General features: G+C 60.5%; 61 protein-coding genes (1 of these 61 cut by a window edge). 33 read left to right on the top strand and 28 right to left on the bottom strand.

Translation table 11 applies throughout. The annotated features are described in order from the left end of the window. Positions 1–590, bottom strand: partial view of a LysR substrate-binding domain-containing protein gene (locus tag GPL81_RS15365; protein WP_160107442.1) — the 5' portion only. Its footprint begins 364 nt before the window's first position; only the first 590 of its 954 coding nucleotides appear in the window; it begins with the start codon at positions 588–590; its stop codon lies off the left edge, out of view. 133 nt (positions 591–723) lie between these two features. On the opposite strand from GPL81_RS15365, the gene GPL81_RS15360 reads away from it, so the two are divergent. The 6 genes from GPL81_RS15360 (at position 724) to GPL81_RS15335 (ending at position 6,800) form a co-directional block, all read left to right on the top strand. Beyond that, complete coding sequence (locus GPL81_RS15360) at positions 724–1,893, top strand: M20 aminoacylase family protein (RefSeq protein ID WP_160107441.1); 1,170 nt, start codon at positions 724–726, stop codon at positions 1,891–1,893. 61 nt (positions 1,894–1,954) lie between these two features. Beyond that, positions 1,955–2,743, top strand: a complete 789-nt coding sequence (locus GPL81_RS15355) for an ABC transporter substrate-binding protein (protein ID WP_160107440.1) — start codon at positions 1,955–1,957, stop codon at positions 2,741–2,743. 195 nt (positions 2,744–2,938) lie between these two features. After that, complete coding sequence (locus tag GPL81_RS15350) at positions 2,939–3,628, top strand: ABC transporter permease (protein ID WP_160107439.1); 690 nt, start codon at positions 2,939–2,941, stop codon at positions 3,626–3,628. Beyond that, positions 3,625–4,338 carry an ABC transporter permease gene (locus GPL81_RS15345; RefSeq protein WP_160107438.1) on the top strand — a complete coding sequence of 238 codons (714 nt, stop codon included), beginning with the start codon at positions 3,625–3,627 and terminating at the stop codon, positions 4,336–4,338. The genes GPL81_RS15350 and GPL81_RS15345 overlap by 4 nt, the downstream gene beginning before the upstream one ends. A 19-nt stretch (positions 4,339–4,357) precedes the next feature. Beyond that, complete coding sequence (locus tag GPL81_RS15340; RefSeq protein WP_160107437.1) at positions 4,358–5,125, top strand: ABC transporter ATP-binding protein; 768 nt, start codon at positions 4,358–4,360, stop codon at positions 5,123–5,125. Positions 5,126–5,246: 121 nt separating this feature from the next. Next, positions 5,247–6,800, top strand: coding sequence for a sensor domain-containing diguanylate cyclase (locus GPL81_RS15335; RefSeq protein ID WP_160107436.1), 1,554 nt, complete (start codon positions 5,247–5,249; stop codon positions 6,798–6,800). Positions 6,801–6,811: 11 nt separating this feature from the next. On the opposite strand, the gene GPL81_RS15330 is transcribed toward GPL81_RS15335, so the two are convergent. The 3 genes from GPL81_RS15330 to dapA all read right to left on the bottom strand — a co-directional run bounded on the left by GPL81_RS15330 (position 6,812) and on the right by dapA (position 9,186). Continuing rightward, positions 6,812–7,729, bottom strand: coding sequence for a LysR family transcriptional regulator (locus GPL81_RS15330; RefSeq protein ID WP_160107435.1), 918 nt, complete (start codon positions 7,727–7,729; stop codon positions 6,812–6,814). 167 nt (positions 7,730–7,896) lie between these two features. Continuing rightward, complete coding sequence (locus GPL81_RS15325) at positions 7,897–8,256, bottom strand: DUF2784 domain-containing protein (RefSeq protein ID WP_160107434.1); 360 nt, start codon at positions 8,254–8,256, stop codon at positions 7,897–7,899. A gap of 60 nt (positions 8,257–8,316) precedes the next feature. Beyond that, positions 8,317–9,186, bottom strand: coding sequence for a 4-hydroxy-tetrahydrodipicolinate synthase (dapA, locus tag GPL81_RS15320; protein WP_160107433.1), 870 nt, complete (start codon positions 9,184–9,186; stop codon positions 8,317–8,319). A gap of 436 nt (positions 9,187–9,622) precedes the next feature. Here dapA and GPL81_RS15315 point away from each other — a divergent pair, with 436 nt between their 5' ends. From GPL81_RS15315 to GPL81_RS31100, 3 genes are all read left to right on the top strand, one after another. Continuing rightward, positions 9,623–10,321: an AzlC family ABC transporter permease gene (locus tag GPL81_RS15315; protein ID WP_160107432.1), complete on the top strand. Its 699-nt coding sequence runs from the start codon at positions 9,623–9,625 to the stop codon at positions 10,319–10,321. Further along, positions 10,321–10,632 carry an AzlD domain-containing protein gene (locus tag GPL81_RS15310; RefSeq protein WP_172901667.1) on the top strand — a complete coding sequence of 104 codons (312 nt, stop codon included), beginning with the start codon at positions 10,321–10,323 and terminating at the stop codon, positions 10,630–10,632. The genes GPL81_RS15315 and GPL81_RS15310 overlap by 1 nt, the downstream gene beginning before the upstream one ends. Positions 10,633–10,698: 66 nt before the next feature. Then, a complete protein-coding gene (locus tag GPL81_RS31100) occupies positions 10,699–10,854 on the top strand; it encodes a hypothetical protein (RefSeq protein ID WP_178122601.1) in 156 nt (51 codons plus the stop codon). Between the two features lie 47 nt (positions 10,855–10,901). Here the strand turns inward: GPL81_RS31100 and GPL81_RS15305 are convergent, their stop codons facing one another. Together GPL81_RS15305 and GPL81_RS15300 are read right to left on the bottom strand one after the other, a co-directional pair. Beyond that, on the bottom strand, positions 10,902–11,174 hold the full coding sequence (locus GPL81_RS15305; protein WP_160107431.1) for a hypothetical protein: 273 nt from the start codon (positions 11,172–11,174) through the stop codon (positions 10,902–10,904). A 259-nt stretch (positions 11,175–11,433) separates the two neighbouring features. Continuing rightward, positions 11,434–12,114, bottom strand: coding sequence for an SOS response-associated peptidase (locus GPL81_RS15300; protein WP_160107430.1), 681 nt, complete (start codon positions 12,112–12,114; stop codon positions 11,434–11,436). Between the two features lie 283 nt (positions 12,115–12,397). On the opposite strand from GPL81_RS15300, the gene GPL81_RS15295 reads away from it, so the two are divergent. Both GPL81_RS15295 and GPL81_RS15290 read left to right on the top strand, forming a co-directional pair. Continuing rightward, the gene (locus GPL81_RS15295) at positions 12,398–13,297 is read left to right on the top strand and encodes a polysaccharide deacetylase family protein (protein WP_160107429.1); all 900 of its coding nucleotides are present in this window, start codon (positions 12,398–12,400) and stop codon (positions 13,295–13,297) included. 126 nt (positions 13,298–13,423) lie between these two features. Next, complete coding sequence (locus GPL81_RS15290) at positions 13,424–13,663, top strand: DUF1652 domain-containing protein (protein WP_160107428.1); 240 nt, start codon at positions 13,424–13,426, stop codon at positions 13,661–13,663. Positions 13,664–13,759: 96 nt separating this feature from the next. On the opposite strand, the gene GPL81_RS15285 is transcribed toward GPL81_RS15290, so the two are convergent. Next, complete coding sequence (locus GPL81_RS15285) at positions 13,760–14,638, bottom strand: LysR family transcriptional regulator (RefSeq protein WP_160107427.1); 879 nt, start codon at positions 14,636–14,638, stop codon at positions 13,760–13,762. 127 nt (positions 14,639–14,765) lie between these two features. Here GPL81_RS15285 and GPL81_RS15280 point away from each other — a divergent pair, with 127 nt between their 5' ends. From GPL81_RS15280 to GPL81_RS15265, 4 genes are all read left to right on the top strand, one after another. After that, positions 14,766–15,914, top strand: a complete 1,149-nt coding sequence (locus GPL81_RS15280; protein ID WP_178122600.1) for a muconate cycloisomerase family protein — start codon at positions 14,766–14,768, stop codon at positions 15,912–15,914. 10 nt (positions 15,915–15,924) lie between these two features. After that, a complete protein-coding gene (catC, locus tag GPL81_RS15275) occupies positions 15,925–16,215 on the top strand; it encodes a muconolactone Delta-isomerase (protein WP_008029082.1) in 291 nt (96 codons plus the stop codon). Positions 16,216–16,269: 54 nt separating this feature from the next. Then, on the top strand, positions 16,270–17,199 hold the full coding sequence (catA, locus tag GPL81_RS15270) for a catechol 1,2-dioxygenase (protein WP_160107426.1): 930 nt from the start codon (positions 16,270–16,272) through the stop codon (positions 17,197–17,199). A 282-nt stretch (positions 17,200–17,481) separates the two neighbouring features. Next, entirely contained in the window at positions 17,482–18,441 is a 960-nt protein-coding gene (locus GPL81_RS15265) for an AraC family transcriptional regulator (protein WP_160107425.1), read from the top strand. Between the two features lie 25 nt (positions 18,442–18,466). Here the strand turns inward: GPL81_RS15265 and GPL81_RS15260 are convergent, their stop codons facing one another. The 3 genes from GPL81_RS15260 to GPL81_RS15250 all read right to left on the bottom strand — a co-directional run bounded on the left by GPL81_RS15260 (position 18,467) and on the right by GPL81_RS15250 (position 21,251). Further along, positions 18,467–18,862, bottom strand: a complete 396-nt coding sequence (locus GPL81_RS15260) for a hypothetical protein (protein ID WP_160107424.1) — start codon at positions 18,860–18,862, stop codon at positions 18,467–18,469. A gap of 431 nt (positions 18,863–19,293) precedes the next feature. Next, positions 19,294–20,769 (bottom strand): hypothetical protein, encoded by a 1,476-nt coding sequence (locus tag GPL81_RS15255; RefSeq protein WP_160107423.1) that lies wholly within the window; start codon positions 20,767–20,769, stop codon positions 19,294–19,296. After that, positions 20,766–21,251 (bottom strand): Hcp family type VI secretion system effector, encoded by a 486-nt coding sequence (locus GPL81_RS15250; RefSeq protein ID WP_160107422.1) that lies wholly within the window; start codon positions 21,249–21,251, stop codon positions 20,766–20,768. The genes GPL81_RS15255 and GPL81_RS15250 overlap by 4 nt, the downstream gene beginning before the upstream one ends. A 241-nt stretch (positions 21,252–21,492) precedes the next feature. Here GPL81_RS15250 and benA point away from each other — a divergent pair, with 241 nt between their 5' ends. From benA to GPL81_RS15225, 5 genes are all read left to right on the top strand, one after another. Further along, complete coding sequence (gene benA, locus GPL81_RS15245; RefSeq protein ID WP_121103511.1) at positions 21,493–22,857, top strand: benzoate 1,2-dioxygenase large subunit; 1,365 nt, start codon at positions 21,493–21,495, stop codon at positions 22,855–22,857. Then, the gene (benB, locus tag GPL81_RS15240; protein WP_096510303.1) at positions 22,854–23,342 is read left to right on the top strand and encodes a benzoate 1,2-dioxygenase small subunit; all 489 of its coding nucleotides are present in this window, start codon (positions 22,854–22,856) and stop codon (positions 23,340–23,342) included. Before benA ends, benB begins: the two co-directional genes overlap by 4 nt. Before the next feature lie 10 nt (positions 23,343–23,352). After that, complete coding sequence (gene benC, locus GPL81_RS15235) at positions 23,353–24,366, top strand: benzoate 1,2-dioxygenase electron transfer component BenC (protein ID WP_096510304.1); 1,014 nt, start codon at positions 23,353–23,355, stop codon at positions 24,364–24,366. 149 nt (positions 24,367–24,515) lie between these two features. Next, positions 24,516–25,283 carry a 1,6-dihydroxycyclohexa-2,4-diene-1-carboxylate dehydrogenase gene (locus GPL81_RS15230; RefSeq protein ID WP_160107421.1) on the top strand — a complete coding sequence of 256 codons (768 nt, stop codon included), beginning with the start codon at positions 24,516–24,518 and terminating at the stop codon, positions 25,281–25,283. Between the two features lie 42 nt (positions 25,284–25,325). Then, the gene (locus GPL81_RS15225; protein ID WP_160107420.1) at positions 25,326–26,024 is read left to right on the top strand and encodes an alpha/beta hydrolase; all 699 of its coding nucleotides are present in this window, start codon (positions 25,326–25,328) and stop codon (positions 26,022–26,024) included. 4 nt (positions 26,025–26,028) lie between these two features. Here the strand turns inward: GPL81_RS15225 and GPL81_RS15220 are convergent, their stop codons facing one another. Further along, entirely contained in the window at positions 26,029–26,391 is a 363-nt protein-coding gene (locus tag GPL81_RS15220; protein ID WP_160107419.1) for an NUDIX hydrolase, read from the bottom strand. 219 nt (positions 26,392–26,610) lie between these two features. Here GPL81_RS15220 and GPL81_RS15215 point away from each other — a divergent pair, with 219 nt between their 5' ends. After that, positions 26,611–26,802, top strand: a complete 192-nt coding sequence (locus tag GPL81_RS15215; protein ID WP_160107418.1) for a DUF2188 domain-containing protein — start codon at positions 26,611–26,613, stop codon at positions 26,800–26,802. 138 nt (positions 26,803–26,940) lie between these two features. Here the strand turns inward: GPL81_RS15215 and osmE are convergent, their stop codons facing one another. Together osmE and GPL81_RS15205 are read right to left on the bottom strand one after the other, a co-directional pair. Then, positions 26,941–27,294 (bottom strand): osmotically-inducible lipoprotein OsmE, encoded by a 354-nt coding sequence (gene osmE, locus GPL81_RS15210; protein ID WP_160107417.1) that lies wholly within the window; start codon positions 27,292–27,294, stop codon positions 26,941–26,943. A gap of 13 nt (positions 27,295–27,307) precedes the next feature. Next, positions 27,308–27,547, bottom strand: coding sequence for a hypothetical protein (locus GPL81_RS15205; protein WP_160107416.1), 240 nt, complete (start codon positions 27,545–27,547; stop codon positions 27,308–27,310). A gap of 170 nt (positions 27,548–27,717) precedes the next feature. Between GPL81_RS15205 and GPL81_RS15200 the strand changes: the two genes are divergently transcribed. Further along, a complete protein-coding gene (locus GPL81_RS15200; RefSeq protein WP_160107415.1) occupies positions 27,718–27,936 on the top strand; it encodes a hypothetical protein in 219 nt (72 codons plus the stop codon). Between the two features lie 72 nt (positions 27,937–28,008). After that, on the top strand, positions 28,009–28,350 hold the full coding sequence (locus tag GPL81_RS15195; RefSeq protein WP_160107414.1) for a hypothetical protein: 342 nt from the start codon (positions 28,009–28,011) through the stop codon (positions 28,348–28,350). Between the two features lie 2 nt (positions 28,351–28,352). Here GPL81_RS15195 and GPL81_RS15190 read toward each other — a convergent pair whose 3' ends face one another. Then, the gene (locus tag GPL81_RS15190; RefSeq protein ID WP_160107413.1) at positions 28,353–28,922 is read right to left on the bottom strand and encodes an RrF2 family transcriptional regulator; all 570 of its coding nucleotides are present in this window, start codon (positions 28,920–28,922) and stop codon (positions 28,353–28,355) included. A 295-nt stretch (positions 28,923–29,217) separates the two neighbouring features. Here GPL81_RS15190 and GPL81_RS15185 point away from each other — a divergent pair, with 295 nt between their 5' ends. Continuing rightward, the gene (locus GPL81_RS15185; RefSeq protein WP_160107412.1) at positions 29,218–30,420 is read left to right on the top strand and encodes an NAD(P)/FAD-dependent oxidoreductase; all 1,203 of its coding nucleotides are present in this window, start codon (positions 29,218–29,220) and stop codon (positions 30,418–30,420) included. A 275-nt stretch (positions 30,421–30,695) separates the two neighbouring features. On the opposite strand, the gene GPL81_RS15180 is transcribed toward GPL81_RS15185, so the two are convergent. The 5 genes from GPL81_RS15180 to ribBA all read right to left on the bottom strand — a co-directional run bounded on the left by GPL81_RS15180 (position 30,696) and on the right by ribBA (position 36,032). Further along, positions 30,696–31,850, bottom strand: a complete 1,155-nt coding sequence (locus tag GPL81_RS15180; RefSeq protein WP_160107411.1) for an ABC transporter ATP-binding protein — start codon at positions 31,848–31,850, stop codon at positions 30,696–30,698. Between the two features lie 17 nt (positions 31,851–31,867). Continuing rightward, positions 31,868–32,677, bottom strand: a complete 810-nt coding sequence (locus GPL81_RS15175) for an ABC transporter permease (RefSeq protein ID WP_096510315.1) — start codon at positions 32,675–32,677, stop codon at positions 31,868–31,870. 6 nt (positions 32,678–32,683) lie between these two features. Beyond that, positions 32,684–33,616 (bottom strand): ABC transporter permease, encoded by a 933-nt coding sequence (locus tag GPL81_RS15170; RefSeq protein ID WP_178122599.1) that lies wholly within the window; start codon positions 33,614–33,616, stop codon positions 32,684–32,686. After that, positions 33,613–34,638, bottom strand: a complete 1,026-nt coding sequence (locus tag GPL81_RS15165; protein WP_160107409.1) for an ABC transporter substrate-binding protein — start codon at positions 34,636–34,638, stop codon at positions 33,613–33,615. Before GPL81_RS15165 ends, GPL81_RS15170 begins: the two co-directional genes overlap by 4 nt. Before the next feature lie 284 nt (positions 34,639–34,922). Further along, positions 34,923–36,032, bottom strand: coding sequence for a bifunctional 3,4-dihydroxy-2-butanone-4-phosphate synthase/GTP cyclohydrolase II (gene ribBA / locus GPL81_RS15160; RefSeq protein WP_160107408.1), 1,110 nt, complete (start codon positions 36,030–36,032; stop codon positions 34,923–34,925). A 69-nt stretch (positions 36,033–36,101) separates the two neighbouring features. On the opposite strand from ribBA, the gene GPL81_RS15155 reads away from it, so the two are divergent. Continuing rightward, positions 36,102–36,395, top strand: coding sequence for a DUF1330 domain-containing protein (locus GPL81_RS15155; RefSeq protein ID WP_160107407.1), 294 nt, complete (start codon positions 36,102–36,104; stop codon positions 36,393–36,395). 114 nt (positions 36,396–36,509) lie between these two features. On the opposite strand, the gene GPL81_RS15150 is transcribed toward GPL81_RS15155, so the two are convergent. The 7 genes from GPL81_RS15150 to GPL81_RS15120 form a co-directional block, all read right to left on the bottom strand. Continuing rightward, the gene (locus tag GPL81_RS15150; protein ID WP_160107406.1) at positions 36,510–37,073 is read right to left on the bottom strand and encodes an NUDIX hydrolase; all 564 of its coding nucleotides are present in this window, start codon (positions 37,071–37,073) and stop codon (positions 36,510–36,512) included. 2 nt (positions 37,074–37,075) lie between these two features. Continuing rightward, entirely contained in the window at positions 37,076–37,828 is a 753-nt protein-coding gene (locus GPL81_RS15145) for a GntR family transcriptional regulator (RefSeq protein ID WP_121103424.1), read from the bottom strand. 74 nt (positions 37,829–37,902) lie between these two features. Beyond that, complete coding sequence (locus GPL81_RS15140; RefSeq protein ID WP_160107405.1) at positions 37,903–38,292, bottom strand: carboxymuconolactone decarboxylase family protein; 390 nt, start codon at positions 38,290–38,292, stop codon at positions 37,903–37,905. 131 nt (positions 38,293–38,423) lie between these two features. Continuing rightward, positions 38,424–38,909 (bottom strand): flavin reductase family protein, encoded by a 486-nt coding sequence (locus GPL81_RS15135; protein ID WP_160107404.1) that lies wholly within the window; start codon positions 38,907–38,909, stop codon positions 38,424–38,426. Between the two features lie 12 nt (positions 38,910–38,921). Beyond that, positions 38,922–40,403: an aldehyde dehydrogenase gene (locus GPL81_RS15130; protein WP_160107403.1), complete on the bottom strand. Its 1,482-nt coding sequence runs from the start codon at positions 40,401–40,403 to the stop codon at positions 38,922–38,924. Further along, on the bottom strand, positions 40,400–41,233 hold the full coding sequence (locus GPL81_RS15125; RefSeq protein WP_160107402.1) for an alpha/beta fold hydrolase: 834 nt from the start codon (positions 41,231–41,233) through the stop codon (positions 40,400–40,402). Before GPL81_RS15125 ends, GPL81_RS15130 begins: the two co-directional genes overlap by 4 nt. Before the next feature lie 45 nt (positions 41,234–41,278). Beyond that, on the bottom strand, positions 41,279–41,869 hold the full coding sequence (locus GPL81_RS15120; RefSeq protein ID WP_008019719.1) for an amino acid synthesis family protein: 591 nt from the start codon (positions 41,867–41,869) through the stop codon (positions 41,279–41,281). A gap of 335 nt (positions 41,870–42,204) precedes the next feature. On the opposite strand from GPL81_RS15120, the gene GPL81_RS15115 reads away from it, so the two are divergent. Continuing rightward, entirely contained in the window at positions 42,205–43,203 is a 999-nt protein-coding gene (locus tag GPL81_RS15115; RefSeq protein ID WP_160107401.1) for a bile acid:sodium symporter family protein, read from the top strand. A 228-nt stretch (positions 43,204–43,431) separates the two neighbouring features. Here GPL81_RS15115 and ppk2 read toward each other — a convergent pair whose 3' ends face one another. Continuing rightward, on the bottom strand, positions 43,432–44,349 hold the full coding sequence (gene ppk2 / locus GPL81_RS15110; RefSeq protein WP_096510327.1) for a polyphosphate kinase 2: 918 nt from the start codon (positions 44,347–44,349) through the stop codon (positions 43,432–43,434). A 212-nt stretch (positions 44,350–44,561) separates the two neighbouring features. On the opposite strand from ppk2, the gene GPL81_RS15105 reads away from it, so the two are divergent. Next, the gene (locus tag GPL81_RS15105) at positions 44,562–45,497 is read left to right on the top strand and encodes a Ppx/GppA phosphatase family protein (RefSeq protein ID WP_160107400.1); all 936 of its coding nucleotides are present in this window, start codon (positions 44,562–44,564) and stop codon (positions 45,495–45,497) included. A 117-nt stretch (positions 45,498–45,614) separates the two neighbouring features. Here GPL81_RS15105 and GPL81_RS15100 read toward each other — a convergent pair whose 3' ends face one another. After that, positions 45,615–46,469, bottom strand: coding sequence for a LysR substrate-binding domain-containing protein (locus GPL81_RS15100; RefSeq protein WP_160107399.1), 855 nt, complete (start codon positions 46,467–46,469; stop codon positions 45,615–45,617). Between the two features lie 136 nt (positions 46,470–46,605). On the opposite strand from GPL81_RS15100, the gene GPL81_RS15095 reads away from it, so the two are divergent. The 6 genes from GPL81_RS15095 (at position 46,606) to GPL81_RS15070 (ending at position 53,608) form a co-directional block, all read left to right on the top strand. Then, a complete protein-coding gene (locus GPL81_RS15095; protein WP_096515313.1) occupies positions 46,606–47,658 on the top strand; it encodes an agmatine deiminase family protein in 1,053 nt (350 codons plus the stop codon). Between the two features lie 4 nt (positions 47,659–47,662). Next, entirely contained in the window at positions 47,663–48,571 is a 909-nt protein-coding gene (gene aguB / locus GPL81_RS15090; protein WP_160107398.1) for an N-carbamoylputrescine amidase, read from the top strand. A 1-nt stretch (position 48,572) separates the two neighbouring features. Further along, on the top strand, positions 48,573–49,676 hold the full coding sequence (locus GPL81_RS15085) for an extracellular solute-binding protein (protein ID WP_160107397.1): 1,104 nt from the start codon (positions 48,573–48,575) through the stop codon (positions 49,674–49,676). A 155-nt stretch (positions 49,677–49,831) separates the two neighbouring features. Further along, the gene (locus GPL81_RS15080; protein ID WP_160107396.1) at positions 49,832–50,953 is read left to right on the top strand and encodes an agmatine deiminase family protein; all 1,122 of its coding nucleotides are present in this window, start codon (positions 49,832–49,834) and stop codon (positions 50,951–50,953) included. Positions 50,954–51,014: 61 nt separating this feature from the next. Further along, on the top strand, positions 51,015–51,395 hold the full coding sequence (locus tag GPL81_RS15075) for a RidA family protein (protein ID WP_096510334.1): 381 nt from the start codon (positions 51,015–51,017) through the stop codon (positions 51,393–51,395). Positions 51,396–51,610: 215 nt separating this feature from the next. Next, positions 51,611–53,608, top strand: a complete 1,998-nt coding sequence (locus GPL81_RS15070; protein ID WP_160107395.1) for a peptidase U32 family protein — start codon at positions 51,611–51,613, stop codon at positions 53,606–53,608. Positions 53,609–53,638 lie beyond the last annotated feature (30 nt).

The following is a 53,638-nucleotide window of genomic DNA, read 5'->3' as shown; positions in this document are numbered from 1 at the left end:
GGCGCATGGTTCAGGGTCCAGTTCTGCTCCAGCAGTTCATGGATCGAGCGGGCATGCTGATGCGCATGGCCTTCGCGCACCAGCACCGAGGTCTGGTAATCCAGCAAGGTTTCGCAGGCAAATTCCTGGGTCGATTGCCCCGGATGGAGTTGGCCGATCGCGAAGTCCATGCTGCCGTCGCGCAGCAGTGGCTGGGCCACGGCCATGAGGCTTTCGTACAGCTCCAATCTGATTTGCGGCATGCGCTCGCGAAACGCCAGCACCACGTCGGGCAGGAAGGTCAGGGCGATCCATGGCGTGATCCCGACACAAAGCCGCCCCTGGGCCTTGCCGCGCAGGTGATCGAGTTCGGTCTGCGCGTGTTCGAGTTGCTTGATCACCAGCCGGGCGTGGGTCAGCAGGACTTTGCCGTATTCAGTAAAGCTCAGGCCGCTGGGCGTGCGAGTGAACAGCGGTAGCTGCTGGCTGGTCTCCAGTTCCCGCAAGGCTTTGGTCACGGCCGCCTGGGAAATGTCGAGCGAACGGGCGGCAGCGCGGATGCTGCCCGCCTCGGCGCTGGCAATCAGCGCTTGAAGTTGATGCAATTTCATCTGCTTACCCTTCAGACAACCATTGGTTGTCATCATAACCAAACTGAGACTCCCCAGCCCAGGGTCCCGTTACCTAAGATCGGTCCCGACAGCGCTTTCGCCAGCGCTGCGTCCCCATCGAAGGAGAACAACAATGGATGCCGGCCACGTGCTGCCAGGTATTGCAGCGATACAAGATGAAATGATCGCGTTACGTCAGCGTATACACGCGCATCCCGAGTTGGGCTTTGAGGAGTTCGTCACCAGTCAGCAGGTTGCCGAATGCCTGGTGCAGTGGGGTTATGAGGTCAGCACCGGAGTGGGCAAGACCGGGGTGGTCGCCACCCTGAAGAATGGCGAAGGCCGGTCCATTGGCTTGCGCGCCGACATGGATGCGTTGCCGATTCATGAAACCAGCGGTCTGCCCTACGCCAGCCGGATCGATGGGGTCATGCATGCCTGCGGTCACGATGGTCACACTGCAACCTTGCTGACGGCCGCCCGGTATCTGGCACAGACCCGCACGTTCAAGGGTACGCTGCAGCTGATTTTCCAGCCGGCGGAAGAAGGCTTGGGCGGCGCCCGGAAAATGCTCGAGGACGGGCTGCTGGAACGATTCCCCTGTGATGCGGTTTTCGCGCTGCACAACGTACCCGGTTATCCCGTCGGGCACTTGGGCTTCTACAGCGGGCCGTTCATGGCGTCGGCCGACACGGTGAATATCAAGGTCATCGGTCAAGGCGGGCATGGCGCGGTGCCGCACAAGGCAATCGATCCGGTGGTGGTGTGCGCCTCGATCGTGATGGCCCTGCAAAGCATCGTCTCGCGCAACGTCAGCCCGCAGGACATGGCGATTATTACCGTGGGCTCCCTTCATGCCGGCAGCGCCTCGAATGTCATTGCGTCCAGCGCCGACATGAGCCTGAGCGTGCGGGCACTGACCCCCGAAGTTCGCCGGTTGCTCGAAGCCCGGATCATCGAATTGGTCAACGCCCAGGCCGCCAGTTTCGGTGCCCGGGCACAGATCGATTATCAGCACTGTCATCCGGTGTTGATCAATGACCCCGAGTCGACCGCGTTCGCCCGGGAAGTCGCCCGCGATTGGTTGGGTGATAACCGGTTGATCGAAGACCTGCGCCCCTTCACGGCGAGTGAAGACTTTGCCTTCATCCTCGAGCAATGCCCCGGCAGCTATCTGGTGATCGGCAATGGTGAGGGCGAAAGCGGCTGCCAGCTGCACAACCCCGGCTACGACTTCAATGATGCTTGCCTGCCGATCGGGGCGAGTTATTGGGTCAAGTTGGTGGAAAGTTTTCTGCGTTGAGACGCCGCAAAGTCGAGCGTCAATCGGTACAAAAGTCGTCTGCGACCTGGAGAGGAAAATAATGAACAAGATACTTGCAGCGGTTTCACTGGTGCTTCTGACGGCCTCAAGCTGGGCAGGTGCGGCTGACTGGTCTGGCAAAGTCTTGAGGCTGGGTGTGGACCCCACCTATCCGCCGCTGGAATACAAAAACCAGGACGGCACGCTGACCGGCTTCGGGGTCGACATCGCCGAAGCGCTGTGTGCCGAGTTGCACGCCCGCTGCGTTTGGGTGGAAAGCAGCTGGGACGGGATGATCCCGGCATTGCTGGCGCGCAAGTTCGACGCGGTGGCGTCGTCGATGACCGTCACGCCCAAGCGCCTGGAGCAGATTGCGTTCACCGACAAGGTGTCCAACGCGCCGGCCCGTCTGGTGGTCAAGCGCGGCTCGGGACTGTTGCCGACCCTTGAATCGCTCAAGGGCAAACGCGTCGGCGTGGAACAGGGCTCGACGCAGGAGGCCTACGCCAAAGCCGCGTGGGGCGCCAAGGGTGTGGACGTTCTGTCCTACCAGAATCAGGACCAGGTGTATGCCGACCTGGTGGTGGGGCGGCTCGACGCCTCGCTGCAGGGCTCCATCCAGGCCAGTTACGGATTCCTGAACACCGCAGCGGGCAAGGATTACGAGTTCTCGGGCGCGACCCTGGACGATCCGAAGTTTTTCGGCGTGGGTGATGGCATTGGCTTGCGCAAGAACGATGTCGAGTTGCGCGAGGACTTGAACAAGGCCTTGGCGACGATTCTCGCCAATGGCACTTACGAGCGGATCAACAAAAAGTACTTCGATTTCGACATCTACGGCGCGAAGTAACACCTTCTGCCCTTGTAGGAGCGAGCTCGCTCGCGATGATCGTTAACGATAACGCGTCAAACCAGATTCCACGCGGCGCCCATGGTTTTTTCGCGAGCAGGCTCGCTCCTACAGGACAGGCGCAACGTGGTCGTATGGACCGCGTAGTTGCCGCATCCCCCCTTCACCTCACCCAATAAGAACAAGGAGAGTGAAATGTTTCTCGAAGGTTTTGGCCCGCAGATTTTGCTGGGCACCCTGGCCACCATCAAACTGGCGCTCTGGTCGTTGCTGATCGCTGTCCTGGCAGGGCTGATCGGCGCCAGTTCCAAGCTGTCTTCCAATCGATTCCTGCGAACGATGGCCACCGGTTACACCACGGTGATTCGCAGCATGCCGGACCTGGTGATCATGCTGCTGCTGTTCTTCAGCCTGCAGATGTTGCTCAACCGCATGACCGATTGGCTGGGCACCGGGCAAATCGATATCGACCCGTTTCTGGCCGGTGTCGTGACACTGGCGTTCATTTACGGGGCTTACTTCACCGAGACCTTCCGTGGCGCCTTCCAGGCCGTCCCGGCAGGTCAGGTCGAGGCGGCGAAGGCCTACGGCATGACTCGCGGGCAAGCCTTTCGCAAAGTCCTCTTCCCGCAAATGCTGCGCCATGCGCTGCCCGGCATCGGCAACAACTGGCAGGTGTTGATCAAATCCACGGCGCTGGTCTCGATCATCGGCCTGACCGATGTGGTCAAGGCGACGCAGGACGCGGGCAAGGGCTCGATGCAGTTCTTTTACTTCACGCTGGTCGGTGGCCTGATCTATCTGGGCATTACCACGGTCTCCAACGTTGTGCTGTTGTGGCTGGAGCACCGCTACTCGGTGGGTGTCAGGAAGGCGGCGCTATGACCGGCATTCTCGAAGACTACTGGCAGGCTTACCTGTGGAGTGACGGCCCGCACTTTTCCGGGTTGGCGGTGACGTTGTGGCTGCTGATCCTTTCGGTGGTGATCGGTTTCCTGCTGGCGGTGCCGCTGGCGATCGCCCGGGTCAGCCGCAACCCGCTGATCCGTGTGCCGGTCTGGTTTTACACCTACGTGTTTCGCGGGACGCCGTTGTACATCCAGTTGCTGTTCTTCTACACCGGCGTGTACAGCTTGCATGTGGTTCGGTCGCAGGATTTTCTGAACGCCTTTTTCCGTGACGGGTTCAACTGCACGGTGCTGGCGTTCGGGCTCAATACCTGTGCCTACATGACCGAAATCTTTGCCGGCGCTATCCGGGCGACACCCCATGGCGAAATCGAGGCCGCCAGAGCCTATGGGATGAAGCGTTTTACGCTCTATCGGAGGATCGTGCTGCCGTCGGCGTTGCGCCGGGCCCTGCCGTTTTTCAGTAACGAAGTGATTTTGATGCTGCATTCCACGTCGGTGGCCTTTACCGCCACGGTCCCCGATTTGCTGAAGATTGCACGGGACGTCAATTCGGCGACCTATGCCTCCTTCACCGCCTTCGGGATCGCCGGGGTGCTATATGCCGCCAGCGCCTTTTTGCTGATCTGGCTGTTTCGCCGAGGTGAGCTGCATTGGCTGGCCTACCTCAAACCCCGCACGCATTGACCCCATCGGACTTGCTCGAATGTATAAATTGATCGTTGAAGATGTGCACAAGAACTACGGCAGCCATGAAGTCTTGAAAGGCGTATCGCTCAAGGCCCGGGCTGGCGACGTGATCAGCATCATCGGTTCCTCGGGATCGGGGAAAAGCACGTTCCTGCGCTGCATCAACCACCTCGAACAGCCGTCCGCCGGGCGCATTGTCGTCAATGCCGAAGAACTGCTGACACGCCGCAATGCCAGAGGTGAACTGTGTGTGGTTGATCCCGGGCAATTGCGGGTCATGCGCAGCAAGCTGTCGATGGTGTTCCAGCACTTCAATCTGTGGAGCCACATGACGGTGCTGGACAACATCATCGAGTGTCCGATGAGTGTGCTTGGCATCGGTCGGGCAGAGGCCACGGAGCGGGCGCGTCACTACCTCGCCAAAGTGGGCCTGCCGGCCAAGGTCGAAGGGCAGTATCCGGTCCATTTGTCCGGCGGCCAGCAGCAACGGGTGGCCATCGCGAGGGCGCTGGCCATGGAACCCCAGGTGATGCTGTTCGACGAACCGACGTCCGCGCTCGACCCCGAGCTGGTCGGCGAGGTGCTCAAAGTCATGCAGCAGCTTGCCGAGGAAGGCAGGACCATGGTGGTGGTTACCCATGAAATGGCGTTTGCCCGGCAGGTGTCGAACCACGTTGTCTTTTTGCACCAGGGGCGGGTGGAAGAGGAGGGTGCGCCGGGCAGTGTGCTGGAGCATCCACGCAGCGAGCGGTTGCAGCAGTTTCTGGCCGGGAGCCTCAAATAGCGCAAAGCACTGGCCCGGTTGTCGGGACAATCCTATGATGACTGATTGTGTACATCACCCGTCGGGTGGTTAAAGTGGCGAGCGGGATATTTCGCCATGTCATCAGCATTCAGGGAGCGTCATGGGGCATCCGTCCATTTACGACCGTATCGAAAAAAGCCGGCCCGGCGTCGCCAGGCTCAAGGTTCGCTCGGCAGTAACGTTGCTGGGGGCGGTGTGCCTGTCGATGGCGCTGATCGTCAGCTGGGAAGTCTGGAGTTCGCGCCAGTATCATCTGCATGACAAGGAAGTGGCGATGTCCAACCTTGCGCAGACATTGGCCTCCCAGGCGCAGGCCACGATCAAGCAGGCGGATACATTGCTGTTCAGCCTGGTCGATCGCCTGGAAAACGACGGCATTGAAGGGGACCGGCTCCATCGCTTGCAACGCTTGCTCAGCGCCCAGCGCAACGAACTGAGCCAGATCCATGGCTTGTTCGTGTATGACCAGACCGGGCAATGGGTTGCCAACTCCAATGGCGCCGAGGTCGGCGTTGCCAATAATTCCGACCGCGAGTATTTCATCTATCACCGCGATCATCCCGACCGCGGGCCGCACATCGGCCCGTCGATCAAGAGCCGTTCCAGCGGTGAATGGATCATGACCGTGTCGCGGCGAATCAATCACCCCGACGGCAGTTTTGCCGGCGTGGCGCTGGCGACGATCTATCTCTCACACTTCCTGGAGCTCTACGACAGCATCGACATGGGCAAGAACGGCGTGATCAACCTGATCGCCGACGACGCCAGCATCGTCGTGCGCCGGCCGTTCAACGAGGCGGACATCGGCACCAGCCTGGCCAAAAGCCCGCTGTTCACCCAGTTGCTGCCCAATGGCAGCGCGGGCACGGCGACGATCAAGTCGATCATCGATGGCGTCGAGCGGGTGGTGGGTTATCGCCGGGTCGAGGGTTATCCGTTGATTGTCTTTGCCGCGCTGAACAAGGACGAAGTACTGGCCGGCTGGCGCAAGGAGTCGATGCTCAGCGCGGCGATCGTGTCGTTGTTGCTCGGGTTTCTCGGCGTGCTCGGGTATCGCCTGATCAAGTTGATGAAGCAGCAGAACCTGATCCAGGTGGAGTTGCTCGGGTCCCAGGAACGGCTCCTGGAGCTCAATCGCAACCTGGAGTTGCTGGCCCTGGAAGACGCCCTTACCGGGCTGGCCAACCGGCGCCAGTTCGATCTGTTCATCCAGGCGGAAACGGGCCGTGCCCGGCGCAACCTGACCGGTCTGGCACTGGTGATGATCGATGTCGATCATTTCAAGGCATTCAACGACCACTACGGCCATCTGGCCGGTGATCAGTGCTTGCGCAATATCGCCGCCATCATCATCGAGCACATCAAGCGTCCCGGCGACCTGGCCGCGCGCTTTGGTGGCGAAGAGTTCGCCGTGGTGCTGCCCGGCACCGACTATGTGGGGGCGTTCCTGGTAGCGGAAAAAATCCGCCGCGCGGTGCAGGCGGCTGGCTTGCAGCACAATGAAAGTCCTGAAGGCGTGATCACGGTCAGCGTTGGCGTGTGCGGGTACGATCCGGCGTCGCAAACCCGTACCGAGGATCTGATCGGAGCCGCCGACAAGGCGTTGTATGTGGCCAAGGCCAGCGGGCGAAATATGAGTGTGATTGCCAACTGAGCAACGAACCTTCAGACAAACAGATCGATGCCTTGCACCAGCCGGGTGGCAAGGTACGACTGCTTGAGTTGTTCCAGCCACCAGCCCAGGGCGCGGCCGTCATGGTCGCCGCGCCAGCCGGCGTACATAATGTTCGGCTCGCGAGGGTCAGCCATCTGTTTTTCCAGCAGTGTGCCGTTGTTCAATAACGAGCTGACCCGGTGTCGCGGCAACCAGCCCACGCCCAAACCGTCGCATTGGGCGAGGATTTTTGCGCGCATGGTGGGCACCGCCAGCACTGTTTGTCCGCCGGAAACACCGTAGGTGCTGCCTTCGGTGATTCTCGAGGAGTCGGCCACCACGATTGCCCGATGTTGCGCGACCAGGGCTCGGCTAATCGGCTCTTTGGCTTTGGCCAGGGGGTGTTTGGGCGAGACCGCAAACACCCACTCCATTTCCCCCAGTTGCATCCAGCGCAAGGACGGGATCGCCGGGGGCTCGTTGGTTGCGCCGATGACCAGGTCGGCGCGGCCTTCACGCAGGGCTTCCCAGACCCCTTTGAGCACTTCCTGAGTGATGCGCAAAGGTACGCCGGAGCCCAGGGCATCGAATTGCTGAATGATCGGGATCAGGTTTTCGAACTCCAGCAACTCGTCGGTGACGATCCACAATCGACTCTCCCAGCCATTGGCCACTTGCTGCACCCGTTGGGTCAGGCGCGAGACATCCGCCATCAGCCGCGACGCCTCGTTGACCAGCAGCTCGCCCGCCGGGGTCAGTTGCAGGCGATAGCGACGGCGATCGAACAGCAACGCATCGAAGCGCTCTTCCAGTTGCCGCGCGGCGTAGGACACCGTGGACGGCGCCTTGCCGAGCCGGACCGCGGCCCGTGACAGGCTGCCGGTCTCACGGATGGCCTCCAGCAATGCGAGATCTTCGATCGACAGCATGTTTATTCAATCCTTCTGTAGGAACCTGACAAACGGCGGTAACGGCAAGAGTCTGCGGGAGCAAAGCTTGCTCGCGATAGTGGCAGCCCAGTCAACAACGATGGCGCCCGGTTCGCCGTCATCGCGAGCAAGCTTTGCTCCCACAGAGTACCTGCGCACGATCGCTCCTACAGGTGGAGCCTGATCACTCGAAGATAGAGCAATACGTTGACTGCCAGCACTACGCTGGCCAGCCACAGTTGAATCGTCGGGGTCAGCCCGGCCGGGTAAATCACCGGCCACACATAATGTTCGATGAAACCGGCGCCATAGCCGCTTTGTCCGGCGGCATGGCGCATCAGGTTTTCCCAGCGGGTCAGCGGGCAGGGCAGGTGGAACAGTTCCACCGCCACGCCCCACCCGGCGGCGGGCAGGTGCAGCCAGATCAGGTGGCGCCATTTCAGCACCAACAGCCCGCCGAACAACACGAACAGAATGAACAGTAGATGAAACAGCACCAGCCCATCGGCGGCGATTCGGTAGAGCATGTCGACTCCCGCAGGCGTCAGGCGAATCGTTCCATGGTACTCGGGCGTATGGCCGGCGCTCTATCGATTGTTCAGGACGCCGAGTACCTCCTTCAGATGCGCCACCAGGGTTTCGCTGCTGCGTTGCATCGGCGCGCGCAGTTCATCGCCGATCAGGCCTTCAAGGGCCAGCGCGGTTTTTACCGGAGCGGGATTGGGTTCGATGAACAGGCTTTGGATCAGCGGCAGCAGCTCGAAGAAGGTCGTGCGAGCGGCAGCCAACTGGTTGTCGCGCACTTGCTGGTACAACTGAACGAACCGTTCGGGATGCACATGGGCCGACGCCGCAATCGCCCCTTTGGCGCCCAGGCACAAGGCGCTGAAGATCTGGTTGTCTTCGCCGCACAAAACATCGACCTGGCCGCTGGAAAGCAGCGCGAGGGTGTTGGTCAGGTTGCCGCCGCAGTCCTTGATCGCGACGATGCGCTCGTGGGCGACGATGTTGAGCAGGGTCTTCCGTTCGAAGGCCACGCCGGTTCGGTAAGGGATGTCATAGAGAATCAGCGGAACGCTGGAGGCATCGGCCACGGTCTTGAAAAACCCTTCGAGCCCGGCCTGGGACGGGCGGATGTAGTAGGGCGGTGGGACCAGCAAACCGGCCAGTGGACGCTTGAAAATCTCGCGCTGGAACTGCAACAGTTCGGTCAGGTTGTTGCCGGCCAGGCCCATGACCACCCGCTGCGCCGGCACCAACTCCAGCACCGCGTCGAGTACCGCCAGCTGCTCATGTTTGCCCATGGCGGCCGGTTCGCCGGTGGTGCCACAGACGATCAGGCCATCGACGCCTTTTTCCAGCAGATGGCTGACCAGCCGTCGCAAGCCGGCGAAATCGATGGCGCCGTTGTGGAACGGCGTGACGAGGGGAACCCAGATACCTTGAAACGATGACATGCACTTTCTCCTGATGGTTGACCGATGTCGTCACCGTCAGAAGCGTAGAAGGAAGCAAGCAAGGGGAGTGGGGTCCGTCGCGCTCAATGTCCTGTCAGCTCATCTGACGGGACAGCGCGCCCCGGTCACATGAGCGACTGTTTCTTCGATTTGAGGGTGCGCGCAACGCAACCTTGCGCCTTGGCAATCAAGCCAATGACGACAATGTTGAGGTTGGAGGTTGCGGACATGTTTGCTTACACCCTGAATGAGGCGCCTAGTTTTAAAAGCCGGCGCGGTGTTTGTCAATCGCGAAAATCAGCGAACTCCCCGCGCATCCGCGTATTGCTTGAAGTGATCGATAACCACAACGAATGGCAACATGCGCAAGATTGTTCAAGCCATGGGCCGCGACTGCTGGCAAAGTCTGCGGTCTTTCCCCTGGTTGTAGAGCGTTATGTCCAACTCCCATCTTCCGCGCACGGCGTTCCTGCGCGGCGCCGCGGCGATCATGCCGCTGTCCCTGGCGACCGCGCCCTGGGGCTTGCTGGCCGGCTCCATGGCCATCGAAGCCAATCTCACGCCCCTGCAAGGCCAGGGCTTGTCGAGCATCGTGTTTGCCGGTGCCGCGCAACTGGTGGCCATCGGCATGCTCAAGGGCGGGGCCGGGATCTTTTCGATCCTGCTGACGACCTTGTTGCTGACCTCTCAGCATTTGCTTTACGGGATGAGCATGCGTTCGGTGATCTCGCCGTTGCCAGGACGCTGGCGGATCGGTCTGGGCTTCCTGCTCACCGATGAGCTGTTCGCCTTGACCAGCCAGCACGACAAGCAGCAATTCGACCGCTGGTACGCATTGGGCGTGGGCCTGACGTTCTACATCGCCTGGAACCTCTTCACCCTGGCCGGGATCGTGCTCGGTAGCAGTATTCCGGGCCTTGAACATCTCGGGCTGGACTTCTCCATCGCCGCCACCTTCATCGCCCTGATCACCCCGGTGGTGCGCAATGTGCCGACTGTGGTCTGTGTCGCGGTGTCGCTGTTCTGTTCGGTGCTGTTCAGTTACTGGCAATGGGGCTCGGCGCTGGTGCTGTCGGGGTTGGCGGGAATGACCGCCGGGTTTGTTTGCAACAAGTTTTGGGGAGCGCGCGCATGATGGTCTGGGCGGTGATTATCGGCATGGGCGTGTTGGTGTTCCTCAACCGCTATGTCTTTCTGGAACCCCGGCTGCCGGTGCGCCTGAGCAGCAATGCCCGGCAGTTCCTCGGTTTCGCCGTGCCGGGCATGTTGACGGCGATCTGCGGGCCGATTGTGTTCATGCCCGAGAAACAGCTGAATCTGCAATGGGACAACCCGTACCTGATCAGCTCGCTGGTGGCCGTCGGCCTGGTGCTGTACACCCGCAACACCTTGCTCAGCATGTTGTTGAGCATGGGCTTCTTCTTTGTGCTGCGCTGGTGGCTGTGAGTCGGCCACGGGAAACTGTTCTACGCTTAAAGTTGATGAACGATCCCTTCAGGAAGAGAGGTGAACATGGCCAATGAACCCAAGCGTCCGGACCCGGATGAAGATGTGGATGAGCCTACGGAAGAAGAGATTGAGCAGCAGGAGCATGAAGAAAAGACGTGGAAGCATGACCGCAGCAGAGAGCTGTCGGAGCGTGATATCGAAATCCCGTTGAAACCCTAGGCAAAACTTCTTTTTGTGGGAGCGGGCTTGCTCGCTCCCACACGCGTTCAAATGTCTTCCAGCGACAGAAAATCGGGGTGCGCGGCCCGATAACCCAGGGTCTTGTCGATCCAGGCGTTCAGCTCATTGACCATCACGGGCGGCTTGCCAGGATAGTCTTCGAGGGCTGAACTCAGTATGTCGTTGATATATGGGATAGTTTGCAGGTTACGGGTCTTGATGTATTGCCCGATAAAGCTGTCGAGTTGGTAGTGTTCTGTCTTTGTAAGATAAACACAGGCCAGTCTCACGACTTGATTATTCGTAAAATCGTCGCGCAATTGAGTTCTCTGCAAGGCTTGTTGTATGGGATTTCCTTAGTTGCTGACTCTTTGGTCAACTGGGCGGAGGCATTGGAAATGCGGCGCGAATGCTAGCCGTAGTCATTTGAAATGTATCTATGGCTGACGGATTGTCGGACAAGCGGTAACGCATGAAACGGTTGTACTTCTATAAGTGTTAATCATCTGAAACAGTAGTTGTAACAATTCCACGCTTCGACTTGTTACATATATCGATCGCCCTGTCGATATTGCCAGTTCAAGTGATCTCTTCAATCAATTCAGCCCCTTGGTTTCTGGCGTTGCCAACCGCTTTGCTGACCCTGTACCACTCGAACACATCGCTGTCGTCACCCTGCAAAAGTACCATTTGCTCGGCACGCTCCCTGGGCGTCGCCGGGTCCAGCCATTCCCGCATCAGTTCTGCTGACAACACCACCGGCCGCCGGTCATGAATGTCCACCATGCCGCCCGCGCTGTCGGCGGTGATGATGACAAAGCCGTCATCATCCCGAGGCATGGCACTGCCAATGGGAAACTGCCCGATCGCCGCGCAGAAAATCGGCCCCCGGTCACGTCGGCGGATCAGCCAGGGTTGCCGTGTGCCATCCCCGGCGTCGACCCATTCGAACCAGTTGTCGACCGGGCAGATCGCGCGATGCGGCCAGATTGCCCTGAAGAACGGACCGTGGGCGACTTTCTCGACCCGTGCATTGATCGGTGCCGCCCGATCCTTCGCCCACTGCGGCCGCCAGCCCCAACGCTGGAAGTCGGCGTGCAGGCCGTCATCCTCCAGGTGCAGTAACGCCAGTTGCGTGGTGGGCGCGGCGTTGTAGTGGGCCAGTGGCTGATCGCCGATATGGTTGATCAACGCGTCGGGAATGCTCAGCACCGCGACAAAATCGTGGATGCCCCGGTATTGCGATAAACGTCCGCACATGACCGAATCCTCCGGCTGGTGTTTTCAGCATAGATGCTTCAACGAATCGGGACTCCCCGCAATCTGTAGGAGCCGGCTTGCCGGCGAAGGCGGTTTCAAGGGCCTCTTCGCTGGCAAGCCAGCTCCTACAAGGGGCGGGGATGTGCGCAAGCGCCGGAACCAAACACTGTGTACCCTGATCCAACCTCGGCTCGCAGCGACCTGCGGGCCAGTGAAGGATAAACGGGCGAAGGAATTTTGCCGTTTGAAGTGTTGACCGCAATGGTCGGGCCCAAGGCAAAACATGAAACAGTTGTTCAAGGTTCTATTCGCGTGCGCCATGGCAGCCAGTCTGCTGGGCTGTATCGCCGCTCCCATCGAAATGACGCCGCAGACCGAACAACGTCTGCAAGCGCAACCGCCGATTCGCTTCCTGCTGACCTTCGATGACGGTCCCAGCGCATCGAGTTTCTGGAACCCCACCGAAACCGTACTCGACAGCCTGGCGCGCAACCCGCTGCAAGCGGACATCAAGGCCGTGTTCTTCGTGCAGACCCGTGCCACGCGGGCAGGTGGCAGCGATATCGGGCGCGCGATCATGCACCGCGAGCGGGATGCCGGGCACATTCTGGGGTTCCACACCGCGACACCTTCGCATACCAACCACCGCTCCCTCGATCCGCAGGCGCTCGAAGAGGCGCTCACCAACGGCAGTGCCGACATCGCCGCGATCACCGGGGCGCCACCGACGCTGTTGCGTCCGCCATTCTGGAACTACGACAAACGTACCTTCGCCGCTTATCAGCAGCATGGCCTGCATGTGCTGCTGACCGACCTGAGCGCCAATGACGGCAAGATCTGGGGCTTCAACGCCAGCCCCCGGCGCCGGGCGCACTTCCTGCGCTCGATGTCCGAAGTGCGCGAGCGCATCGCCCTGGGTGAACTGCCGGTGGTCGATGGGGTGATTCCGGTGGTGGTGACCTTCCATGACCTCAACCGCTACACCGCGCGGCATACCCGCGAGTACCTGCAAATCCTCCTCGACAGCGCCCGGGCGACCGGGGTGAAAGTCGCAGAACAACCGTTTTACGATGACACTGACGCGCTGCAACGGGCCGCGATGGCCCGAACCGTGCGCGACAGCTCACAGCCGGTGCAACTGCCTGGATTCTGGAACTGGATCTGGAAACGCAATGCCGAGTGAAAAAGTGCTTGGGAATGAGAGTCGGTAAATGAGAACCGGATAACACTTTTTATTAGCGCAAAACGGGTAAAGCGCATCTATTCTCATTGAGTCCTATTCGATCAACTGCTGCCCGAGGGACCGGTCATGCTGCCTGTTTCCGTTCTATGCAATATCGTCGAGTCCGGCTTTGCGCCGCTGTCCTGCGAATGCACGGAAAGCGGCGGCTTGCTGCGCATCGAGGTCTACGAGCCGGCCAGTGGCCGGGTTGAACTGCTGATCAGCGGCGTCTCGACCGAACAGCTGACCAGCGTGCGGGCCATCTCCGACCTGATTGGCGAATTGCGTACCGAGATCAGTGCCGGGCGCCGGGCGTTTGCTGGATAGCAGTGAACCGCTTTTTGTGGGAGCAAGGCTTGCCCGCGATAGCGCTCATGAGAACGCCATCGCGGGCAAGCCTTGCTCCCACAGGGGTATCGGCGCCTATGGCTGCAACTCCTCGATCATCAGCAAGCAATGGTTCAAGCCCGGCGAAACATCGCCCACGCGCCGGCTGAGAATGATCGGCGAGGTCGCATTGTCTTCCAGCAGCGGAGTGAAACCGATGTCGTCGCGGTGCAGCAATTGCACCGAGGCCGGCACCAGCGTGACGCCGATCCCGGCCCCCACCAGACCGATCGCCGTTTGCAGTTCGTTGGTCCATTGCGCCACGTGGATGCTCACGCCATAGGATTCGAACAGCGCGATCACATGGTCGGCGTAGCTGGGCCGCGGGTTGCCGGGGTAGAGCACAAAGGGCTCCCGGGCGAGGTCGCGCAGGCTGATGGGGCCGGCCAGCAACGGGTGGCCGGCGGGCAGGGCGGCGACCAGGCGATCTTCAGTCAGCACGGTCTGGATGATGGCCGGGTCGTCGATGCGGATGCGGCCGAAGCCGATATCGATGCGTCCGGCCTTGAGCGCCTGCACCTGTTGCAGGGTGGTCATTTCCGAAAGCCCCAGCTCCAGTTCCAGCGGTTCGCCACTGCGCAAGCGGCGGATCAGTTCCGGTAGCACGCCGTACAGTGTCGACGGCGCGAAACCGATGCCCAGCCAGGTCTTTTCGCCCAGGCCGATGCGCCGCGTGTTGTCGCACACCTTGTTCAGCTGTTCGAGCAGGGCCGTGGAGTGTTCATGGAAAAACCGCCCCGCATCCGTCAGCTTCAGCGGCCGTCCCCGCTCCAGCAGCATTACCCCCAATTCATCTTCCAGTTGCTGGATCTGCCGGCTCAGGGGCGGTTGGGCGATGTGCAGCAGTTCGGCGGCGCGGGTGAAGTTGAGGGTTTGAGCCAATACCTGGAAATAACGCAGGTGACGCAGTTCCATGGAACCTCCGGACGTCAAGCGGTTGCATACCTTAAAGGTATCAAGTCAGACCAATTCTATATTGGCGTCACGAAAAAAGCCGTACGAGAATCGACTCCAGAACTCCAAGAACCTGATGGGTATCGAAATGCTTGCAACCGCCATTGAATCGATCGAGACGATCATCGTCGATCTGCCGACCATCCGCCCGCACAAGCTGGCGATGCACACCATGCAGAATCAGACCCTGGTGATCATCCGCGTGCGTTGCGCTGATGGCATCGAAGGTATCGGTGAGTCCACCACCATCGGTGGCCTGGCATACGGCAACGAAAGCCCTGACAGCATCAAGACCAACATCGACACGCACTTCGCGCCGTTGTTGATCGGCCAGGACAGCGGCAACGTCAACGCGGCGATGTTGCGCCTGGAACGCAGCATCCGTGGCAACACCTTCGCCAAGTCCGGTATCGAAACCGCGTTGCTCGACGCCCAGGGCAAGCGCCTCGGTGTGCCGGTCAGCGAATTGCTCGGTGGCCGCGTGCGTGATGCGCTGCCGGTGGCCTGGACCCTGGCCAGTGGCGACACCGAAAAGGACATCGCCGAAGCGGAAAAAATGCTCGACCTGCGCCGCCACCGCATCTTCAAACTGAAAATCGGTGCCGGCGAAGTCAACCGCGACCTGGCCCACGTGATTGCCATCAAGAAAGCCCTGGGCGACCGCGCCAGTGTGCGGGTCGACGTCAACCAGGCGTGGGACGAAGCCGTGGCCTTGCGCGCCTGCCGCATCCTCGGCACCAACGGCATCGACCTCATTGAACAGCCGATCTCGCGCAACAATCGCGCCGGCATGGTGCGCCTCAATGCCGTGAGCCCGGCGCCGATCATGGCCGACGAGTCCATCGAGTGCGTGGAAGATGCGTTCAACCTGGCCCGCGAAGGCGCAGCTTCGGTGTTCGCCCTGAAGATCGCCAAGAACGGTGGTCCACGTGCCGTACTGCGTACCGCTTCCATTGCCGAAGCGGCCGGTATCGCTCTGTACGGTGGCACCATGCTCGAAGGTGGCCTGGGCACGATGGCCTCGGCCCATGCCTTTATCACCCTGAACAAACTGGCGTGGGACACCGAGCTGTTCGGCCCGCTGCTGCTGACCGAAGACATTCTCAGCGAACCGCTGGTTTATCGCGATTTCGAACTGCACGTGCCGAAGACGCCGGGTCTGGGCCTGAGCCTGGATGAAGAACGCCTGGCGTTTTTCCGTCGCGACAAGACATCCACCGCCATTCATCAAGCCTGAGGAGAGCATTATGCTGTTCCACGTAAAGATGACCGTGAATTTGCCGGTCGACATGAACCCCGAACGCGCCGCGCAGCTCAAGGCCGACGAAAAAGCCCTGGCCCAGCGCCTGCAGGATCAAGGCAAGTGGCGTCACCTGTGGCGCATCGCCGGCCTGTACGCCAATTACAGCGTGTTCGATGTCGACAGCGTCCAGGAACTGCACGACCTGCTCATGCAATTGCCGCTGTATCCGTACATGGCGATCGAAGTCACCGCGATGTGCCGGCATCCTTCTTCCATTCGCGAGGATGACCGCTGAACCCAGCCAGTTCAGTTCGCCATACCCATAATTACAAGATGAGGAACCGAAAAAATGAACGTCAAGATTTCCCACACTGCCGAAGTCCAGAAGTTTCTCGAAGAAGCCAGCGGCCTGCATAACGATGCCGGTGATGCGCGCACCAAGGCGCTGATCTACCGCATCCTGCGTGACTCGGTGAACATCATCGAAGACCTCGCCGTGACCCCGGAAGAGTTCTGGAAAGCGGTCAATTACCTCAACGTGCTGGGTGCTCGCCAGGAGGCCGGACTGGTGGTGGCCGGGCTGGGCCTGGAGCACTATCTCGACCTGCTGATGGACGCCGAAGACGAGCAGGCCGGCAAATCCGGCGGCACGCCGCGCACCATCGAAGGCCCGCTGTACGTGGCCGGTGCGCCGCTGTCCCAAGGCGAAGCGCGTCTGGATGACGGCCTCGATCCGGGTGTGACCCTGTTCATGCAAGGCCGGGTGTTCAACACCGCTGGCGAACCGCTGGCTGGCGCCGTGGTGGATGTGTGGCACGCCAACACCGGCGGCACCTACTCGTACTTCGATGCTTCTCAGTCGGAATTCAACCTGCGCCGCCGTATCGTCACCGACGCCGAAGGCCGCTACCGTTTCCGCAGCATCGTGCCGTCGGGCTACGGTTGCCCACCGGACGGTCCGACCCAGCAACTGCTCGATCAATTGGGCCGTCACGGCCAGCGCCCGGCGCACGTGCACTTCTTCATTTCCGCGCCGGACCATCGTCACCTGACCACCCAGATCAACCTGGACGGTGAAAAATACCTGCATGACGACTTCGCCTACGCCACCCGTGACGAGCTGATCGCCAAGATCACCTTCAGCGAAGACCAGGCCCGTGCGGCGGCATATGGTGTCAGCGGTCGCTTTGCCGAAATCGAGTTCGACTTCACCCTGCAGTCGTCTGCCCAGCCTGAAGAGCAGCAGCGCCACGAACGGGTTCGCGCACTGGAAGACTGATCGCGTCCGCCCACTGTAGGAGCGAGCCTGCTCGCGATGGTCGTTAACGTTGACGCTGGGTACCTGATGCCCCGCGGCGTTCTCAAGTCCATCGCGAGCAGGCTCGCTCCTACAGTTTGATTTGCAGCGAACGCTAATTTGTAGGAGCAAAGCTTGCTTGCGATGGTGGTAAACGATGACGCGGGGTGCCTGGCTCTCCACATATCAGTCCAATGTCACACCACCGCCAGTACTGCCTTAGAATGACCCGACGCACCCCATAAGAACAACGAGAGTGACCCGATGATGCAAGCGCAACTGTTGAGTCAGCGCAGCGCCGTATTCGACCACGCCGACCCCTACGCGGTGTCGGGCTACGTCAATCAGCATGTCGGTAACCATTGCATCCTGATGCCCCGCGCCGGGAGTCCCCTGGCCAGCCTCAACCATCGCAAATTCGCCAGCCTCGACCTGTGCCGCATCAGCTACGGCGGCAGCGTTCGCGTCACCTCGGGCGCGCTGGAAAGCATCTATCACCTGCAAGTGCTGTTGCGCGGCAATTGCCTGTGGCGCGGTCACGGTCAGGAACATTACTTCGCCCCCGGCGAGTTGCTGCTGATCAACCCCGACGATCCGGTCGACCTGACGTACTCGCACGACTGCGAAAAATTCATCCTGAAAGTCCCCACCACGTTGCTTCAATCCGTCTGCGACGAGCAGCGCTGGCGGTACCCGGGGCAGGGCGTACGGTTTCTGGAGAACCGTTATCAGCTCAACGAGCTGGAAGGTTTTGTCAGCCTGCTGGCGATGATTTGCCAGGAAGCCGAGGCCACCGAGCAGATTCCCAAGGTGCAGGAACACTACGCGCAGATCATCGTCAGCAAGATGCTCAGCCTGATGAAGACCAACGTCAGCCGCCTCGAACTCGGCTCCCAGACCGCCACCTTCGAAGCGATTGCCGACTACATCGCCCGCAATCTCAAGCACAACATCGACAGCGAAGAACTGGCCCGCCAGGCGCACATGAGTGTGCGTTCGTTGTACAGCCTGTTCGAGCGCAATGCCGACACCACGCCGAAAAACTACATCCGCCAGAAACGCCTGGAACGCATCAACGCCTGCCTGAGCGACCCGACCTGCAATGTGCGTAACGTTACTGAAGTGGCGATGGATTATGGCTTCCTGCATCTGGGGCGGTTTTCGGACAATTATCGCAAGCAGTTTGGGGAGTTGCCGTCGGATACGTTGAAGCGGCGGGATTGAGATTCGGTGCTTCTCCCTCGCGACACTAGGTCGTTGCGACAAGGTCGAATTCGACAGCCAGGTAAAGGCAGAACATCACCAGTAAGAGTCTCCAGCCAGTCCAATGTAGAACAACCAGTTTTCGTTTAATGTCTACAGGGAAATTCTTCAGATCCTCAGCGCTGGCACCTCCATCACGCAGATAAATGCGAGGTGTTGTCACGACTCCAATTATGGCACCGAGTAAAAACAGATTCCCCCAAGGTCCGCCGTTTCTGAATGGGGCGCGAATCATAACGGCAGGACAGTTACGCAGGTGATTCAACATCAGATCCATTTTTGTATAGGCGAGATGAAGTGATACGCCGATGAAAATGGAGCTACCTGCAAAATAAGCTAAGCCGACACATAGAAAAATTTTATCAGCGGTACTCACACTCATTTAGTCACCTCGTAAATGACTTCACCTATTGTGTTCGTGGTATAGATTTATTTAGTTGAGTAGTCCGGATTTTCCGATAAAAACAAGTAGCGTGAGTGCAGTTAGGAGAACCAATAAGTTCCATTGCATGACCGCCAGCTTACGTCTCAGTGATGGGGGGATGGCTTGTAGATCTTCCCGATTTAGCTGTCCATTTTTCAGATACGATCTCGGGAATGTGACCAAGCCAGAGATTCCTCCGATTAGCATCAGTTTTCCCCATGGGCCTCCATGTTTCAAAGGGCTCAACGTTTTTACGCCGGCACTATTCTGAAAAAGACCTAGGAGCATATCCATTTTGTTGTAAGCCATATGCAGGGCTACTCCAATCCAAACCAAAATAGAGAAGATAAAAAAACCGCATAGATACCCGATAACAAGTTGGCTCGTGCTCATTTTGTATTCTCGTAGATTATTTCCCCTAACCACTCTCCGCCCATTCCCATAATTGAACCGCCCGCATAAGCTCCTGCCCCGACTACTATAACGCCGCATATGAGGCCGGCTGTTCCACCAGTAGGTACGGCGAGTGCTATACACAGGCTGTTCACTGCGGGTGCCGATAAAACTAATGGAATTCCCGCGCCGCCAACGATCCCTCCTAAAAAGCTTCCACTTTCAGTAAATTTCACCTTCTCACAGGCTTGCTCATCACCCGCCGCGCACACACCCTGAACCTTGATGGCTGACGCTCCACCACCCACCGCCGTACCAACCCAACCACCATACTTAACGTACTTCGACGCTTTCGCGACGCCTTCAATGTGTGTGGCGTAGCCGGGAACGTGATCCGCCGCACCGGACTTTCTCCAACGGTGAACAAGACTTTTGCTGGATATACCCAACGCGCTTTTCAAGTTGGGGTGATCGGGAAAACCAATGCTCTTTTTAGTCAGTTGGGTGAGTTGGCCATCGAGTTGAGTCAGAAGAATTTTGCGTTGGGCATAGAACTCGGGGGACTTGAGGTGACCGTTGGCCTGGAAGGTGCGTGTGTGTAAGGCCTCTATGTCACGCAAGAGGTTGCTCACGGTGTCCAGGTTATTTGAGAACATGCCCAACCCAACGCTGGCCCCAAGGGATCCCTTGGAAAGAAAGAACGCTATTTCGTCATGGTGACGAGCCATGAAATCCGCTTCTTCTGAACTCAGTGGCTCCAGTGCTTTGTTGACCTTGCCCGCCGCTTCCATCAACAGCGCTTCTTCGCGGGTGCATTGCTGGTTGTTCGGGTCGCTCAGAACAATCATCGTCCCGGCTTTTACTTGATCCAGGTTCGGGTTAAGGGTCTTGAATTTGGCGATGACGGCGGGGGAGGCTGAAGTGAATAGCTGCTCCTCCAGCCTGGTAAGGGTCGTGCTCCTGGGAACGATGTAAAACCCGGGATCTTCTGGTTGCGGGACGGCCGCCGGCCAGCGCTCGCGAGGCAGGAAGATCAGGTCGGGGGCAGGGTGCGGCAAGGACACGGCCCTGAGTGCGTCGGGCGTGTTCGCGTGGGTTGTTTTGAGATTCTGTGCGTGCACAAAGCGCAATAGTCGTTCGGGATCAGGTTTCGGTACGGGTTGCGTGAGCCTTGAATGCGGGATTCTTTTAACCACATCGGTTATCGCGTTTAGCGCCTTGCGCGTCACGGCCCGGGATTGAATGAGCAAGTCGCGTTGTTCTTTGCGCAGTGCCTGTATGCCTTGCCGTGCGGTTTTTCGGCCTTGCGCGACATCGTCTACAACTCGCTTGGCGTAATAAGCGACTTCGCGATTGAACCGTTCCCGCGCCATGCCATGGGCAAGATGGCGAGCGCTGATGGTGCGGGCTTGTCCGGCCAGTTTGCCAGCGGCGCTGTTGACCTCCCAGAGATCATGACGGTCTGCCTTCATCCCTCTTCACCCCACGAACTGTAGCCGGAGGTCTTGGCAATGTAGTGGGTCCAGGAAATGTCGCGGTAACGAATGGCCACTTGTTCCTGGGGTTCTGCGTCACTCTGGAAAATCACATGGGGCACTTCAAGCGTCAGGTCGGTGATGACCCCGCCCTGGATCGACACCGAGTAAAATTTCTCCTGCCCACCGGCGGGCGTCACCCGGTAGAAGTTGATGGTGCAGTTGATTTCTTCTCGGTTGGAGAGCGCCTGGGCCAGCAGTGGGGAGGATTTGTCCACGGCTTTGGTGATGATGATCGGACTGTGCGTCGCCCTGCTCAGGTTCCCGATATTGGCCAGGTTGTGGCTGTAGGACAGCACCATGATTTCGTCCCGGTGCGCTGCCTGGTACTTGTTGCCAATAGAGTCCTGGGTTGAACAGCCCGCTGAAATCAGTCCCTGGATTTTACCGTTGATGGTCATGTAGCCATGACTTGCCATAGACACCACTCCTTGTCGTTGGAGGGGGCAGTCTAAGGCGGAGGTTGTAAGCGTTTATGTAGTCCGATTCCCAAAGTTACCCAGTCGATAGAACGCGCCGGAGGTTAAGTCTTGATTTCCTACAGATGGTTCTGAACCCGCTGCACAAAACGGATAAAGGTCTGCACCCCGCGGATAGTCCACCCCATTGCCCCGTCCTAGCATGAGCCTTGCCTGAACAATAACAATGGAGGCGGTGGCCATGACCCTGCGACCTGAATACCTTCACTCCCTGCTTGAAGACGATCCAGAGCAGGGCATCTATCGCTGCAAACGTGAAATGTTCACCGACCCGCGCCTGTTCGATCTCGAGATGAAACACATCTTCGAAGGCAATTGGCTGTATCTGGCTCACGAAAGCCAGATCCCCAACGTCAACGATTTCTACACCACCACCATGGGGCGCCAGTCGATCTTTATCGCGCGCAACAAGGACGGTGTGCTCAATGCCTTCATCAACGCCTGCAGTCATCGCGGCGCGACCCTGTGCCGGCACAAGTCCGGCAACAAGAGTTCCTACACCTGCCCATTCCATGGCTGGACCTTCAACAACTCCGGCAAGTTGCTCAAGGTCAAGGACCCGGCCAACGCCGGCTACCCGTCGAGTTTCAACTGCGAAGGCTCCCACGACCTGACCAAAGTCGCGCGTTTCGAGTCCTACCGTGGCTTCCTGTTCGGCAGCCTCAAGGCCGATGTGCTGCCCTTGGTCGAGCACCTGGGCGAGTCGGCGAAGATCATCGACATGATCGTCGACCAGTCCCCCGATGGCCTGGAAGTGCTGCGTGGCTCTTCCAGCTACATCTATGAAGGCAACTGGAAACTCACCGCCGAGAACGGCGCCGATGGCTACCACGTCAGCTCCGTGCATTGGAACTACGCGGCCACCCAGAACCAGCGCAAGCAGCGCGAGGCCGGTGACGAAAACCCGACCATGAGCGCCGGCAGCTGGGCCAAGCAGGGCGGTGGTTTCTATTCCTTCGACAAGGGCCACATGCTGCTCTGGACCCGTTGGGCCAACCCCGAAGACCGGCCGCTGTACGAACGCCGCGACGAACTGGCCCAGGACTTCGGTCAGGCCCGCGCCGACTGGATGCTCGAGAACTCACGCAACCTGTGCCTGTACCCGAACGTGTACCTGATGGATCAGTTCAGCTCGCAGATCCGCATCGCCCGGCCGATCTCGGTCGACCGCACGGAAATCACCATCTACTGCATCGCCCCCAAGGGCGAAAGCGACCACGCACGTTCCAGCCGGATTCGTCAGTACGAGGATTTCTTCAACGTCAGTGGCATGGCCACGCCAGACGACCTGGAGGAATTCCGTTCCTGCCAGACCAGCTACCAGGGCAGCGTCACCACCTGGAACGACATGTCCCGCGGTGCCGAACACTGGATCGAAGGCGCCGACGATGCGGCCAAGGAAATCGACCTGCATCCATTGCTCAGTGGCGTGCGCACCGAAGACGAAGGCCTGTTCGTGCTGCAACACAAATACTGGCAGCAGACCATGCTCAAGGCCCTGGCGGCCGAGCAGTCGAAACTGATCGCCGTGGAGGACGTGCAATGACCATTTCCTTTGATGCCGTGCGCGACTTTCTCTACCGCGAAGCCCGTTACCTGGATGATCGGCAGTGGGACGAGTGGCTGGAACTGTACGCCCCCGACGCGACCTTCTGGATGCCGTCCTGGGATGACAACGACGAGTTGACCGAGGACCCGCAGCGGGAAATCTCGCTGATCTGGTACGGCAACCGCACCGGCCTTGAAGACCGCGTCTTCCGCATCAAGACCGAGCGTTCCAGCGCGAGTGTCCCGGACACCCGCACCTCCCACAACATCAGCAACATCGAGCTGCTGGAGCAGGCCGACGGCGTGTGCAAGGTGCGCTTCAACTGGCACACCCTGAGCTTTCGCTACAAGACGGTCGACAGCTACTTCGGCAGCAGTTTCTACACCCTCGACATGCGCGGTGAAAACCCGCTGATCAAGGCCAAGAAAGTGATCCTGAAGAACGACTACGTTCGCCAGGTCATTGATGTTTACCACTTGTGAGGCGGCCGTCATGACCCATTCCATCGCGTTCAATTTCGAAGACGGCGTCACCCGGTTCATCGACGCCAATGCCGGCGAAACCGTGGCCGATGCCGCGTACCGCCAGGGCATCAACATTCCGCTGGACTGCCGCGACGGCGCCTGCGGTACCTGCAAGTGTTTCGCTGAAGCTGGCACCTATGATCTGGGTGAGGAATACATCGAAGACGCCCTCAGCCCTGAAGAAGCAGAAAAAGGCTTTGTCCTGACCTGCCAGATGCGCGCCAAGAGCGACTGCGTGGTTCGGGTGCCGACATCCTCGGAAGTCTGTCGCACCCGGCAGGCCAACTACGAGGCGACCATCAGCGCCGTGCGCCAGTTGTCCGACAGCACCATCGCGCTGTCGATCAAGGGCGAGGCGTTGAGCAAACTGGCGTTCCTGCCGGGGCAGTACGTGAACCTGGGGATTCCCGGCAGCGAACAGACCCGTGCCTATTCGTTCAGCTCGTTGCAGCGCGACGGCGAAGTCAGCTTCCTGATTCGCAACGTGCCTGGCGGCCTGATGAGCAGCTTCCTCACTGGCATGGCCAAGGCTGGCGACAGCATGAGCCTGGCCGGGCCCTTGGGCAGTTTCTACCTGCGCGACATCCGCCGTCCGCTGCTGTTGCTGGCCGGTGGCACCGGGTTGGCGCCGTTCACCGCGATGCTGGAGAAAATCGCCGAGCAGGGCAGCGAACATCCGCTGCATCTGATCTACGGCGTGACCCATGATTTCGACCTGGTGGAACTCGACCGCCTCGAAGCCTTCGCCGCGCGCATTCCCAACTTCAGCTACAGCGCCTGCGTGGCCAGCCCCGACAGCCGGCATCCGCTCAAGGGCTATGTGACTCAGCACATCGAGCCCAAGCATCTGAACGATGGCGACGTGGACGTCTACCTGTGCGGCCCACCGCCGATGGTGGAGGCGGTCAGCAAGTACATTGGCGAGCAGGGCATCCAGCCGGCGAATTTCTACTACGAGAAGTTTGCTGCCAGCGCGGCGTAAAAACTGTGCGGCGACACACCTCCTGTGGGAGCTGGCTTGCCAGCGATGAGGGAGTGTCAGTCAACATATCTGTTATCTGACACACAGCCATCGCTGGCAAGCCAGCTCCCACAGGGATTGTTGTGTCTTTGAGGTTTTGTGGAGAGTACATGAGCAGATTCCAAGACAAAGTCGCGCTGATCACCGGAGCCGCCCAAGGCATCGGTCGGCGGGTTGCCGAGCGCATGGCGGCGGAAGGGGCGAAGCTGATTCTGGTCGATCGCTCTGAGTTGGTGTTCGAGGTGCAAAAGGAGTTAGGGCAGGGCAGCGTGGCGCTGACCGCTGATCTGGAGCAGTACGAGGAATGCAACCGCGTGATGCAAGCCGCCGTCGAGCGCTTCGGACGCCTCGACGTGCTGATCAATAACGTCGGCGGCACGATCTGGGCCAAGCCGTTCGAGCATTACGAAGCGTCGCAGATCGAGGCTGAAGTCCGCCGCTCGCTGTTCCCGACGCTGTGGTGCTGCCATGCCGCGTTGCCCTTCATGCTGGAGCAGGGCCGTGGTGCGATCGTCAACGTATCGTCCATCGCCACCCGCAGTATCAACCGTGTGCCGTATGGCGCGGCAAAGGGTGGGGTCAATGCGCTGACCGCGTGCCTGGCGTTCGAAACCGCCGGACGCGGCGTTCGGGTCAACGCCACGGCACCCGGTGGCACCGAAGCGCCGCCACGGGTGATTCCGCGCAACAGTGCCGAGCAGAGTGCCCAAGAGAAAGTCTGGTACCAGCAGATCGTCGACCAGACCCTCGACAGCAGTTTGATGAAGCGCTACGGCACACTGGATGAGCAGGCAGGCGCTATTCTGTTTCTGGCCAGCGACGAAGCGTCCTATATCACCGGCATGGTCATGCCGGTCGGTGGCGGCGATCAGGGCTGACGCGACTCGCAGTCAATCCCATCCACACACGGAGTCATCGTGATGAGCGACAAACCGACGATTGTGCTGGTCCACGGTTTTTGGGGCGGAGCCGCCCACTGGAACAAGGTCATCGCCGAACTGCTGAACAAGGGATACTCCAGCATCCGCGCAGTGGAGATGCCGCTGACGTCCCTGGCAGATGATGCCGAGCGCACGCGCAAAATGGTCGCGCAAGTGCCGGGTCCGGTGTTGTTGGTGGGGCATTCCTACGGCGGCGCGGTGATTACCGAGGCGGGCGATCAACCGAATGTCGTGGGGCTGGTGTACATCGCCGCGTTTGCGCCGGACGCCGGTGAAAACCCCGGCGGCATCACCCAACGGCATCCGCCTGCCGCGGCAGCGAACCTGGCCCCTGACAGCGACGGTTACCTATGGGTCAAGCCGGAGCTCTATCACGAAAGCTTCTGCCAGGACCTGCCCGCGACCGAGGGATTGGTCATGGGCATTACCCAGAAAGCGCCACTGGCCAGCACCTTTGGCGACACCATCAAGACGGTGGCGTGGAAGAGCAAACCGTCGTGGTATCAGGTTTCCACCGATGACCGGATGATCGCGCCGCAAAATCAGCAATGGATGGCCGGACGTCTGAATGCCAGGGAAATCCTGACCTTGAACGCCAGTCACGCATCCCTCGCTTCGATGCCGGTCGAGGTTGCCGCGTTTATCGACAAGGCCGCGACGGCATTGGCCGCGGCATAAAACCCTATAGGCGACGCTGAAACGCCCGGACGATTCTGAGCGTGGCGTCGCTGGGGTTCAGGTTGTGAACCGCATCCAGCGGAAACCAGATGCAATCGAAGATTTCGTTATGCGGACGGGCCTGATCCAGATTGATCACGGAGGCCTCGTAGACATGGTGCCGGATATCGCCCGTTTCCAGCTCCATCAGATACAGCATGCCATCGACATCAAGCCCGGTTTCTTCCAGCAGCTCGCGCGTGGCGGCACCCTGCGCGGTTTCACCGGGCTCGACCTTGCCGCCGGGTAACATCCAGCGAGACCTTGGCTTGCGCACCAGGAGAATGTGCCGGTCCTGCTCGCAAATGACGGTTGCGCGTACTTTCATGTGTTATCCAATTGACGCCTGTCATCGTAATGTCACAAAACTGCAATAATCGAGCCGTCCCCCGTTTCGCCAGTATTTGCCTGTTTGGAGCGGTTGTAACGCCGCAAAGTGCCCTCGAATGCCGTCATCCCGACGCGACGTCTGGTCGGCTTTTTGGCGAGAGGGAGGTGTAAGGTGGTTGCGTCAGCCCTGGATATCATTGCGCAGATGGAGGTGACCATGAGTGCTCCGGTACTGAACAAAATGCACATGAACGGTTATGACGTGCTCAGCGTGAACAATGGCCCCTGGCGGGTCTGTACCAAAGGTGATCGACTCGGGTCATTTGGCAGTCGGGAAGAAGCCCTGGCGTTTGCGGCGGCGCTTCCCGGCTATAAGGCACGGTCGAGCAGGCAGGCGCGCGGTCAGTAATCCTGGAAACTGTAGGAGCGAGCCTGCTCGCGAAAAACGTCAGGACAACGCGTTCATTCAGACAGCACGCGTTATCGTTAACGTCCATCGTTGGAACGCCGCCCGGAGCCAGCTCGCTCCTACAGATACACAATACCGCTAATATCCGCCGCCCCCGCCGGAGCGGGAAGGTTCCCTGGCCTTTAGCTGGGTGTTACTCCATTCGGCGCAGGTCATGAAACTCTTGTGATCGACTTTGCCGCGGCCGTCGAAGCTGACATTGAAGGGCTGCTGATGGCCGGGTCGGGTCAGCTTGTAGTCAAAGCAGGTACCCGGCTCGACGGTGCGGTCCGTAATGGACAGCGGCGGTCCGCCGATCTGCTGGACTTGATCCTTGCTCATGCCGGTCTCGACCTTGGCCACCAGTGGCTGGTCCCCGTAGAGTTGTGAGTCGGTGTTGCAACCTGGCAACACCGCGAGCAGGGCGACAAGCGTAAAAAGAGACTTGTTCATCGCAGTACACCTGCTATTGGGCCTTGTTGCGGCTGATGATCTTGGCCTTCACTTCTTCGGCATAGCCCGCTAATCGTTGTTCATCGCCCTGGAACAAATCGCACAGCCGCCTGACCGCTTCTGCATCGACATCATTGCCGCTCAGGCGTAACTGCTCCGCAATGCGCAAAAGCTCGACCGCCGACCATCGCAGATCCGACGCAAGCCCTTGCAGATCGCGCCGAAGTTCCTGTTCTGATTCGTTAAGCCACATGATGACCTCCTGCACTCTGCGCTCTGAAATTTTAGACCCATTCCCGTGAAGGGGCGCTGTATTTGTCCGGTTCCGGACCGCATCCTTTGGTCGGGAAATTTGCGCGTTCGGCAAAATCCGCTGTCGTAGTGAAGTACCGGTTTTTTCGGCAAGGGCGGGGGGCATTCAAAATGTCGACAACCGATGATTTCCGGGCGCGTGCCCACGAGCTGATCGCAGACCTGGATGCGGCCACAAGCGAAATGATGAAACTCATTTCCGAACACCAGCTCAGCGGGCCGGAATGGGAGCGGGTCAGCCAATGGCAACATGAAGCCTATGAGCGGTGGATGACCTATTTGAACGAGCGATCCTATCCGGGGCCCGGCGATAACACTGTCAATCGTTGACGTCCGGTGCAGCCATTGGATGGAAGGGCGGCGGCACGCTACATTTCAATTTTTCAGGATTAAGGACGCTTCATGCAGAACCGGATGTTGATAGGGGGAGCGGTATTGGCGTTGCTGGCGGGGTGTTCGTTGCCGGCGTCACTGGTACCGGGCGAGCCGAATGTCAGCAAGCACAGTGAAAAACCACCTAAAGAGCTGGCCGCGTGTGTATTGCCCGCGTGGCAGAAAGAGGTATCCAGCACCACTCAATCGTCGATTGCCAACGGCTATCGGATCACTGCGCCCAGCATCGTCACGGCCGATGAAATTCTGGATATCGTGAAGTGGAAGGAAGGCAGCCGGGTTTCGTTGTATCAGGGGCCACCCTGGGCCAAGTCAAACGCGCTGCGCAAGTCAGTGCGTGACTGTCTGTAGGTTCAATCGCAGATTTCGGTGATCGGGATGATCGGATCGTCGCTTGAGGGGGCATTGGCGGTGCCTTTCTTTTCCCGACGATCATTGATCCAGGTGTCCACCTGCGCATTGAACTGCGCCGGGGCCTTGCGTCCGACCTTGCGGGCGATGTCCAGGATCGTCTGTTGGGCCAATGCCTCTTCCATGCGCTTTTGCGCGGTCAGCATGGCGCCATGGATCGAGCAGCGTCCCTCCACGGCCCATTCCGGCGTCTGGCCTTCAAACAGCGCACATCGACCACGAATTTCCCGGCATTCGAATATCGCCTTGCGCCCGTCGATGGCGTTGACGATATCCAGCAGGGTGATTTCGTCGGCAGGCCGCGCCAGCTTGAAGCCGCCGCGTACCCCTTCGGTGGCGGCGACCAGTTTGGCCTTGGCCAGTTTGGTAAAGATTTTCGCCAGATAGTCCAGCGGCACGCCTTGCAGCTCGGCAAGGTCGCGCACGCTCGCTTCGCGGGTGTCGCCGTGATTGCCGACCAGGAAAGCCAGGCAGTGAATGCCGTACTCGACACCGGCACTGTAAAGAGCCATCAGAGATCTCCGACTAATATTGTCGCAAATGCTACCAGCTGGCAGCCCGCCGGACAACGAGCGCTTTCTTTCTCTTTCGTGAGCGGCTCATTGATGCGCGCTGGATACAGGTTGCTCAGGCTGTATCGATCCCATCGATGGAAACCATTGAAAGAAATCCGTTGCGAGGAATAACTAGGATCAATATAGTCGTAGTTGTCAGCGGGCAGTGAGCGACGCCTCTCGAAAGAGAGACGAGATCAACCTCCTGGCCCCAATCAACATTCAATGCCTGGTTTCTTCCCCGGAGTTAAAAATGAAACAACACATCTTGGTAATCGGCGCAGGTTTTGGTGGCATGTGGACCGCTTTGAGCGCCACGCGTCTGTTCGACATTCACGATCACAATGACGTTGAAGTGACTGTGCTGGCGCCTCAGGCGGAGCTGCGTGTACGTCCGCGCTTTTACGAGCCGAACGCCCACCAACTGGCGGCGCCCATCGGCGAGCTGTTCGATGCGGTCGGCGTGAAGTTCATCAAGGGCGCCGCCGAGACCATCGATGTCGTAGAAAAACGTGTTGGCTACATGGATGCTTCGGGTCACAAACAAGTCGTCATCTACGACAAACTCGTTCTGGCCACCGGCAGCCGTCTCGCATTGCCTGACACCCCGGGTGTGTCTGAGCATGCGTTCGACGTTGACCAGATCGAACAAGCCGTGCGCCTGGAAAGCCATCTCAAGAACCTGGTCAACCAGCCAGAAAGCACCGCACGCAACACCGTAGTGGTTGCCGGCGGTGGCTTCACCGGGATCGAAACGGCGACTGAAATGCCGACCCGGCTGCGCGCCATCCTGGGTGATCGCGCGGATATCAACGTGATCATCGTTGATCGCGGCGACAAGGTCGGCGGCTCCATGGGGCCTGAAATCGCCGAGAAGATTGTTGAAGCCAGTCTTGAAACCGGCGTGAAATGGCACCTGAACGCCTCGGTGGTCGGCGTCGATGAAAACGGTGTGACCCTGTCCGATGGTCAGCGTATCGACGCTAAAACGGTGGTCTGGACCACCGGTGTGCGCGCCAGCTCGCTGACCGAGCAGATTCCCGCCGAACGCGATCGCCTGGGCCGCCTGCACGTCGACGCTCACCTGAAAGTCATTGGCCAGGAAGACATCTTCGCCACCGGCGACGTCGCCTACGCGGCCAGCGATGACATCGGCAACTACGCACTGATGACCTGTCAGCACGCCATCTCGCTGGGTCGTCACGCTGGCAACAACGTCGCCGCGCAGATCCTCGGTGTGGATCCTACGCCGTACAGCCAGCCCAAGTACGTGACCTGCCTGGACCTGGGCGCCTGGGGCGCGGTCTACACGGAAGGTTGGGATCGTCAGGTCAAGCTGGTCAAGCAGGAAGGCAAAGAGCTCAAGACCCAGATCAACACGATCTGGATCTACCCGCCGGCGGCGAACCGTGAAGCGGCGTTGGCAGCGGCGGATCCGATGATTCCGGTTGCCTGATCAAGACTCCCATAACGCTTGTTACTTAAGCGAATCCCGCCCGGGTTTTCCGGGCGGGATTTTTTTTATTTCAGATAAAGGTGATGTCGACTGACCTGACGCCTTCGCTGGCAAGCCAGCTCCTACAGGGTTTTGTGTCGGTCGCAGTATTTGTGAACAACACACAAACCTGTGGGAGCTGGCTTGCCAGCGAAGGCGGCGGGACAGGCGCAAGAAAACTCTGGGCAAAAAAAGGCCGCCGCAACCCGACGTTGCGGCGACCCGAGGGTGACACTTCAATGGGCGCCAGCAGCCTTGTTCAAATCACTTTCCGCCCATTCGGTGTAGACGCAGGCATCGGCCGTGGCCCAGCGGACTTTCACCGGATCGCCGGCCTTGAGCGGCATGCCCGCCGCAGAAAGCGCCTTGACGGTCATCGACGTACCGCCCGCCGTCACCACGCTGCAGGTCTGGCTTTCGCCCAGGAACAACACTTCCACGACCTTGGCCGAGACTTCGTTCCAGCCCGCGGCCAAGGGGTCGCGCGCCGCTTGCTCGACACTCAGGGCCAAGGCTTTTTCCGGACGCACCATCAGCAGCACATCCTGATCCGTGTGCAGCCCGGCGGTCAGGCGAATCGACAGCGCCTGACCCTCAAACGCAGCCACCGCATTGCCCTGGGCCTTGAGCTTGAGGAAGTTCGAGTTGCCGAGGAACGAGGCGACAAAGGCATTCGGCGGGTTCTGGTACAGGTCATAACCGCTGCCGAGGCCGACGATCTTGCCGTGGCTGAAGATCGCAATGCGCTGGGACAGGCGCATGGCTTCTTCCTGATCGTGGGTCACGTAAACGATGGTGATGCCTAGGCGCCGATGCAGTTGACGCAGTTCATCCTGCAGGTCTTCGCGCAGTTTCTTGTCGAGCGCACCGAGCGGTTCGTCCATCAGCAGGATGCGGGGTTCATAGACCAGCGCCCGGGCGATGGCGACGCGCTGTTGCTGGCCGCCGGAGAGTTGCGAAGGGCGGCGATGGGCGAACTGTTCGAGTTGAACCAGTTTAAGCATGGCATCGACCCGGCGTTCACGTTCGGCGGTGGCGAGTTTGCGAATCGCCAGCGGAAACGCGATGTTGTCGCGCACGCTCAGGTGCGGGAACAGCGAGTAGCGCTGGAACACCATGCCAATGTCGCGCTTGTGCGGCGGTACGTTGACCAGCGACTGGCCGTTGACCAGGATCTCGCCGCTGCTCGGCGTTTCGAAACCGGCCAGCATCGACAGGGTGGTGCTTTTGCCGGAGCCGCTGGAGCCAAGGAACGTCAGGAACTCGCCGTCCTTGATGTCCAGCGAGATGTTGTCCACGGCGGCGAAATCGCCATAGTACTTGTTCAGGTTGCGCAGGCTCACCAGGGGCTTGTCGTTTTGCTGCGCGGCATCTTTGATCACTGCACTCATGTCGTACTCCTGGGCGCTCAGGCGCTGATTTCGTTGCGCCGGCGCAGGGCGGCGGCGATGACCATGACCAATACCGAGAGGCCGATCAGCAGCGTCGAGGCGACGGCGATCACGGGCGTCAGGTCCTGGCGCAGGGTGGTCCACATTTTCACGGGAAGGGTTTGCAGGGTGGGGCTGGCCATCATCACGCTCAGCACCACCTCATCCCAGGACACGAGGAAGGCGAAGAGGGCGCCGGCCACCATGCCCGGACGGATCGCCGGGAAGGTCACCTTGAACACCGCTTGCAGGCGCGACGCGCCGCAGATCACCGCCGCATCCTCGATCGACTGGTCGAACAGCTTCAGCGAGTTGATGATCGAGATGATGGTGAAGGGCAACGCAACGATCACGTGGCTGACCACGAACGCGAACATTGTCCCGGTGTAACCCAGCTTGAGAAACAGCGCGTACACCGCCACCGCGATAATCACCAGCGGCACGATCATCGGCAGGGTGAACAGACCGTAGAGCAATTCCCGGCCGGGGAAGCGGCCGCGCACCAGGGCGAACGCAGTGGGCAATCCCAGCGCCACGGCGAAGAACGTGGTCAGCACTGCAACCTTGAGACTGGCCATCGCCGCGTTCATCCAGTCGGCGTTGGAGAAGAACTGGCCGTACCATTTCAGCGTCCAGCCCGGTGGCGGGAACACCAGCCATTGCGATGATCCGAACGACAGCAGCACGATGAACACGATCGGCAGCAGCAAAAACAGACCGATCAGCCCGGTGGTGGCGTACAGGCCAAAGCGCATCCGGCGGCTCATGGCATTGGGGGTCAGGAGCATGACGGCTTACCTCGCGTTGCTGGCGCCAACCGGGGATTCCGGCTGGAGCTTCAGGTAGAAGTAGAACAACACCAGCGTAATCACGATCAGCAACGCAGCGCCGGCGCTCGCCAGGCCCCAGTTGAGGAACGATTGCACCTGCTGAATGATGAACTCGGGCAGCATCATGTTCTGCGCGCCGCCCAGCAGGGCCGGGGTGACGTAGTAACCGAGGGACATCACGAACACCATCAGGCCGCCGGAGAACAGCCCCGGCCGGCACAGCGGCAGGAACACCCGGAAGAAGTTGGTCCAGGGGCTGGCGCCGCAGATGGAGCCGGCCTGCAGGATCATCGGGTCGATGGCCTGCATGGTCGCCTGCAACGGCAGCACGATGAACGGGATCATGATGTAGCTCATGCCGATCACCACGCCGGTCAGGTTATGCACCATTTCCAGTGGCTGATCGATGATGCCCATGGCCATCAGCGCCTTGTTGATCACGCCCGAGGCTTGCAGCAGCACCAGCCAGGAATAGGTGCGTGCGAGGAGGCTGGTCCACATCGACAACAGCACGATGTTGAGAATCCAGCGACCCCAGCCGCGCGGCACCAGGGTGATCGCCCAGGCCAGCGGGAAGCCCAGCAGCAAGCTGAACAGTGTCACCAGGCCCGCCACCGAGAAGGTGTTGAGCAAGACTCGGGCATACGCCGAGTTGGCGAACAGCTGCGCGTAGTTGCCCAGGCCCGGTGTCGGTTCCAGCACACCGCGCAGCAGCAGGCCGATCAGCGGTGCCAGGAAAAACAGGCCAAGGAACAGCAGGGCAGGGATCAGGTTGCTCGAACCGCGCCAGCGCTGTGCCAGGCTCGGGGATTGGGTCATCGCAGCGGCCTTGCCGGCAGCGCCGGAGGCGCTCCCGACGGACGCGGATGGACGGGTCGCGGTTGCCGTCATTTTCATTTGACCAGCCATTCGTTCCACCGTGTCGCGATGGCCGGACCGTTCTTGGCCCAGTACGCGAAGTCGAGAGTGATTTGGTCCTTGGCGTAGGCCGTCGGCAGGTTAGGGGCCAGCACCGAATCCAGGCGCGCCACGCTGTCGACGTTGACCGGGGCGTAGGCGGTCAGGTTGGAGAAGTCGGCCTGTCCCTTGGCGCTGCTGGCATTGGCCAGGAACTTCATCGCCGCGTCCTTGTTCTTCGAGCCTTTGGGGATGACCAGAATGTCGGCCATCACCAGGTTCTGTTTCCAGCTTACGCCGACGGGGGCGCCGTCTTCTTGCAGGGCGTGAATCCGGCCATTCCAGAACTGGCCCATGCTCGCTTCACCCGAGGCCAGCAGCTGTTGCGATTGAGCGCCGCCGCCCCACCAGACGATGTCTTTCTTGATGGTGTCGAGTTTCTTGAAGGCACGATCCAGGTCCAGCGGATAGAGCTTGTCTGCACTCACGCCATCGGCCAGCAGGGCCAGTTCCAGCACGCCGGGGCTTGGCCATTTGTAGAGGGCGCGTTTGCCGGGGTAGGTCTTGGTGTCGAACAGCGCGGACCAGTCCTGGGGTTTGCCGGAGCCGAGCTTGCCCTCGTTGTAGCCGAGCACGAAGGAGAAGAAGAACGAGCCGACGCCATGATCGGAGACAAACCGTGGGTCGATTTTATCGCGCTCGATGACTTTGAAATCGAGGGGTTCGAGCAAGCCTTCGGAGGCGGCGCGCAAGGCGAAGTCGGCTTCGACATCGACCACGTCCCACTGCACGTTGCCGCTTTCGACCATGGCTTTGAGCTTGCCGTAGTCGGTCGGGCCGTCCTGAACCACGGTGATGCCGCTGGACTTGCTGAACGGATCGGCCCAGGCCTGCTTCTGCGCATCCTGGGTGCTACCGCCCCAGCTGACGAAGTTGACGCTTTCGGCGGCCATCAAGGCCTGGCTGGTCACGCTGAGCAGACCCGCGAACAGCACGGCGGATACACGTTTGTTCAACACCATTTTCACGCCCTCATTGTTGTGTTTATGAGCGGGGCTTTCAGTGCCCGCCTATCGGGAGCAACAGGTCCATCGAGTCGCTGTGACTGTCCGGTCTATGGAATATCATATTATGGTATTCCAAGCTTTGTGCAAGCATTTTGCCGTACCGGCTATCTGGCAAATGTGGTTTTCTCAGCGCAACGGAGCCGCTTGGCTTTTGTGGGAGCAAGGCTTGCCCGCGATGGCGATCTTGAAGGCGCCATCGCGGGCAAGCCTTGCTCCCACAGTGGATCAGCAGCGCGCTGTTACTGGGTAAACGGAATGCTCTCCACCACCTCCAGGTCATACCCGGTCAACCCTGCATACTTCAGCGGCGGACCCAGATGCCGCAGCTTGCCAACACCCAGGTTCTGCAGGATCTGCGCACCGGTGCCCACTTCCGAATAGATCCGTGACTGTGAGCGGCTGAACTGCCGTGGCGGCTGGGTTAGTTGCGGGACACGCTCCAGCAACGCCTGCGAGGATTCATGGTTGGCCAGCACCACCACCACGCCGCGACCTTCTTCGGCCACCCGTTGCAGTGCGGCCCACAATGTCCAGTTGGAGGGGCCGCTGTATTCGGCGCCGACCAGATCGCGCAGCGGGTCGATCACGTGCACTCGCACCAGCGTCGCTTCATCGCGGCGCAAGTCGCCCATGACCATGGCCATGTGGACACCACCCTCGATGCGATCCTCAAAGGTGATCAGACGAAAGGTGCCATGCACGGTCGGCAATTCACGTTCGCCAATGCGTTCGACCGTGTGTTCGGTGCTCAGGCGGTAGTGAATCAGGTCGGCGATGGTGCCGATTTTGATCCCGTGCTTGCGCGCGAACACTTCCAGGTCCGGACGGCGTGCCATGGTGCCGTCGTCGTTCATGACTTCGACAATCACCGACGCCGGTGTGAAGCCGGCCAGGCGGGCCAGGTCGCAACCGGCTTCGGTATGGCCGGCGCGGGTCAACACGCCGCCTTCCTTGGCACGCAATGGAAAGATGTGGCCCGGTTGCACGATATCGGTCGGGCCTGCCCCATGGGCGACGGCGGCCGCCACGGTGCGTGCCCGGTCGGCGGCGGAAATGCCGGTGGTCACGCCGATGGCCGCTTCGATGGACACCGTGAACGCGGTGCTGAACACACTGCCGTTGCTCGGCACCATTTGCTCGAGACCCAGGCGCTGGCAATGTTCGTCGGTCAGGGTCAGGCAGATCAGGCCGCGCGCTTCCCGGGCCATGAAGCTGATGGCTTCGGCCGTACAGCAGTCCGCTGCCAGCAGCAGGTCGCCTTCGTTTTCCCGGTCTTCGTCATCCACCAGCAGCACCATTTTGCCGAGGCGATAATCTTCGATGATTTCTTCGATGCTGTTGAAGGCCATGCTGGACTCTCAGTGATTGATGGAAATATAGTATGGTATACCATATTACAGAATACTGAGGAGGTCACTATGAAGGCATACTGGATTGCTCACGTGGATGTCACCGATCCCGATCAATACAGCCAATACACCCAGCGGGCACCGGCGGCTTTCGCCTTGTACGGTGGGCGCATGCTGGCCAGGGGCGGGCGCAGCGAAGCGCTGGAAGGGAAAGGGGCGCAGCGTAACGTGGTGATCGAATTCGACTCGTATGAGCAGGCGCTGGCCTGTTACCGGTCGCCGGAGTATCAGGAGGCGAAGCGGCACCGTGAGGGCGCGGGGCGGGCGGAGATTGTTATCGTCGAGGGGGTGGCGCCGGTTTGATTATCTGTGGGAGCAAAGCTTGCTCGCGATAGCGGTGGGTCATTCGCTATTAATGTTGACTGTACCGCCGCTATCGCGAGCAAGCTTTGCTCCCACAGGGTGTGCAGGGTCAAGCTAGCGGATGAAGTGGATTTTGCCGCTGTCGTCGTTGCCGATGTAAATGCCATAGACCCCGGCCTGGCGTTCCTCGATGTAGCGTTCGAGGATTTGCCGGATGGCCGGGTAATAGATGCTGTCCCAGGGAATGTCCTCGGGCGCGAAGAATTTGCAGGCGAGGGTTTCCGGTCCGAACTGGCCGGTGATTTCCAGGGCGATGGCGCGGAAGATGATGTACACCTCGCTGATCTTCGGCACGCTGAAGATCGAGTAGGGCGAGAGGATTTCCCCCCGTACGCCGCTCTCTTCCCAGACCTCGCGCAACGCCGCCTGCTCGGTGGTCTCGCCGGCTTCCATGAAGCCTGCCGGCAGTGTCCAGGTGCCGGGGCGCGGCGGGATTGCGCGTTGGCACAGCAAATACTTGCCGTCCTGCTCAATGATGCAGCCGGCGATGATTTTCGGATTGACGTAGTGGATGTAGCCACAGCCGCGGCACATCAGGCGCTCGTGCGTATCGCCCGGTGGCAGCTGTGACCTGAGGTCATGGCCGCCGCACTTTGGACAAAAGCTCGGGCTGAACATGATCAGCGGCCTATGCGTGGTTCTTTGAGCGCGATGGGCTGGGTGATCTCGGGGATTGCCCCGGTCTCTTCCTGCTGGCGCTTGAGGTAATCGAGGGCGACGGTGGCGGCGGCGCGGACGTGGTCGACGCAGGCCTGGTGGGCGGCCAGGGGATCGCCGCTCTTGATCGCTTCGACCATGCGTTCCATTTCCTGGTTGCTGGCGCCGCGACGGTTTTCCTGGGACACCGAGGTCGCGCGCAAGTAACTGATCCGCGCCTGCAGCTGGCGCAATTGGGTGGCGGCGACGTGGTTGCCGGAACCTTCGAGCAGGACGTCGTAGAAACCCTGGACGGAGTCGATGACTTGCTGCAGTTCACCTTCCTTCAACGCCTGGCGGTTGACCTCCAGGGCTTTTTCCAGGGCCTTGATGTCCTTGGCCTTGGCACGCAGGGTGAACAACTGGACGATCAGGCCTTCGAGCACGCAACGCAGTTCATAGATGTCGACGGCATCGGCCAGGGTGATGATGGCGACTCGCGGCCCCTTGGCGTCGGCGAACTCCACCAGCCCTTCGGACTCCAGGTGACGCAAGGCCTCGCGTACCGAGGTGCGGCTCACGCCAAGGCGATCGCACAGATCGCGTTCGACCAGACGATCTCCCGGCAGAAGCTGGAAGTTCATGATGGCGCTTCGCAGTTTATCCAGCACGATTTCGCGCAGGGTAACGGGGTTGCGATTGACCTTGAAGCTGTCGTCGAGTGGCAGGCGTTTCATGGGGTACGCTCTAAATGTGGCTGTCCTTGCAGAACGGGCATCGACCGCGCGCGTTCAGATCAAACAGCCGAGGGTTAACTGGAGGCCTCGGCATCGGCTTCGGCGAAGGCTTCACGGGCGAGCCGGAAGCTGTCCACGGCCGCCGGGACGCCGCAATAAATGCCGACCTGAAGCAGAATTTCGCGTATTTGCTCACGACTCAAGCCGTTACGCAAGGCGCCGCGCACATGCAGCTTGAGTTCGTGCGGGCGGTTGAGGGCCGAGATCATGGCCAGGTTGATCATGCTGCGTTCCTTGAGCGACAAACCCTCACGGCCCCAGACGTGGCCCCAGCAGTACTCGGTGACCAGGTCCTGCAAGGGGCGGGTGAAGTCGTCGGCGTTCTCGATGGAGCGGTTGACGTAGGCTTGACCGAGCACCTGGGTGCGGATTTTCAGGCCCTGTTCATACTTCTCGTTACTCATGTTGTTTGCCTCAACTCAGCCCCTGTGGGAGCTGGCTTGCCAGCGATGACTTGATCACAGTCAACATCAATGCTGACTGATCTACCGCTTTCGCTGGCAAGCCAGCTCCCACAGGGTTTTGCATTGTTTTCTCAGGCCAGTGTGGGCAGCGGCCCCAGCTTGCCCTTGTGGTAAATCATTGGTGTCACCGGCTGCTCCGGCAGGATCAAATTCTTCACCGCGCCGACGATGATGGCGTGATCACCGCCATCGTATTCGCGCCACAGTTCGCACTCGATGATAGCCGTGGCCTTGGCCAGTATCGGGTTGCCCAGCGCACTCAAATGCCAGTCGATGCCGTTGGCTTTGTCCTTGCCCTTGCCGGCGAACGCATAGGCCTCGGCGGTCTGGTCGGCGGACAGCAGGTGAATCGCGAACTGCTTGCTGTCGCGCAGCACCGGGTAGGTGTCGGAGCCGTAGTTGGGGCAGAACAGCACCAGTGCCGGGTCAATCGACAGCGCACTGAAGGCACTGGCGGTAATGCCGACGATGCCGCCGGCCGGGTCCAGGGTGGTGACCACCGTGACGCCGGACGGGAACGAGCTCATGACGTCTTTGTAAATGCCGGGTTCGATCATTTCGCAGGACTCCTAGCGCATCACAAACGGATCAGGCATGGGCGCCTGGGAGAGGTTGATCCACACCGTTTTCAGCTCGGTGTAGGCCAGCACCGAATCGATGCCGCTTTCGCGTCCATAGCCGCTGTTCTTGAAGCCGCCGATGGGCGCCATGGCCGACACGGCGCGGTAGGTGTTGACCCAGATGATCCCCGAACGCACGTCCCGGGCCAGGCGATGGGCACGCCCCAGGTCGCGGGTCCAGATGCCGGCGGCGAGGCCGAACTGCGAGTCGTTGGCGATGGCCAGCGCTTCGGCTTCGTCCTTGAAGCGGATGACCGAAGCCACCGGGCCGAACACTTCTTCCTGCATGATCTTCATCGAGTTGCGGTCGCACTCGAACAGCGTCGGTTCATAGAACCAGCCGTCACCGAGGTTGGCCGGACGCTTGCCGCCCAGGCGCAGGTGCGCACCTTCGGCAATGGCATCGGCGACCAGGCCTTCGACCACCGCCAGTTGCTGCGCGGTGGCCATCGGGCCCATTTCACTGCTGTCTTCCTGCGGGTTGCCGATGCGGATGCGCTGGGCGCGTTCCACCAGGCGGCCGACGAACTCATCGTAGACTTCGTCCTGCACCAACAGGCGCGAGCCGGACACGCAGCTCTGTCCGGACGCGGCGTAGATCCCGGCGATGGCGCCGTTGATCGCGCTGTCGAGGTCGGCGTCGGCGAAGATGATGTTCGGCGATTTACCGCCCAGTTCCAGCGACAGCTTGGCGAAGTTCTCGGCGCTGCTGCGCACCACATGCCGTGCCGTGGCTGCGCCGCCGGTGAAGGCGATCTTGCGAACCAGCGGATGGCGGGTCAGGGCCGCGCCAGTGCTTGGGCCGTAACCGGTGACGACGTTGACCACGCCCGGAGGGATGCCGGCTTCCAGGGCCAGGCGCGCCAGTTCGAGAATGGTCGCCGAGGCGTGCTCGGACGGCTTGATCACGATGGTGTTGCCCGCGGCCAGGGCCGGGGCCAGTTTGATTGCGGTCAGGTACAGCGGGCTGTTCCACGGAATGATCGCCGCGACCACGCCCATGGCTTCATGCACGGTGTAGGCAAACAGGTCCGGCTTGTCCAGCGGCAGGGTGCCGCCTTCGAGCTTGTCTGCAAGCCCTGCGGTGTAGTGGAAAAACTCCGGCAGATAGCCGACCTGGCCACGGGTTTCGCGGATCAGCTTGCCGTTGTCGCGGCTTTCCAGCTGCGCCAGTTGTTCCTTGTTTTCGGCGATCAGGTCACCCAGGCGCCGCAGCAGCTTGCCGCGAGCGGTGGCGGTCAAACCGCGCCAGGCCGGGCTGTCGAACGCAGTCTGCGCAGCCTGCACGGCGCGCTCGACATCGGCTTCGTCGGCATCGGGCAGTTCTGCCCAGGCTTGTGCCAGGGCCGGGTTCAGGCTTTCGAAAGTCTTGCCCGAGAGGGCATCGACCCATTCACCGCCGATGCACATCTGGAAGCGTGCGAGTGTCATGCAACGATCCCCTTTATATGGTTTTGTCGGGAGTGCGCAGTGTCGAGAAACTCCAGCAACAGCTGGTTGACCAGGCGCGGCGATTCTACGGGCATCATATGTCGCTGTTCGGCGAGTACGGCAACCGTCGCGCCGGGTATGCGCCGGGCCAGTTGCTCGGCCATGTCCGGGGTTGAGCCCGGGTCCAGTTCGCCGGTGGCGACCAGCGTCGGCACCTGGATGTTGGCCAGGTCATCGGCGCGGTACATGTCCTGGGTGGCGAACAGCTCATAAGTGGTCAGGTAACCCTGCGGATCGTTCTGCGCGAGGGTTTGGCGCAGCGCGGCGATCTGCGCCGGATTGGCCGCCTGGTACTCACGGCTGAACCAGCGTGACAACGCCGCTTCGGCGTTGGCGTCCGGCCCGTGTTCGGCGGCCTGACTGGTGCGGGCGATCACGCCGGCGCGTTGTTCGGCGGTGCGATTGAACACGCTGTTGAGCACCACCAGACTCTGCAGGCGTTGCGGGTAATGCAGGGCAAAAGCCCGCGCCACCAACCCGCCCATGGAAAAACCGATCACCGCTGCCTTGGGCAATTGCAAATGATCGAGCAGCTCCAGCAACTGGTCGGCATAGCCGAGCAGAGGCGTGCCGCTTTCCGGGCGCGGGCTGGCGCCATGCCCCAGCATGTCGTAGGCAATGACGCGGTATTGCGTGGCCAGGCCAACGATCTGGCCGCCCCACATTTCTTTGTTCAGGCCCACGCCGTGGATCAAGACCACGGGCTGGCCTTGGCCGGTCGCCAGGTAACTGGTTCCAGCCGGGGTGCGTTCAGCGGTGAGCCGAATCATGGAGCGCTCCTGCATACCTTTTTGTTGTAGTTGCCCGAGCCGGTGTTACTGGGCGTTTTCGGCCGCCAGCTCTTCCAGATCGATGTAACGGTTGCCGATGCGCGGGTGCAGGCGGCCGCCGTCGGCGCAACCCAGGACCACGACGATTTCGTCGGCGCGAGGCGCGTCTTCGATCTGCATTTCCAGGGTGATGTAATGCGAGCGCAGGCCTTCGTCGTCCTTGTGCATCATCGGAATCTGGATCGAGGTGCCCGGGCCGCCGCGCTTATTGGTGAAGCTCAAGTAGCTCTTGGCCTTGACCGCTTCGCGGTAGTGGTTGCCGAAGCGCAGGGTGTGGATGACAGCGGACGCATGTTCGATTTCGCCGTCGGCGCCGACCACTGCAGCTTTGCCATAGGCCTCGATTTTTTCGGCACCGCCGATGATGCCCACCAGGCGTTCAACCATCAGCGCGCCGAGGTCTGAGCAGTTGGCACGGATTTGCGGTTTCAGGTCTTCGACAAAGCCGTTGCCCAGCCAGGGGTTTTTCATCACGACAGCCAGGCCGACCATGGTCACGGGTTTATCGGTGGCCTTGCCGCCTTCGATGAAGGTCTCTTCGACATAGCTGACGATCTTGCGGATTTCGAAACTCATGGGCTGCTCCGTATCAGGATGGAAAGTGTCTGTGCGTATGATGGTATACCATAATATCGGTTGCGCAAGAGTCTTGAACGGGTTTCTCGTCGGGAGGCGATGAAATGGGGCTGAACTCCTGTACGAGCGATCCGATGTGGGAGCAATGCTTGCTCGCGATAGCGGTGGTTCAGCTGGCATCAATGTTGGCTGTGCTGCCGTCATCGCGAGCAAGCTTTGCTCCTACAGGGGGATTTGTCCGTTAGGCGCTATCCACTGGCTTACTAGCGTTAGCCGGCAACCGCGATGGGCGTTAGAGTCGAAGCTACATTCCTGGCAACTCCGGATGACCCCCAATGACTCGCCCTCGTTTCTTGCCCGACAACTTCACCCTGGCCCTGATCGGCGTGGTGCTTATCGCCAGTTTGTTGCCCGCCAGCGGACAGGTGGCGGTGGGCTTTGGCTGGCTGACCAACGTCGCCATTGCCCTGCTGTTTTTCCTGCACGGCGCCAAGCTGTCCCGCGAGTCGATCATCGCCGGTGCTGGCCATTGGCGCCTGCATCTGCTGGTGTTCAGCCTGACCTTCGTGCTGTTCCCGCTGCTGGGGCTGGCGCTCAAGCCGGTGCTGTCACCGATGATCGGCGCTGACCTGTACATGGGCATGCTCTACCTCTGTGCGCTGCCCGCCACCGTGCAGTCGGCGATTGCCTTCACGTCCCTGGCCCGTGGCAACATTCCGGCGGCGATTTGCAGCGCGGCGGCCTCCAGCCTGTTCGGGATTTTCCTCACGCCGTTGCTGGTAACCCTGCTGCTGAATGTGCACGGCGACGGCGGTTCGACGGTCGATGCCATCGTGAAGATCAGCGTGCAGTTATTACTGCCGTTCATTGCCGGGCAGATTGCGCGGCGCTGGATCGGCGCCTGGGTGGGGCGTAACAAGCACTGGCTGAAGTTCGTTGACCAGGGCTCGATTCTGCTGGTGGTCTACGGCGCGTTCAGCGAGGCGGTGAACGAAGGCATCTGGCATCAGATTCCGCTGCGGGACCTGGCGGGGCTGGTGGTGGCGTGCTGCGTGGTGCTGGGACTGGTGCTGGTGGCGTCCACCGTGCTCGGCAAGGCGTTTGGCTTCAATCAGGAAGACCGCATCACCATCCTGTTCTGTGGTTCGAAGAAAAGCCTGGCCACGGGCGTGCCCATGGCCCAGGTGCTGTTCGCCGGCAGCACCATCGGCGTGTTGATCCTGCCGCTGATGCTGTTCCATCAGATTCAGCTGATGGTCTGTGCGGTGCTGGCCCAGCGTTATGCAAAACGCCAGGAGTCGGTGGCTGAACTGATGGGGCAGGTCGATCCCTGATACACAAACCCTGTAGGAGCGAGCCTGCTCGCGATGGACGCCTGGACGACACGGGTTGTCTGATTCCCCGCGTTATCGTTGACGTCCATCGCGAGCAGGCTCGCTCCTACAGGGTGGAGCAGGCAAAAAAAAGCCGTCCAGGAGGACGGCGGGAAAAAAGCACGCGGTATATGGCGTCAGTATTGCGGCAGCAAGGTTACAGATTCATGACGCGTTGACGCCCGGTCGTCAGTAAACCTGCGGCACGATGATTTCCGGTGGCGTCGGGCTACGCGAGTAATCCTCCTGGCGCACGCGCTCCGGCAGTTCGATCACCGGCAGTTCCACCTCTTCATAGGGCATTTGTCCCAGCAAGTGATGGATACAGTTGAGCCGTGCCTTCTTCTTGTCGTCGGCCTGTACCACCCACCACGGCGCTTCGGCGATATGGGTGCGTTCGAGCATGATTTCCTTGGCCTTGGTGTAGGCCTCCCAGCGACGGCGGGATTCCAGGTCCATGGGGCTGAGTTTCCATTGCTTGAGCGGGTCATGGATGCGGCTGAGAAAGCGCAGGTGCTGTTCCTGGTCGGAAATCGAGAACCAGTATTTGATCAATTGGATGCCGGAGCGCGCGAGCATGCGTTCGAACTCGGGCACGGTGCGAAAGAATTCTTCGTATTGGTCCGCATTGCAGAACCCCATGACTTGCTCGACGCCGGCGCGGTTGTACCAACTGCGGTCGAACAGGACGATTTCGCCCGCGGCCGGCAGGTGCGAGACGTAGCGCTGGAAATACCACTGGGTGCGTTCGCGATCATTGGGCGCGGGCAGGGCGGCGACCCGGCAGACCCGGGGATTGAGCCTCTGCGTGATGCGTTTGATCACACCGCCTTTACCTGCCGCGTCGCGTCCTTCGAACAGGATCACCACCTTGTGCCCGGTTTTCACCACCCAACTCTGCAACTTCACCAGTTCACCCTGCAGGCGGAACAGCTCGCTGAAGTAGCGGCGTCGCTCCTGCTTTTCGGGGCTGTCGCCGAGGTGGTCGTCGAACAGCGCTTCGAGGTCGTGATCGTCCTCCAGCAGCTCCAGTTCAAGCTCCTCGTCACTGTGATCGAGTAGTTCGCGGTGAATACGTTGCAACAGGGTGTCGTTGGTCAGCGGCATGGTCATCACTCCCCACGAAGATGGAAGTGCCCATGCTAGGCCCGTGCGTGTGACGGCGTGGTGACGGACAGATGATGGTGGACAGAAGGTAACTGAATTTGTCCGGCTGTCATCAGGGTGTCACCAACCCCATGGCAGGATCGGCGCAAACCGCCTTTAGCGCCCCTTGGAACTCCGTCCAGGGGCTGATGAAACTGCCAGGAATCCCTACCATGAAAGGAGACGCCTCCCTGTTTGCAGCCGTTGACCTGGGCTCCAATGCGTTTCGCATGATGATTGGCCAGCAGGTCAAACGGAACCGACAGATCATGATCCAGGAAGTCAAAACCCTGCGTGAGCCTGTGCGTCTGGCGGAGGGGTTTCAAGGCGGGGGCCTGGACGAAATGGCGCTGGATCGGGGCTGGCAGGCGCTGGCGCGTTTCGGCAAGAAATTGCGCGGCTTTGAAGCCGGGCGAGTACGGGCAGTCGCGACCAGTGCCGTGCGTGAAGCGGACAATGCTCAATTGTTCCTGGCCAGCGCGGAACGCCATCTGGGGTTTCGTATCGATGTCATCTCCGGGCAGGAAGAAGCCCATCTGGTCTACGCCGGGGTCGCCCATACGCTTCCGGGGGCAGACAGCATGCGCCTGGTGGTGGACATCGGTGGCGGGTCCACCGAGTTGATTCTGGGGCGCGGCGCGCAACCCCTGGTCACCGAAAGCATTGCCATCGGCAGCGGCACCTTTGGGATGCGCTACTTTGCGGGCGGCGCCATTACTGCTCAGGCATTGCTTGAAGCCGAGCGCGTCGCCACGCTGGCCTTTGACAAGGTCGCCCGGCGTTATCGTGCCAAGGGCTGGCAGCAGACCATCGGCTCTTCAGGCACTGCGCGCATGTTGGCCAAAGTGCTCAACGCCAACGGGTTGAACGATTTCGGCCAACGGGGCATTACCTACAGCGGCCTGTTGCGATTGTCGCTGCGCCTGCTGGAAATCGGGCATGTCAAGAAGCTGCGGCTGGCAGGGCTGCCAGCCCATCGACTGAGCATCCTGCCGGGCGGCCTGGTGCTCATGCTGGCGGCATTCAAGGTCTTCGGCATCACCCACATGACGCCTTCCGAGCCGGGTTTGCGGTTCGGTGTCCTGCATGGCCTGATGTCCCGTCACTGACGCGCAGGCGCTTTGTAGGCGCGAGCTTGCTCGCGATGGAGGCACAAGCACCGTGGAGTGTCAGGCAGCCAGCGTTATCGTTAACGACCATCGCGAGCACGCCGGCTCCTACAGGGGTTATGTCTCCTCCAGGTTTTCGATCAACCATTCACTGAAAGCCCGCGCATTGCTTTCACTGTCGCGATGGGTCAACAGCGCCCAGTTCGGGCCGCGGATGGTTTGCTCCACCAGCGGTTGCAACAGGCCGGTGGCACGAGCCTGCCGGCTGAGCAACTGGCTCACCAGCGCGATACCGAGCCCCGCGCACGCGGCGTCCAGCAGCAGGCCGGGGTCGGAGAAGTTCAGCCCCTGATCCTGCTGGCCGACATCGATGCCGGCCTCCACCGCCCAGTGACTCCAATCCATTTCCCGTTCGCCGTGCAGGGTGGTGCGCTGTGCCTGCGATTGCGCCAAAAGGTCCGGGTGGCAGGCGGGGTAGAGGCGGTCGGCGTACAGCACCTTGAAACTGCATTCGGCCTGGGAACTGATGTCATCGCGCACCGCGATGTCGATGGTCTGGGTGGCCATGTCCGGTACTTCATTGGTGCTGTAAATCCACAGATCGACCTGCGGATGCCGGCGGCGAAAATCCCCCAGGCGTGGCAACAGCCAGTGGCGAGCGAACGCCGGGGTGGTGTTGAGCACCAGTTGATTGGGTTTCTGATACTGCCCGAGACGGCGAATGCCCACGGACAGTTGTTGCAGCAGGGCCTGGGTGGTGCTGAGCAAATCATGCCCCGCGTCGGTCAGGCTGACACTGCGTCCGCTGCGAAAAAACAGCGGTTGCTCGAGGTACGCCTCAAGGCTGCGAATCTGCTGGCTGATGGCCGACTGGGTGAGGTGCAATTCGGCGGCAGCCTTGTGAAAACTGCCCAGTCGGGCGGCGGCTTCGAAGCCGCGAAGGGTGCTCAGTGGCGGCCAGTGCTTCAGCATATTGATAAGTTCCCCTAATCACTTCTCTACAAAATCCATCGTTTGTTTGCCCGTTTTTACAGCCGTAGCATGCAAGCCAAGACCAACAAGGCAGTTTTTGTTGAACACAATGGCTTAACTAATGGGGCTTTTTATCATGCTGCAGAACGAAAATCTAAACACCGGTTGGATGATGCCTGCGGAGTGGGTCCGCCATGCCGCGACCTGGATGGTCTGGCCGCACAACCAGGCTCTTTGGGAGTCGGGCTGGCGCGTGACCCTGGCTCAGGTGCAAGAAGATTTCGCGGGCGTGGCCAACGCCATTGCCCGTTTCGAACCGGTGAAAATGGTCGTTGATCCCTCTGCCGTAGCCAGCGCCAAAGCCCTGTGTGGACCGAACATCGAACTGATCGAGTTGCCGGTCAACGACAGCTGGTGCCGCGATTCCGGACCGAGTTTCGTTTGCCACCCGCAGCAAGGCCTGGCCGGGGTGAGCTGGCGCTTCAATGCCTGGGGCGGCAAGTCGGCCCATGATCTGGACGAAGGCCTGGCGCGGCGTGCGCTCAATCACCTGGGCTTGCCGTGCTTCGGCACGCACTTGAGTAACGAGGGCGGGGCTATTCACGTCGATGGCGAAGGCACGTTGATCACCACCGAATCGGTGTTGCTCAACCCCAATCGCAACCCGGGGATGAACAAGGCAGAGATGGAGGAGATCTTTGCGCGTCTGCTGGGCGTGAAGAAGACCATCTGGTTGCCGGGTGATCCGGACTACGTCACCGGCGATATGACCGACGGCCATGTCGATGGCGTGTGCGCATTCGCCCGCCCAGGCGTGTTGCTGGTGGACGCCACGCATGACCGGCAATCGGTGTATGCCGAAGTGGCCAAAGAGAACCGCCGAGCCCTGGAATTGGCGACTGATGCCAAGGGACGCAAGTTCGAACTGATCGAACTGTATGAAGCCAGCGATGCCGTGGACCCTGAAGCCGAAGTGTTCTGCGCGTCCTACACCAACTTCTACATCGTCAACGACGCGATCATCATGCCGGCCTACGGCATTGAAGCCGACCACGCGGCCGCCGAGGTGCTGGGCAAGGCGTTCCCGGGGCGCGAGGTGGTGCCGGTGCGCATCAATCATCTGGCCCATGGCGGTGGCGGTGTGCATTGCATTACTCAGCAACAGCCGGCCTGGCCGGTGGAGGGTTAATGCCATGACCCTGTTGACCATTGCTGTCACCCAGATGCCCTGCACCTGGGACCTGCAACACAACCTCGATCTGGCCGAGCAACTGGTGCGTGAGGCGGCGGCCAAAGGTGCGCAGGTCATCCTGTTGCAGGAGCTGTTTGCCACGCCGTATTTCTGTATCGAGCAAAGTCACCAGCATTTGGCACTGGCCCAGGAGTTTCGCGACAGCCCCGTGCTCAAGCGCTTCGCCGCGCTGGCCAGGGAGTTGGGCGTGGTGTTGCCGCTGAGCTGGTTCGAGAAGGCCGGCAATGCGTACTTCAATTCCTTGTGCGTGGCCGATGCCGATGGGCGTTTGCTGGAGGTGTATCGCAAGACCCATATTCCCAACGCCATTGGCTACCAGGAAAAGGAATATTTCAGCCCGGGCGACACCGGTTTCCGTGTCTGGGACACGGCGTTCGGGCGCATCGGCGTGGGCATCTGCTGGGACCAGTGGTTCCCCGAGACGGCTCGCTGCCTGGCCTTGATGGGCGCTGAAGTGCTGCTGTTTCCCACCGCCATTGGTTCAGAACCCGGCTGCGCCAGCCTGGATTCCCGCGACCACTGGCAAATGACCATGCGCGGTCATGCGGCCGCCAACATCTTGCCGGTGGTGGCCTCCAATCGCGTCGGTCGTGAAGCGGCGACTACCGATCCAGCCTTGCAGATGAGTTTCTACGGCTCGTCCTTCATCTGTAACCACAAGGGCAAATTGCTCGCCGAGGCCGACCGTGACAGCACGGGCGTACTGGTGCACAGCCTCGACCTCGCGGCCATGCGCGAAGAACGCCTGAGCTGGGGCATCTACCGCGATCGCCGTCCGGACATGTACGGAGCACTGTTGAGCCAGGACGGTCGCCACCTCAATGCACGCTGGAATACTCAAGGGGTCTGACATGCATACATTCAATAGAAGGTTGCCCGCCATCCTGGGATTGGCCTTTACCTGTGCGGTGACCTCGCTGCACGCCGAGGAGAAAACCCTGCGGCTGTACAACTGGGCCGACTATTTTGCCGAGGACACCCTGAGCCGGTTCACCGCCGAAACCGGGATCAAAGTGATCTACGACGTCATGGATGGCAGCGAGACGCTGGAAGCCAAGATGCTGGCCGGTGGCAGCGGTTATGACCTGATCTTTCCCGGTGACACCGTGGCCGAGCGCCTGGTGCGCGCTGGCAGCCTGCAGCCGCTGGACCGCTCGAAACTCACGGAGCTTGCCGACATCGAACCCGGCCTGCAAAGGCTGCGCCGGCAATACGAGCATTCGAGCCAGGCCACTGTCCCTTACACCTGGGGCACCATCGGCGTGACTTATAACGACGAGCAGATCAAGCAGCGTGTGCCGGATGCCCCGGTCAACAGCCTGGACATGTTGTTCAAGCCTGAATTGGCCGCAAAGTTTGCCGATTGCGGCATCTCGATGATCGACTCGCCGGACGAAGTGCTGGCAGTGGTGCTCAACTACCTCGGTCGCGAGCCGCGCAGTGCCAAGCCCGAAGACCTGAAGGCGGCGGGCGAACTGCTGGCCGGGTTGCGGCCGTACATTCGCAAGTTCCAGTCGCAACCGGTGACCGACCTGGTGAACGGCAACCTGTGCCTGTCCCTCGGTTACAGCGGCGACATGACCCAGGCGCAACGCACCTCGGATTCCGCCGGCAAGAAAACCAGGTTCCAGTACCGCATTCCCCGTGAGGGCACTACGGTATGGATGGACACCATGGCGATTCCGGTCGATGCCAAGCATCCGGAGTACGCCTATGCGTTCATCAACTTCGTCATGCGCCCGCAGAACATGGCGGCCATCAGTAACTTCACCGGTTATCCAACGTCGAATGCCAAGGCCCGTCCCAACGTCGATGCCTCGATGCGCGACAACCCGGACATCTACATCAATGAAGCCACCTATGCTCGATTGATTCCCGGCAAAGACATTCCCCAGGCCGACATGCGGGCGCGCATGCGCACCTGGACCAAGTTCAAGACCGCTACCGGCCAGTGAAATCGGCGCTGACTCCGTAGGAGCAAAGCTTGCTCGCGATAGCGGTGTGTCAGTCGACATCATCATTGACTGACCCGGCGCTATCGCGAGCAAGCTTTGCTCCTACAGGGGCGGTTTTGTTGGCCGGGTTTTTATTCATTTTCAGGAACCATTGCATGTCAACGCGTCGCGAATTCATCAAGCAGGTATCGGTTGTCGCCGGTGTGGGAGCTGCTTTCATGGGCCTTGGCCTGACATCCGTATCAGCACTGGCGGCCAGCGCGGGCCGTTGGTACATGCCGGATGAAGGTGACAAACATCAACAGGCCTTCATCGCCTTCGGCGCTCAGGACGCCATCTGGGAAGACTTCACCCCGGACGTGCAAGCCGCCCTCGGCCGGATCGCACGGACTATCGCCGGTTATGAGGCGGTCACCGTGTTCTGTCGCGAAAGTGAGCGGGATCTGGCCGAAGAGCATTGCGGTAACGCCAATATTACCTACGTCATCACCGAGCTCGACGACATCTGGATGCGTGATATCGGTGCCAATTTTGTCGTTGATGGCAAAGGCGAACTCGGCGCCGTGGACTTCAACTTCAACGGCTGGGGCAACAAACAGCGGCATGGCAAGGATGCGCAAGTGGCGGCTCTGATTGCCCGCCGCGAAGAAGCCGATCATATCCGCAGCGAACTGGTGGGCGAGGGTGGTGGTATCGAAGTGGACGGTCACGGCACCGGGATCATGACCGAAAGCAGCTGGATCAATGCCAATCGCAACCCGCAGTGGAGCAAGGCCGAGGTCGAGCAAGAACTGAAGGCGCGCCTGGGCCTGCGCAAAATCATTTGGCTGCCGGGCATCAAGGGCAAGGACATTACCGACGCCCATGTCGACTTCTATGCACGTTTTGTAAAGCCGGGCGTAATCATCGCCAACCTCGACAACGACCCGGAGTCCTATGACAACAAGGTCACCCGTGCGCATCTGGAAATCCTTAAGAACGCCACGGATGCCGATGGGCGCAAGCTGCAGGTGCACACCGTGTCGCCGCCAATGAACCCGCGCAAGAGCAAGTTCAACCGCGGCAATCAGGATTTCGCCGCCGGTTACATCAACTACTTCGTGATCAATGGGGCAATCATTGCGCCTGAGTTTGGCGACAAGGCGGCCGATCGCAAGGCCTTCGACCTGCTGTCTGAACTCTACCCGGACCGTGAGGTGGTGCAGTTGAACATTGATGCCATCGCGGCCGGTGGTGGCGGTATCCACTGCGTGACCAGTCATCAGCCGCTGGTTTAGCGATGGTCGCGGGGCGTCTGGTAAACTGCGCCCCCTTTACCTCCTCAAACAAGAGTGCCCCATGGCCAACCAAGACATCGTCTTCACGCCCGATCCCGACCAGGACTCCATTTCCTCCGACGTCGCCGCGTTCAACGGCATCCTGATGTCCACCCAGATCCCGACCCGTGCCGATGGCAGCCTGGAGCTGGGCGACATTACCCTGCAGTGCGAATGCACCCTGCAAGCACTCAAGGTCGCGCTGGAGCGCGCGGGCAGTTCCATGGATCGCGTCATGCACCTGACCATCTACCTCACCGACATGGCCGACCGCGCCGCGTTCAACGAAGTCTACAAGCGCTACTTCGCCAAGCCATGGCCGGTGCGTGCCGCCGTAGGCGTGGCCTCCCTGGCCGTCGAAGGCATGAAGGTGGAAGTCGTCGCCATGGCGGCCAAGGCCTGATCCGGTAACACCCCCAACCCCTGTGGGAGCTGGCTTGCCAGCGATGGCATCGGCACATCAAACATTGATGTCGCCTGACACACCGCTATCGCTGGCAAGCCAGCTCCCACAAGGATTTGGGTAATCCAGCACCACCCGGCAGCACACGGGTGCCCGTCAGGCATTTCGCCGCTACAATGCGCACCTCGACCGTGACAGCCTGACTAAAAAAACATATGTCCTTGCCCAAGCATCACCTGGAATTGCTCAGCCCCGCCCGCGATGTCGCCATTGCCCGCGAGGCCATTCTGCATGGCGCCGACGCCGTGTACCTTGGCGGCCCGAGCTTCGGCGCCCGCCACAACGCCTGCAACGAAGTGAGCGATATCGCCGGCCTGGTGGAGTTCGCCCATCGTTACCACGCCCGGGTGTTCACCACCATCAACACCATCCTGCACGACAACGAGCTGGAGCCGGCCCGCAAGCTGATCCACGAGCTGTACGATGCCGGCGTCGATGCGCTGATCGTCCAGGACCTGGGCGTGATGGAACTGGACATCCCGCCGATCGAGCTGCACGCCAGCACCCAGACCGACATCCGCACCCTGGCGCGGGCGAAGTTCCTCGACCAGGCGGGTTTCTCGCAACTGGTCCTGGCCCGCGAGCTGAACCTGCAGGAAATCCGCGCCATCGCCGACGAGACCGACGCGGCGATCGAGTTCTTCATCCACGGCGCACTGTGCGTGGCGTTCTCCGGCCAGTGCAACATTTCCCACGCGCAGACCGGACGCAGTGCCAACCGTGGCGACTGCTCCCAGGCTTGCCGCCTGCCTTACACCCTCAAGGACGAAAAGGGCGGTGTGATCGCCTACGAAAAGCACCTGCTGTCGATGAAGGACAACAACCAGAGCGCCAACATCCGTGCCCTGGTCGAAGCCGGCGTGCGTTCGTTCAAGATCGAAGGGCGCTACAAGGACATGGGGTATGTGAAGAACATCACGGCCTATTACCGCCAGCGCCTGGACGAGGTCCTCGAAGACCGTCCGGACCTGGCCCGCGCGTCCAGCGGCCGCACCGCGCACTTCTTCGTGCCCGACCCGGACAAGACCTTCCACCGTGGCAGCACCGACTATTTCGTCAGCGACCGCAAGATCGATATCGGCGCCTTTGACTCGCCGACCTTCACCGGGCTGCCGGTGGGCGTGGTGGAAAAAGTCGGCAAGCGCGACCTGATCGTGGTCACCCAGGAACCCTTGTCCAACGGCGATGGCCTCAACGTGTTGGTCAAGCGCGAAGTCGTGGGCTGGCGGACCAACATCGCCGAACCCAAAGGCGAGTTCGAAGAGGACGGCGAGAAGCGCTATCGCTACCGCGTCGAGCCCAACGAGATGCCGAAAGGGTTGCACTCGTTACGCCCGAATCATCCGCTGAACCGCAACCTGGATCACAACTGGCAGCAAGCCCTGCAAAAGACCTCCGCCGAACGTCGCATCGGCCTGGCTTGGGTGGCTCGCCTGGACGAACAGCGCCTGCAACTGACCGCCACCAGCGAGGAGGGCGTCAGCGCCAGCGTGTCCCTGGACGGTCCGTTCGGCCTGGCCAACAAGCCGGAACAAGCGCTGGAGCAACTGCGCGACCTGCTGGGTCAACTGGGCACCACCGAATACCACGCCACCGATATCAAGCTCGAGGCTCCCCAGGCGTTCTTCATCCCCAACTCGCAGCTCAAGGCCTTGCGCCGCGAAGTGATCGAAGCGCTGACGGCGGCCCGCCTGCTGGCACACCCACGGGGCGGTCGCAAGGCCGAGACCAATCCGCCGCCGGTGTACCCGGAGTCGCACCTGTCATTCCTGGCCAACGTCTACAACCAGAAGGCCCGGGATTTCTATCACCGTCACGGGGTCGAGCTGATCGACGCGGCGTACGAGGCCCATGAAGAACTTGGCGAAGTGCCGGTGATGATCACCAAGCATTGCCTGCGCTTCTCGTTCAACCTCTGTCCGAAACAGGCCAAGGGCGTCACCGGCGTGCGCACCAAGGTCGCGCCGATGCAGCTGATTCACGGCGATGAAGTGCTGACCCTGAAGTTCGACTGCAAGCCTTGCGAGATGCACGTGATCGGCAAGATGAAGGGCCACATCCTTGACCTGCCGCTTCCGGGCAGCACGCAGCCAGTGGTCGGCCACATCAGTCCCGAAGACCTGCTCAAGACCATCCCCCGCGCCCCGCACTGAGTAGCGCAAAACCCTGTAGGAGCAAGCTTG

This window comes from Pseudomonas izuensis, assembly GCF_009861505.1.
Classification (GTDB): domain Bacteria; phylum Pseudomonadota; class Gammaproteobacteria; order Pseudomonadales; family Pseudomonadaceae; genus Aquipseudomonas; species Aquipseudomonas izuensis.
This window is presented reverse-complemented; position numbering and strand designations above follow the sequence as displayed.

Excerpts from the sequence above, each read along its gene's own strand:
- GPL81_RS15360 (WP_160107441.1), top strand. The coding sequence starts at position 724 with ATGGATGCCGGCCACGTGCTGCCAGGTATTGCAGCGATACAAGATGAA.
- GPL81_RS15355 (WP_160107440.1), top strand. The coding sequence starts at position 1,955 with ATGAACAAGATACTTGCAGCGGTTTCACTGGTGCTTCTGACGGCCTCA.
- GPL81_RS15350 (WP_160107439.1), top strand. The coding sequence starts at position 2,939 with ATGTTTCTCGAAGGTTTTGGCCCGCAGATTTTGCTGGGCACCCTGGCC.
- GPL81_RS15345 (WP_160107438.1), top strand. The coding sequence starts at position 3,625 with ATGACCGGCATTCTCGAAGACTACTGGCAGGCTTACCTGTGGAGTGAC.
- GPL81_RS15340 (WP_160107437.1), top strand. The coding sequence starts at position 4,358 with ATGTATAAATTGATCGTTGAAGATGTGCACAAGAACTACGGCAGCCAT.
- GPL81_RS15335 (WP_160107436.1), top strand. The coding sequence starts at position 5,247 with ATGGGGCATCCGTCCATTTACGACCGTATCGAAAAAAGCCGGCCCGGC.
- GPL81_RS15330 (WP_160107435.1), bottom strand. The coding sequence starts at position 7,729 with ATGCTGTCGATCGAAGATCTCGCATTGCTGGAGGCCATCCGTGAGACC.
- GPL81_RS15325 (WP_160107434.1), bottom strand. The coding sequence starts at position 8,256 with ATGCTCTACCGAATCGCCGCCGATGGGCTGGTGCTGTTTCATCTACTG.
- dapA (WP_160107433.1), bottom strand. The coding sequence starts at position 9,186 with ATGTCATCGTTTCAAGGTATCTGGGTTCCCCTCGTCACGCCGTTCCAC.
- GPL81_RS15315 (WP_160107432.1), top strand. The coding sequence starts at position 9,623 with ATGTCCAACTCCCATCTTCCGCGCACGGCGTTCCTGCGCGGCGCCGCG.
- GPL81_RS15310 (WP_172901667.1), top strand. The coding sequence starts at position 10,321 with ATGGTCTGGGCGGTGATTATCGGCATGGGCGTGTTGGTGTTCCTCAAC.
- GPL81_RS31100 (WP_178122601.1), top strand. The coding sequence starts at position 10,699 with ATGGCCAATGAACCCAAGCGTCCGGACCCGGATGAAGATGTGGATGAG.
- GPL81_RS15300 (WP_160107430.1), bottom strand. The coding sequence starts at position 12,114 with ATGTGCGGACGTTTATCGCAATACCGGGGCATCCACGATTTTGTCGCG.
- GPL81_RS15295 (WP_160107429.1), top strand. The coding sequence starts at position 12,398 with ATGAAACAGTTGTTCAAGGTTCTATTCGCGTGCGCCATGGCAGCCAGT.
- GPL81_RS15290 (WP_160107428.1), top strand. The coding sequence starts at position 13,424 with ATGCTGCCTGTTTCCGTTCTATGCAATATCGTCGAGTCCGGCTTTGCG.
- GPL81_RS15285 (WP_160107427.1), bottom strand. The coding sequence starts at position 14,638 with ATGGAACTGCGTCACCTGCGTTATTTCCAGGTATTGGCTCAAACCCTC.
- GPL81_RS15280 (WP_178122600.1), top strand. The coding sequence starts at position 14,766 with ATGCTTGCAACCGCCATTGAATCGATCGAGACGATCATCGTCGATCTG.
- catC (WP_008029082.1), top strand. The coding sequence starts at position 15,925 with ATGCTGTTCCACGTAAAGATGACCGTGAATTTGCCGGTCGACATGAAC.
- catA (WP_160107426.1), top strand. The coding sequence starts at position 16,270 with ATGAACGTCAAGATTTCCCACACTGCCGAAGTCCAGAAGTTTCTCGAA.
- GPL81_RS15265 (WP_160107425.1), top strand. The coding sequence starts at position 17,482 with ATGATGCAAGCGCAACTGTTGAGTCAGCGCAGCGCCGTATTCGACCAC.
- GPL81_RS15260 (WP_160107424.1), bottom strand. The coding sequence starts at position 18,862 with ATGAGTGTGAGTACCGCTGATAAAATTTTTCTATGTGTCGGCTTAGCT.
- GPL81_RS15255 (WP_160107423.1), bottom strand. The coding sequence starts at position 20,769 with ATGAAGGCAGACCGTCATGATCTCTGGGAGGTCAACAGCGCCGCTGGC.
- GPL81_RS15250 (WP_160107422.1), bottom strand. The coding sequence starts at position 21,251 with ATGGCAAGTCATGGCTACATGACCATCAACGGTAAAATCCAGGGACTG.
- benA (WP_121103511.1), top strand. The coding sequence starts at position 21,493 with ATGACCCTGCGACCTGAATACCTTCACTCCCTGCTTGAAGACGATCCA.
- benB (WP_096510303.1), top strand. The coding sequence starts at position 22,854 with ATGACCATTTCCTTTGATGCCGTGCGCGACTTTCTCTACCGCGAAGCC.
- benC (WP_096510304.1), top strand. The coding sequence starts at position 23,353 with ATGACCCATTCCATCGCGTTCAATTTCGAAGACGGCGTCACCCGGTTC.
- GPL81_RS15230 (WP_160107421.1), top strand. The coding sequence starts at position 24,516 with ATGAGCAGATTCCAAGACAAAGTCGCGCTGATCACCGGAGCCGCCCAA.
- GPL81_RS15225 (WP_160107420.1), top strand. The coding sequence starts at position 25,326 with ATGAGCGACAAACCGACGATTGTGCTGGTCCACGGTTTTTGGGGCGGA.
- GPL81_RS15220 (WP_160107419.1), bottom strand. The coding sequence starts at position 26,391 with ATGAAAGTACGCGCAACCGTCATTTGCGAGCAGGACCGGCACATTCTC.
- GPL81_RS15215 (WP_160107418.1), top strand. The coding sequence starts at position 26,611 with ATGAGTGCTCCGGTACTGAACAAAATGCACATGAACGGTTATGACGTG.
- osmE (WP_160107417.1), bottom strand. The coding sequence starts at position 27,294 with ATGAACAAGTCTCTTTTTACGCTTGTCGCCCTGCTCGCGGTGTTGCCA.
- GPL81_RS15205 (WP_160107416.1), bottom strand. The coding sequence starts at position 27,547 with ATGTGGCTTAACGAATCAGAACAGGAACTTCGGCGCGATCTGCAAGGG.
- GPL81_RS15200 (WP_160107415.1), top strand. The coding sequence starts at position 27,718 with ATGTCGACAACCGATGATTTCCGGGCGCGTGCCCACGAGCTGATCGCA.
- GPL81_RS15195 (WP_160107414.1), top strand. The coding sequence starts at position 28,009 with ATGCAGAACCGGATGTTGATAGGGGGAGCGGTATTGGCGTTGCTGGCG.
- GPL81_RS15190 (WP_160107413.1), bottom strand. The coding sequence starts at position 28,922 with ATGGCTCTTTACAGTGCCGGTGTCGAGTACGGCATTCACTGCCTGGCT.
- GPL81_RS15185 (WP_160107412.1), top strand. The coding sequence starts at position 29,218 with ATGAAACAACACATCTTGGTAATCGGCGCAGGTTTTGGTGGCATGTGG.
- GPL81_RS15180 (WP_160107411.1), bottom strand. The coding sequence starts at position 31,850 with ATGAGTGCAGTGATCAAAGATGCCGCGCAGCAAAACGACAAGCCCCTG.
- GPL81_RS15175 (WP_096510315.1), bottom strand. The coding sequence starts at position 32,677 with ATGCTCCTGACCCCCAATGCCATGAGCCGCCGGATGCGCTTTGGCCTG.
- GPL81_RS15170 (WP_178122599.1), bottom strand. The coding sequence starts at position 33,616 with ATGAAAATGACGGCAACCGCGACCCGTCCATCCGCGTCCGTCGGGAGC.
- GPL81_RS15165 (WP_160107409.1), bottom strand. The coding sequence starts at position 34,638 with ATGGTGTTGAACAAACGTGTATCCGCCGTGCTGTTCGCGGGTCTGCTC.
- ribBA (WP_160107408.1), bottom strand. The coding sequence starts at position 36,032 with ATGGCCTTCAACAGCATCGAAGAAATCATCGAAGATTATCGCCTCGGC.
- GPL81_RS15155 (WP_160107407.1), top strand. The coding sequence starts at position 36,102 with ATGAAGGCATACTGGATTGCTCACGTGGATGTCACCGATCCCGATCAA.
- GPL81_RS15150 (WP_160107406.1), bottom strand. The coding sequence starts at position 37,073 with ATGTTCAGCCCGAGCTTTTGTCCAAAGTGCGGCGGCCATGACCTCAGG.
- GPL81_RS15145 (WP_121103424.1), bottom strand. The coding sequence starts at position 37,828 with ATGAAACGCCTGCCACTCGACGACAGCTTCAAGGTCAATCGCAACCCC.
- GPL81_RS15140 (WP_160107405.1), bottom strand. The coding sequence starts at position 38,292 with ATGAGTAACGAGAAGTATGAACAGGGCCTGAAAATCCGCACCCAGGTG.
- GPL81_RS15135 (WP_160107404.1), bottom strand. The coding sequence starts at position 38,909 with ATGATCGAACCCGGCATTTACAAAGACGTCATGAGCTCGTTCCCGTCC.
- GPL81_RS15130 (WP_160107403.1), bottom strand. The coding sequence starts at position 40,403 with ATGACACTCGCACGCTTCCAGATGTGCATCGGCGGTGAATGGGTCGAT.
- GPL81_RS15125 (WP_160107402.1), bottom strand. The coding sequence starts at position 41,233 with ATGATTCGGCTCACCGCTGAACGCACCCCGGCTGGAACCAGTTACCTG.
- GPL81_RS15120 (WP_008019719.1), bottom strand. The coding sequence starts at position 41,869 with ATGAGTTTCGAAATCCGCAAGATCGTCAGCTATGTCGAAGAGACCTTC.
- GPL81_RS15115 (WP_160107401.1), top strand. The coding sequence starts at position 42,205 with ATGACTCGCCCTCGTTTCTTGCCCGACAACTTCACCCTGGCCCTGATC.
- ppk2 (WP_096510327.1), bottom strand. The coding sequence starts at position 44,349 with ATGCCGCTGACCAACGACACCCTGTTGCAACGTATTCACCGCGAACTA.
- GPL81_RS15105 (WP_160107400.1), top strand. The coding sequence starts at position 44,562 with ATGAAAGGAGACGCCTCCCTGTTTGCAGCCGTTGACCTGGGCTCCAAT.
- GPL81_RS15100 (WP_160107399.1), bottom strand. The coding sequence starts at position 46,469 with ATGCTGAAGCACTGGCCGCCACTGAGCACCCTTCGCGGCTTCGAAGCC.
- GPL81_RS15095 (WP_096515313.1), top strand. The coding sequence starts at position 46,606 with ATGCTGCAGAACGAAAATCTAAACACCGGTTGGATGATGCCTGCGGAG.
- aguB (WP_160107398.1), top strand. The coding sequence starts at position 47,663 with ATGACCCTGTTGACCATTGCTGTCACCCAGATGCCCTGCACCTGGGAC.
- GPL81_RS15085 (WP_160107397.1), top strand. The coding sequence starts at position 48,573 with ATGCATACATTCAATAGAAGGTTGCCCGCCATCCTGGGATTGGCCTTT.
- GPL81_RS15080 (WP_160107396.1), top strand. The coding sequence starts at position 49,832 with ATGTCAACGCGTCGCGAATTCATCAAGCAGGTATCGGTTGTCGCCGGT.
- GPL81_RS15075 (WP_096510334.1), top strand. The coding sequence starts at position 51,015 with ATGGCCAACCAAGACATCGTCTTCACGCCCGATCCCGACCAGGACTCC.
- GPL81_RS15070 (WP_160107395.1), top strand. The coding sequence starts at position 51,611 with ATGTCCTTGCCCAAGCATCACCTGGAATTGCTCAGCCCCGCCCGCGAT.